The sequence below is a fragment of the Limnohabitans sp. 2KL-1 genome (assembly GCF_003063435.1).
Lineage (GTDB): Bacteria > Pseudomonadota > Gammaproteobacteria > Burkholderiales > Burkholderiaceae_C > Limnohabitans_A.
The window spans coordinates 227,035-283,316 of sequence record NZ_NESL01000001.1 but is presented as its reverse complement, the minus strand read 5'-3'; the positions used below and the strand labels follow the sequence as shown (position 1 = coordinate 283,316).

At 63.3% G+C, this 56,282-nt stretch carries 54 protein-coding genes (2 of these 54 only partly in view); 27 read left to right on the top strand and 27 right to left on the bottom strand.

Annotation, left to right across the window (positions count from 1 at the left end; all coding sequences use genetic code 11):
- The 3 genes from B9Z47_RS01315 to B9Z47_RS01305 all read left to right on the top strand — a co-directional run.
- Positions 1-585 carry the 3' portion of a hypothetical protein gene (locus B9Z47_RS01315; protein ID WP_108329460.1) on the top strand. Its footprint begins 573 nt before the window's first position, so 585 of the gene's 1,158 nt are visible here — the last part of the coding sequence; the start codon falls outside the window, past its left edge; it ends in the stop codon at positions 583-585.
- 273 nt (positions 586-858) lie between these two features.
- Entirely contained in the window at positions 859-1,470 is a 612-nt protein-coding gene (locus tag B9Z47_RS01310) for a hypothetical protein (protein ID WP_199226233.1), read from the top strand.
- A complete protein-coding gene (locus tag B9Z47_RS01305) occupies positions 1,463-2,407 on the top strand; it encodes a nucleotidyl transferase AbiEii/AbiGii toxin family protein (RefSeq protein WP_108329459.1) in 945 nt (314 codons plus the stop codon). The genes B9Z47_RS01310 and B9Z47_RS01305 overlap by 8 nt, the downstream gene beginning before the upstream one ends.
- Positions 2,408-2,576: 169 nt before the next feature.
- Here the strand turns inward: B9Z47_RS01305 and B9Z47_RS01300 are convergent, their stop codons facing one another.
- The 7 genes from B9Z47_RS01300 to B9Z47_RS01275 form a co-directional block, all read right to left on the bottom strand.
- Positions 2,577-2,813: a thioredoxin family protein gene (locus tag B9Z47_RS01300; protein WP_108329458.1), complete on the bottom strand. Its 237-nt coding sequence runs from the start codon at positions 2,811-2,813 to the stop codon at positions 2,577-2,579.
- Between the two features lie 23 nt (positions 2,814-2,836).
- Entirely contained in the window at positions 2,837-4,285 is a 1,449-nt protein-coding gene (locus B9Z47_RS01295) for a permease (protein ID WP_108329457.1), read from the bottom strand.
- A 137-nt stretch (positions 4,286-4,422) separates the two neighbouring features.
- On the bottom strand, positions 4,423-4,563 hold the full coding sequence (locus tag B9Z47_RS18510) for a hypothetical protein (RefSeq protein WP_158271597.1): 141 nt from the start codon (positions 4,561-4,563) through the stop codon (positions 4,423-4,425).
- The gene (locus B9Z47_RS01290) at positions 4,553-6,100 is read right to left on the bottom strand and encodes a DHA2 family efflux MFS transporter permease subunit (RefSeq protein ID WP_233253603.1); all 1,548 of its coding nucleotides are present in this window, start codon (positions 6,098-6,100) and stop codon (positions 4,553-4,555) included. Before B9Z47_RS01290 ends, B9Z47_RS18510 begins: the two co-directional genes overlap by 11 nt.
- 12 nt (positions 6,101-6,112) lie before the next feature.
- A complete protein-coding gene (locus B9Z47_RS01285) occupies positions 6,113-7,261 on the bottom strand; it encodes an HlyD family efflux transporter periplasmic adaptor subunit (RefSeq protein WP_108330018.1) in 1,149 nt (382 codons plus the stop codon).
- A gap of 29 nt (positions 7,262-7,290) precedes the next feature.
- Positions 7,291-8,880 (bottom strand): efflux transporter outer membrane subunit, encoded by a 1,590-nt coding sequence (locus B9Z47_RS01280; protein ID WP_108329455.1) that lies wholly within the window; start codon positions 8,878-8,880, stop codon positions 7,291-7,293.
- Positions 8,881-9,089: 209 nt separating this feature from the next.
- The gene (locus B9Z47_RS01275) at positions 9,090-10,022 is read right to left on the bottom strand and encodes a LysR family transcriptional regulator (protein ID WP_108329454.1); all 933 of its coding nucleotides are present in this window, start codon (positions 10,020-10,022) and stop codon (positions 9,090-9,092) included.
- A gap of 209 nt (positions 10,023-10,231) precedes the next feature.
- On the opposite strand from B9Z47_RS01275, the gene B9Z47_RS01270 reads away from it, so the two are divergent.
- From B9Z47_RS01270 to B9Z47_RS01260, 3 genes are all read left to right on the top strand, one after another.
- Complete coding sequence (locus tag B9Z47_RS01270) at positions 10,232-10,714, top strand: DUF4148 domain-containing protein (protein WP_108329453.1); 483 nt, start codon at positions 10,232-10,234, stop codon at positions 10,712-10,714.
- A 72-nt stretch (positions 10,715-10,786) separates the two neighbouring features.
- Positions 10,787-11,398, top strand: coding sequence for an FMN-dependent NADH-azoreductase (locus B9Z47_RS01265; RefSeq protein ID WP_108329452.1), 612 nt, complete (start codon positions 10,787-10,789; stop codon positions 11,396-11,398).
- A 61-nt stretch (positions 11,399-11,459) separates the two neighbouring features.
- Positions 11,460-12,089 (top strand): TetR/AcrR family transcriptional regulator, encoded by a 630-nt coding sequence (locus B9Z47_RS01260; protein ID WP_108329451.1) that lies wholly within the window; start codon positions 11,460-11,462, stop codon positions 12,087-12,089.
- Positions 12,090-12,194: 105 nt separating this feature from the next.
- Here the strand turns inward: B9Z47_RS01260 and phnE are convergent, their stop codons facing one another.
- The 8 genes from phnE to B9Z47_RS01220 all read right to left on the bottom strand — a co-directional run bounded on the left by phnE (position 12,195) and on the right by B9Z47_RS01220 (position 19,665).
- Positions 12,195-13,043: a phosphonate ABC transporter, permease protein PhnE gene (gene phnE, locus B9Z47_RS01255; protein WP_108329450.1), complete on the bottom strand. Its 849-nt coding sequence runs from the start codon at positions 13,041-13,043 to the stop codon at positions 12,195-12,197.
- Positions 13,040-13,924, bottom strand: coding sequence for a PhnE/PtxC family ABC transporter permease (locus tag B9Z47_RS01250; protein ID WP_369911588.1), 885 nt, complete (start codon positions 13,922-13,924; stop codon positions 13,040-13,042). The genes phnE and B9Z47_RS01250 overlap by 4 nt, the downstream gene beginning before the upstream one ends.
- Before the next feature lie 34 nt (positions 13,925-13,958).
- Positions 13,959-14,798 (bottom strand): phosphonate ABC transporter ATP-binding protein, encoded by an 840-nt coding sequence (locus B9Z47_RS01245; RefSeq protein WP_108329449.1) that lies wholly within the window; start codon positions 14,796-14,798, stop codon positions 13,959-13,961.
- Positions 14,799-14,816: 18 nt separating this feature from the next.
- On the bottom strand, positions 14,817-15,650 hold the full coding sequence (locus tag B9Z47_RS01240; RefSeq protein ID WP_199226251.1) for a putative selenate ABC transporter substrate-binding protein: 834 nt from the start codon (positions 15,648-15,650) through the stop codon (positions 14,817-14,819).
- 159 nt (positions 15,651-15,809) lie between these two features.
- A complete protein-coding gene (locus B9Z47_RS01235; RefSeq protein ID WP_108329447.1) occupies positions 15,810-16,526 on the bottom strand; it encodes an ABC transporter ATP-binding protein in 717 nt (238 codons plus the stop codon).
- 99 nt (positions 16,527-16,625) lie between these two features.
- Positions 16,626-17,825 (bottom strand): ABC transporter permease, encoded by a 1,200-nt coding sequence (locus B9Z47_RS01230; RefSeq protein ID WP_108329446.1) that lies wholly within the window; start codon positions 17,823-17,825, stop codon positions 16,626-16,628.
- A complete protein-coding gene (locus tag B9Z47_RS01225) occupies positions 17,822-19,030 on the bottom strand; it encodes an efflux RND transporter periplasmic adaptor subunit (protein ID WP_108329445.1) in 1,209 nt (402 codons plus the stop codon). The genes B9Z47_RS01230 and B9Z47_RS01225 overlap by 4 nt, the downstream gene beginning before the upstream one ends.
- Complete coding sequence (locus tag B9Z47_RS01220) at positions 19,027-19,665, bottom strand: TetR/AcrR family transcriptional regulator (RefSeq protein WP_108329444.1); 639 nt, start codon at positions 19,663-19,665, stop codon at positions 19,027-19,029. The genes B9Z47_RS01225 and B9Z47_RS01220 overlap by 4 nt, the downstream gene beginning before the upstream one ends.
- Positions 19,666-19,808: 143 nt before the next feature.
- Here B9Z47_RS01220 and egtD point away from each other — a divergent pair, with 143 nt between their 5' ends.
- Positions 19,809-20,777: an L-histidine N(alpha)-methyltransferase gene (gene egtD / locus B9Z47_RS01215; protein WP_108329443.1), complete on the top strand. Its 969-nt coding sequence runs from the start codon at positions 19,809-19,811 to the stop codon at positions 20,775-20,777.
- Between the two features lie 24 nt (positions 20,778-20,801).
- On the opposite strand, the gene senA is transcribed toward egtD, so the two are convergent.
- Positions 20,802-22,097, bottom strand: a complete 1,296-nt coding sequence (gene senA / locus B9Z47_RS01210; RefSeq protein ID WP_108330016.1) for a selenoneine synthase SenA — start codon at positions 22,095-22,097, stop codon at positions 20,802-20,804.
- Positions 22,098-22,110: 13 nt separating this feature from the next.
- Between senA and senB the strand changes: the two genes are divergently transcribed.
- From senB to B9Z47_RS01180, 6 genes are all read left to right on the top strand, one after another.
- Positions 22,111-23,085, top strand: coding sequence for a selenoneine biosynthesis selenosugar synthase SenB (senB, locus tag B9Z47_RS01205; protein WP_108329442.1), 975 nt, complete (start codon positions 22,111-22,113; stop codon positions 23,083-23,085).
- Positions 23,086-23,087: 2 nt separating this feature from the next.
- Positions 23,088-25,454, top strand: coding sequence for a selenide, water dikinase SelD (selD, locus tag B9Z47_RS01200; protein ID WP_108329441.1), 2,367 nt, complete (start codon positions 23,088-23,090; stop codon positions 25,452-25,454).
- A gap of 7 nt (positions 25,455-25,461) precedes the next feature.
- The gene (locus B9Z47_RS01195) at positions 25,462-26,142 is read left to right on the top strand and encodes a cupin domain-containing protein (RefSeq protein WP_233253602.1); all 681 of its coding nucleotides are present in this window, start codon (positions 25,462-25,464) and stop codon (positions 26,140-26,142) included.
- Positions 26,139-26,843, top strand: coding sequence for a haloacid dehalogenase type II (locus tag B9Z47_RS01190; RefSeq protein WP_108329440.1), 705 nt, complete (start codon positions 26,139-26,141; stop codon positions 26,841-26,843). Before B9Z47_RS01195 ends, B9Z47_RS01190 begins: the two co-directional genes overlap by 4 nt.
- Before the next feature lie 167 nt (positions 26,844-27,010).
- A complete protein-coding gene (locus B9Z47_RS01185; RefSeq protein WP_108329439.1) occupies positions 27,011-28,270 on the top strand; it encodes a putative Na+/H+ antiporter in 1,260 nt (419 codons plus the stop codon).
- Between the two features lie 146 nt (positions 28,271-28,416).
- A complete protein-coding gene (locus B9Z47_RS01180; RefSeq protein ID WP_108329438.1) occupies positions 28,417-29,589 on the top strand; it encodes an MFS transporter in 1,173 nt (390 codons plus the stop codon).
- A gap of 30 nt (positions 29,590-29,619) precedes the next feature.
- On the opposite strand, the gene B9Z47_RS01175 is transcribed toward B9Z47_RS01180, so the two are convergent.
- Positions 29,620-31,101 carry a M20 family metallopeptidase gene (locus B9Z47_RS01175; RefSeq protein ID WP_108329437.1) on the bottom strand — a complete coding sequence of 494 codons (1,482 nt, stop codon included), beginning with the start codon at positions 31,099-31,101 and terminating at the stop codon, positions 29,620-29,622.
- Positions 31,102-31,409: 308 nt separating this feature from the next.
- Here B9Z47_RS01175 and B9Z47_RS01165 point away from each other — a divergent pair, with 308 nt between their 5' ends.
- From B9Z47_RS01165 to B9Z47_RS01110, 12 genes are all read left to right on the top strand, one after another.
- Entirely contained in the window at positions 31,410-32,153 is a 744-nt protein-coding gene (locus B9Z47_RS01165) for a LytTR family transcriptional regulator (protein ID WP_108329435.1), read from the top strand.
- Between the two features lie 275 nt (positions 32,154-32,428).
- Positions 32,429-33,292, top strand: a complete 864-nt coding sequence (locus tag B9Z47_RS01160) for a xanthine dehydrogenase family protein subunit M (RefSeq protein WP_108329434.1) — start codon at positions 32,429-32,431, stop codon at positions 33,290-33,292.
- 15 nt (positions 33,293-33,307) lie between these two features.
- Positions 33,308-33,793 (top strand): (2Fe-2S)-binding protein, encoded by a 486-nt coding sequence (locus B9Z47_RS01155; protein WP_108329433.1) that lies wholly within the window; start codon positions 33,308-33,310, stop codon positions 33,791-33,793.
- 29 nt (positions 33,794-33,822) lie between these two features.
- Positions 33,823-36,234, top strand: coding sequence for an aerobic carbon-monoxide dehydrogenase large subunit (locus B9Z47_RS01150; protein WP_108329432.1), 2,412 nt, complete (start codon positions 33,823-33,825; stop codon positions 36,232-36,234).
- 14 nt (positions 36,235-36,248) lie between these two features.
- Complete coding sequence (locus B9Z47_RS01145; RefSeq protein WP_108329431.1) at positions 36,249-36,887, top strand: CoxG family protein; 639 nt, start codon at positions 36,249-36,251, stop codon at positions 36,885-36,887.
- 2 nt (positions 36,888-36,889) lie between these two features.
- Positions 36,890-37,873 carry an AAA family ATPase gene (locus B9Z47_RS01140; protein WP_369911583.1) on the top strand — a complete coding sequence of 328 codons (984 nt, stop codon included), beginning with the start codon at positions 36,890-36,892 and terminating at the stop codon, positions 37,871-37,873.
- Positions 37,874-37,985: 112 nt separating this feature from the next.
- The gene (locus B9Z47_RS01135; RefSeq protein ID WP_108329430.1) at positions 37,986-39,194 is read left to right on the top strand and encodes a VWA domain-containing protein; all 1,209 of its coding nucleotides are present in this window, start codon (positions 37,986-37,988) and stop codon (positions 39,192-39,194) included.
- Positions 39,195-39,218: 24 nt separating this feature from the next.
- Entirely contained in the window at positions 39,219-40,337 is a 1,119-nt protein-coding gene (locus B9Z47_RS01130) for an XdhC family protein (RefSeq protein WP_158271596.1), read from the top strand.
- Between the two features lie 2 nt (positions 40,338-40,339).
- Entirely contained in the window at positions 40,340-41,020 is a 681-nt protein-coding gene (locus B9Z47_RS01125) for an NTP transferase domain-containing protein (RefSeq protein ID WP_108329428.1), read from the top strand.
- A gap of 16 nt (positions 41,021-41,036) precedes the next feature.
- On the top strand, positions 41,037-41,735 hold the full coding sequence (locus tag B9Z47_RS01120; protein ID WP_108329427.1) for a TIGR02466 family protein: 699 nt from the start codon (positions 41,037-41,039) through the stop codon (positions 41,733-41,735).
- The gene (locus tag B9Z47_RS01115) at positions 41,716-42,858 is read left to right on the top strand and encodes a hypothetical protein (protein WP_146185740.1); all 1,143 of its coding nucleotides are present in this window, start codon (positions 41,716-41,718) and stop codon (positions 42,856-42,858) included. The genes B9Z47_RS01120 and B9Z47_RS01115 overlap by 20 nt, the downstream gene beginning before the upstream one ends.
- Positions 42,859-42,917: 59 nt before the next feature.
- The gene (locus B9Z47_RS01110) at positions 42,918-43,919 is read left to right on the top strand and encodes an XdhC family protein (RefSeq protein ID WP_108329425.1); all 1,002 of its coding nucleotides are present in this window, start codon (positions 42,918-42,920) and stop codon (positions 43,917-43,919) included.
- A gap of 36 nt (positions 43,920-43,955) precedes the next feature.
- Here B9Z47_RS01110 and B9Z47_RS01105 read toward each other — a convergent pair whose 3' ends face one another.
- From B9Z47_RS01105 to B9Z47_RS01085, 5 genes are read right to left on the bottom strand one after another with little or no spacing between them, the layout of a single operon-like run.
- Entirely contained in the window at positions 43,956-44,747 is a 792-nt protein-coding gene (locus B9Z47_RS01105) for an ABC transporter permease (RefSeq protein ID WP_108329424.1), read from the bottom strand.
- Positions 44,744-45,532 (bottom strand): ABC transporter permease, encoded by a 789-nt coding sequence (locus B9Z47_RS01100; RefSeq protein WP_108329423.1) that lies wholly within the window; start codon positions 45,530-45,532, stop codon positions 44,744-44,746. Before B9Z47_RS01100 ends, B9Z47_RS01105 begins: the two co-directional genes overlap by 4 nt.
- On the bottom strand, positions 45,529-46,521 hold the full coding sequence (locus B9Z47_RS01095) for an ABC transporter substrate-binding protein (protein WP_108329422.1): 993 nt from the start codon (positions 46,519-46,521) through the stop codon (positions 45,529-45,531). Before B9Z47_RS01095 ends, B9Z47_RS01100 begins: the two co-directional genes overlap by 4 nt.
- Before the next feature lies 1 nt (position 46,522).
- A complete protein-coding gene (locus B9Z47_RS01090; protein WP_158271595.1) occupies positions 46,523-47,293 on the bottom strand; it encodes an ABC transporter ATP-binding protein in 771 nt (256 codons plus the stop codon).
- Complete coding sequence (locus tag B9Z47_RS01085) at positions 47,290-48,771, bottom strand: carboxylesterase/lipase family protein (protein ID WP_108329420.1); 1,482 nt, start codon at positions 48,769-48,771, stop codon at positions 47,290-47,292. The genes B9Z47_RS01090 and B9Z47_RS01085 overlap by 4 nt, the downstream gene beginning before the upstream one ends.
- A 366-nt stretch (positions 48,772-49,137) precedes the next feature.
- Between B9Z47_RS01085 and B9Z47_RS01080 the strand changes: the two genes are divergently transcribed.
- Positions 49,138-49,611, top strand: a complete 474-nt coding sequence (locus B9Z47_RS01080; protein ID WP_108329419.1) for a (2Fe-2S)-binding protein — start codon at positions 49,138-49,140, stop codon at positions 49,609-49,611.
- Complete coding sequence (locus B9Z47_RS01075; RefSeq protein ID WP_108329418.1) at positions 49,608-51,782, top strand: xanthine dehydrogenase family protein molybdopterin-binding subunit; 2,175 nt, start codon at positions 49,608-49,610, stop codon at positions 51,780-51,782. The genes B9Z47_RS01080 and B9Z47_RS01075 overlap by 4 nt, the downstream gene beginning before the upstream one ends.
- Positions 51,783-51,881: 99 nt before the next feature.
- On the opposite strand, the gene B9Z47_RS01070 is transcribed toward B9Z47_RS01075, so the two are convergent.
- The 5 genes from B9Z47_RS01070 to ltnD all read right to left on the bottom strand — a co-directional run.
- The gene (locus B9Z47_RS01070; protein ID WP_108329417.1) at positions 51,882-53,045 is read right to left on the bottom strand and encodes a glycerophosphodiester phosphodiesterase; all 1,164 of its coding nucleotides are present in this window, start codon (positions 53,043-53,045) and stop codon (positions 51,882-51,884) included.
- A gap of 102 nt (positions 53,046-53,147) precedes the next feature.
- Positions 53,148-53,978: a 2-oxo-tetronate isomerase gene (otnI, locus tag B9Z47_RS01065; RefSeq protein ID WP_108329416.1), complete on the bottom strand. Its 831-nt coding sequence runs from the start codon at positions 53,976-53,978 to the stop codon at positions 53,148-53,150.
- Between the two features lie 16 nt (positions 53,979-53,994).
- Positions 53,995-54,654 (bottom strand): aldolase, encoded by a 660-nt coding sequence (locus tag B9Z47_RS01060; RefSeq protein WP_108329415.1) that lies wholly within the window; start codon positions 54,652-54,654, stop codon positions 53,995-53,997.
- A gap of 135 nt (positions 54,655-54,789) precedes the next feature.
- The gene (gene otnK / locus B9Z47_RS01055; RefSeq protein ID WP_108330013.1) at positions 54,790-56,061 is read right to left on the bottom strand and encodes a 3-oxo-tetronate kinase; all 1,272 of its coding nucleotides are present in this window, start codon (positions 56,059-56,061) and stop codon (positions 54,790-54,792) included.
- 83 nt (positions 56,062-56,144) lie between these two features.
- Positions 56,145-56,282, bottom strand: partial view of an L-threonate dehydrogenase gene (ltnD, locus tag B9Z47_RS01050; RefSeq protein WP_108329414.1) — the 3' portion only. Its footprint extends 777 nt past the window's final position; only the last 138 of its 915 coding nucleotides appear in the window; the start codon falls outside the window, past its right edge; it ends in the stop codon at positions 56,145-56,147.

The following is a 56,282-nucleotide window of genomic DNA, read 5'->3' as shown; positions in this document are numbered from 1 at the left end:
CGCGGCAAGATGACAGCGGAGGAAGATGGCTGCTACGTGCATTACCTGGCATCGCACGGCCCCAACCTGTGGGACCACAACGCCGTCAAAAATGACATGTCGGTGCCCACCCGCATGAGCGGCGTGCTCTACCCCCAATGGGCCGTGGGTTTTGCCCAGCCGTTCAAGGAACGCATTGGCGTGTTCTTTGACGGTGAATACATCAGCCAGGTGACCGGTGAATCCGATGACGCCCGGCTGCTGCGGGACATGCTGATCGGTGGGCGCATGATCGAAGGCGGCGGCTGCGGCTTCAACCCCAAGGCACCGCGCCACACCATCTACCCGGCAGGCTCCAACGCACCGGGGGCCTTGCACTTCGGGATTGATTTGGTCAAACCGGCCGACTACATCCGACGCACCATGCCCGACTGGGAAGAACCCCCGATTCACGTCGACCTGGTCACCCTGGACGCCACCGTCACAGCAGGTGACCAGATGCTCATCGACAAGGGTTTTTTGTGTGCCCTGCGTGACCCCGAAGTGGTGGCCATGGCCCAACACTACGGCGACCCGCTGGAACTGCTGGAAACCACGGTTTATTGAGGTCTGATGACCCACGCGCGCATGGTTTGATGGCCCAGGGTAGCGGTTTTGCGCGGGTGGGGGAGTTTCGGCTTGTGAGCCGTTGCGGTAAATGCTAGCTCAGCCAAGCGGTCGTTCAGGAATGGCGGCGTTAGATGCCACTCGGATCAAACCCCGCAGCGACGCACTCTGACGCTTGCATGGAGTCCAAGCATGGCACCAGCCATGAGGCGTTGCAGTGTGCATCTTGGAATATTTTACTAAAATGCATGAAAATTCAATGAAGAAACATTCATGCCCGCTGCTGCTTCCATGCATAACCCGTCTTTGAAGGGTGCCACTGCGCACCTGGCGGCAGGCTTGCGCGCGGGCCACGTCTACCGGCGCGAAGATTTGGCTTTTCTGAGCAATGCCATTGATCGGCATCTGCGCGAACTGATGGCCATGGGCAAGCTTCAAAAACTGGCCCAAGGGCTTTACCACGCACCCAAACAATCCAGCTTTGGTCCACTCCCGCCTGCCGACGATCAGGTGGTGAAAGGCTTTCTGCGGGACAAGGAATTTCTGGTGTTCTCGCCCTCGTCTTACAACGCAGTTGGCCTGGGCACCACCCAGCTCTACAACCGCACCCTGGTCTACAACCACAAGCGCCATGGTGTCTTCCAACTGGGAAACCGACAGTTTGACTTCCGGGTGAAACCACGCTTTCCCAAAAAGCTGAGCCGAGAGTTCCTCTACGTGGATTTGCTCAACAACCTGGACGAACTGGCCGAAGACCGCGATGTGGTGCTCAGCCAGGCACGCAGCAAGTTGTCCTCCTTTGATCTCAAGCGCTTGCAAGAGGCTGTCCAAAGCTACGGCAACATGGCCACACGCAAACGCTTTCGGGAGTGGATGGGTGCTTGAATTTCTTCACGACCGGCGCGACTTCGACCAATTGCTTGCGGTCGTGGCCAACGAGCGGGGGCTTGATCCCATGTTGGTCGAAAAAGACTACTGGATCATGCATGGCCTGTGGGGCCTTCAGGCTCAGGGCTTTGTGTTCGAGCTCAAAGGTGGCACGTCCTTGTCCAAAGGCTTTGGCGTGATTCATCGGTTTTCGGAGGACATTGACATCCGCATCGAGCCACCGGAGGACTTGGACGTGAAAACCGGTCGCAACCAGGACAAGCCGGCACACATCGCATCGCGGCTGGCCTTTTACGACGAACTGGCCAAACGCATCCGTATTCCTGGCGTCGACAGCGTAGAGCGGGACACTTTCTTTGATGATGACAAGATGCGCAGCGCAGGCATTCGCCTGAACTATGCCCCGCGCACGACCACCTTGTCCGGCGTGAAAGATGGCATCTTGCTGGAGCTGGGGTTTGATGACACGGCGCCCAATCGCGCTGTGACCATTTCTTCGTGGGCTTTGGAGTTTGCCCGGGATCGAGGTGTTCAGGTCTTAGATAACCGCGCTGTGGATGTGCCTTGTTATGCGCCCACGCACACCTTCGTTGAAAAACTCCAGACCATCTCGACCAAGTACAGGCGGCTGGCCGAGGCCAAGGCCTTCCCCGCCAATTTCCTTCGGCACTATTACGACGTGTACTGCCTCCTTGGTCTTCAGGAGGTGCAAGCGTTCATGCAGACGACCGCATACAAAGCACGCAAGGTTCAGCGCTTCCGGTCCGGTGATGAGTTGGTCATTGCCAAGAATCCTGCATTCAGCCTGAGTGATCCTGTGCAGCGAGACCTCTTCGCACGGGAATACCGCAAATCATCTGCACTTTACTACCGAGGTCAGCCTGAATTTGACCAACTGCTTGCCAGGATTAAGGCGCATCTGAATTCGATGTAACTCTCGAACTTGGGATGGGCACCAGGTCGCAAGCAGTCATTCTCCGGGTTCATTGCAAGCTGCCCCTTGATCTGTGACTTCTGTGGGTTGTAGACCGGTCGATGTGCACCGCGCGGTCTACCCCCTGCACAAATTAGCCAACGCCATCGATCACCGCCCGTGCGGCTCGTCACTGCGGTCTGAGCCAGCCCGCCAGTTCGCTGGGAGAAGGGATGCGCCCGGCCGCCTTCACCTCGCCATTGACCACCAAGGCAGGCGTGCCGACCACGGGGTATTTCATGATCTCGGCGGGCTCCCGCACATGCTCTACTTCTATCGATACGCCTTGGGCTGCAGCCGCATCGCGGGTGAGTTGCTCCAGGCGCTGGCACCGGGCGCAACCGGTTCCCAAAATTTTGATGTCCATACAGGGCTCCTTGACGTTGAAGTTCAGGCCGTGCCGACAGGTTCTTGCAGCTGCCGCCGAGCCAGCATGTGCACACTCGCCAGCAGCGCCAAGCCCAGCGCCGCCACGGACAGCACAATTTGCCAAACGGGGCGTCCATCGGACCAGGCACCATAGGCCAAACCTGCCGCTGTCGCAAACACTGCCACCAGCGCCACATAGGTGGCCGTCTTGCGCCGACCAATGATCGAGGCCGTGATCAGCATGCTCTGCAGTGAAAGTTCCGGGTCCGCCATGATGTAAGCCAGCAAGGGGCCGGGGTGCATGCCCAGCGACAGCAGCATCTTGGCCACGGGCACCTCGACCAGTGTGGGAAAGTACATGAAGACGCCAAACACCACACCGGCCATGTTGCCCAGCAGCGTGTTGTGTCCGGCCACGGCCTGCACCCATGCGGGCTGGATAAAGACGCGGATGATGCCCACGACGAACACGCCAGCCACCAGCAGCGGAAAAATCTGCTTGACGAAGCGCCAGGTCTCCCAAAGCCACTGCTGCATGTCCCAGGCATCGAAACGGCGCGCCAGTGGCACCAGGGTGGCCAGCAGGGCCGCCACCGCCAAGGTGCGGCCCGTCAGCGCCACATGCACGCCTTCAGGCGTTGCGCGAATGCCGACGGCGGCAAATACCAGCGTCAGTGCGATGAGGCCCAGACTGGCCCATGTGAGCTTGTTGAAGCCTTCGTCCACTTTGCCCAAACCCCTGATCGATGTCATCGCCATGAGCCCCAGCAAGCCAATGAGCACGCTGCCTTGCAGGCTCAAGCCTTCTTCACCACGAAGCTCGTCCACCGGAAGCCAGCGGTCCAGCGTGGCCTGTGCCTGCGGCGCCCAAGGCCAGGCCAAGTCGACACTCCAAAGCTGTGCGGTGAGGGGGCTGAGCTTGAGTGTTCCGCCGATCAGCAGCGCGATCAGCGCCAGCAGAAAAACAAGGGTCTGGCGGCTGATGCCGACGCTGTCCTGAAACGCTGCGGTCTGAGCGGTTCGCGCCATGTCGTCGCGGTGGAACAGCACGGCCATGATCATGCCGATGCCCACCCCAAAGACCAGCGAAAGGACCAACCGGGCGAAGGCAAACTCCCCACCCAGCGCTACGCCGGTGTACGACAGGGCCAAGATGTTGGCCGCCGGCGCAAAGAACATGAACGTCATGGCGGGTCCCAGACCCGCGCCTTGCTTGTAGATGCCAGCAAACAAGGGCTGCACCGTGCAAGAGCACACGGCCAGCAGGCTTCCGGCACCCGCTGCGGCCGGGTAGGCCACCCACTTGGACGCGCCGGGCCCGAGAAAACGCACCACCGATGCCTGCGGCACCAGGGCCGAGAGTGCACCCGCGACAAAGAAAGCGGGCACGAGGCAAAGCAGGACATGGGCCGCCAGGTACGACACCAGACTGGCCAGGCCGCTTTGCAAAATCACGCCCAAAAAATCCACATCAGACCTCCAACGGTCAACACAAGGAGGCCGTAACGCACGGCTCCTCAACGTTCACCAAAGGTCATCTTCAACCCATGGCCGCAGGACTGGATTGATTCAGATCAATTGCGCGCAAGCTCACTCGTCCTCTTCGATCACATGGCTTGCGCCGCCGCAATGATCAGCGCATAGGGCAGGTTGCCGGTGCGCGCCTCGGCTTGGCTGTCCACACCGGCCGTGCGCGCCTGCTGCACCGCCGCATCCAGGTCCTTGAAAGAAAGAAGTTCAGTGACCACCCGCGCCGGGCTCAATCACCCGACCGGGCTTGGGAGCCAGCCAGATGACCGCGGCGGCCAGCAAAAACAGCACGCCGATCACCGTCATGATCTGGTTGGTGGACAGCATCACGCTTTGCGAGGTGACCAGGTAGTCCAGCACTTCGTGTGCGGCTTCGGGTGTGGCACCGCTGGCGGTCAGTTGCTGGTGCAGGCTGTGGTCGCGGTCGGCCAGGCCCACCAGTTCGGCATGGTTGCGGGTGGCCTGATCGCTCCAGACGGTGGTCACGGCCGAGGTGGCGAACGCGCCCGACAGGGTGCGCAAGAAATTCATCAGGCCAGCGGCCGAATCCATCTCGCGCTCTTCGACGCTGGCCAGCGCAATGCCGGTGGACGGGATGAAGAAAAACGGCAGCGCGAAACCCATCACCATCAGCGGCACCGCCACGTCCCAAAAGCCCATGTCGGTGTTGGCCACGGTGCGCCACAGCGTGACCAAGCCCAGCCAGACCACGCCGATGAACACCAAGAGGCGCGGGTCTTTCTTGCTGCTGGCCATCATGGGCGCGACAAAGAAGGCCGTCACCCCCGTCCAGGCCGTGGCCAGCCCGGCCGTGGTGGCGGTGTAGCCCATGAAGCTTTGCAGCCACAGCGGCGTGAGCACGCTCACCCCGAAGAAGCAGGCAAAAGCCAGGCTGATGGTCAGCACGCTCACCGAAAAACCCCGATGGCGGAACACGCGCAGGTCCACGATGGGGTTGGGCTCGTGCAGCTCCCAGATCAAAAAGGCCGCAAAGCCAATGGCCGCGATCAAGGCCAGCGCCGTGATTTGCGTTGACGCAAACCAGTCGAGGTTTTTGCCTTCGTCCAGCATCAGCTGCAAAGCCGCCACCCAGACCACCAGCAGCACCAGGCCCACCAAATCGATGCGGCTGCGCTCGCCCAGCGCCTGGTAGCGCTTGAGAAGCTTCCAGGCATACAGGCCAAAGCCGATCGCAATGGGTGCGTTGAGCAAAAACACCCACGACCAGCTGAACTCGTCGCACAGCCAGCCGCCCAAAATGGGGCCCGCCACCGGGGCCACCAGCGTGGTCATGGACCACAGGCCAATCGCCGCCGCCGCTTTCTCTTTGGGGAAGATGCGCATCAACAGCGTTTGCGACAGCGGCATGAGCGGACCGCCGCACAGGCCCTGAAACACCCGCGCCACCACCAAGATGCCCAGCGAGGGGGCCAGGCCGCAGACGATGGAGAACACGCCGAACAAAACCATGGAACTGACGAACACCCGCACCGAGCCGAAGCGCGCCGACAGCCAGCCGGTCAGCGGCACAGTGATGGCTTCGCCCACGGCATAGGACGTGATGACCCAGGTGCCCTGGCTGGTGGCTGCGCCCAAAGCGCCCGCGATGTTGGGCACCGCGACGTTGGCGATCGTCATGTTGAGCACGGCGATGAAGTTGGCGGCCGCCAGCATCAGTGCGGCGACCCAGAGCATGCCGCCGGTGAGCGGCGCGTCCGGCCCTGGCGGGGCCGACGCTGGATTGGTGGGGTTCATGCTGCGCCCCGCTTACTGTTGACCGCCGCGGGTGTCGATTTCGGCGCTCATCGACAAACCGACCTTGAGCGGGTGCTTTTGCAGCTGCTGTGCGTCCAACTGGATGCGCACTGGCAGGCGCTGCACCACCTTGATCCAGTTGCCGGTGGCGTTTTGCGCCGGAATGGCAGCAAAAGCCGAGCCGGAGCCGCCCGAAAACCCTGCCACCACGCCGGTGTAAGTCACGTCCTTGCCGTACAGGTCGGCGTGCAGCTTCACGCTTTGGCCGACCTTGACCTTGGCCAGCTGCACTTCCTTGAAGTTGGCATCGACGTACATGTCGCTGACCGGCACCACGGCCATCAGCGGCATGCCTATTTGCACGCGCTGGCCCACCTGCACCTGGCGGCGTGCCACCACGCCGTCCACGGGGGCGCGCACCGTGGTGCGCTCCAGATCGACCTTGGCCTGGTCCAGCCGGGCACGCGCTGCCGCCACGTCGGGGTGGTTCTCCAGCGTGGTGCCTGCGATCAGCGCGGTGTTGGCTTCTTTGGCGGCCGTGGCTGCTTTCAGGTGGGCGCTGGCCTGGGCGGCACCGGCCTTGGCTGCGGCCAGCTGGGCGGTGGCGGCTTCGAAGGCGTTTTGGGCGCGGGTCAGCTCTTCGCCCGTCACCGCGCCGGAGGTCACCAGTGCTTGTCGCCGCTGCAGGTCCACCTGCGCGCGCGTCAGATCGGCCTGCGCGGCGGCCAGTTGGGCGCTGGCCCGCTGGCCGTCGGCTTCGCGTGCGGCCACTTGCGCGCTCAGGCTGGCATCGGTGGCCACCAGACTTTGCACGCGGCGCGTGGCACGGCTGAGTTCGGCCTCGGCTTGGGCCAGCGCCAGCCGCGCATCGGTGCGGTCAATCTGCACCAGCACATCGCCTTTTTTAACGGTCTGGGTGTCTTTGGCGGGCACCTCGGCCACGGTACCGCCCACAGCGGGCGTGATGGCGGCCACTTCGACAGCGGCATAGGCGTTGTCGGTGGACACAAAGTGCGAGGCGTACAAGGCCCAATAGGCTGTCACGCCCACGGCGCCCAGGACCACGACACCCCCGAGCGCGGCCAGGCGTTGGTTGCGGCGGCGCTTGAGTTGGGTGTCTGCGATCTCGGCGGCGATGGGGGTTTTGTGGTGCTCTGTCATTTGAAAATCCTTCATTCGTTCATGGGGGCTCAGCGCTTTGCAAGCGGGCTGGGTTCGTGGCTGGTTTCGCTGCTGGTTTCGCGGCTTGGTGAGTGGCCTGTGGCGTTGCCCGAGGTGACGTCCGTGGTGCCGCCCGTGGTGGAAGGAGGTGCCTGATAACTCCCGCCCAGTGCGCGCTGCAGCGCGATGTCGAGCCGCAGCGACTGCGCTCGCAGATGTGTTTGCTCTGCCAGGCTCTCCAACAACTGGCCTTCGGCCATCAAGACCTCCATGGCCGTGGCCAAGCCCCCTTCGCGGCGCTGGCGGCTCAGTTGGTGCGCCTCGGTGGCGGCAGTCACCGCCTCTTGCGCTTTGTCCAAACGCTGTGCCAGCGCCTTCTGGCTCGCGGCGGCATCGGCCACGTCTTGCAGGGCGCGGGCCACGGTGGCGTTGTAACGGGCCACACTTTCGGCGTAGGCCGCTTGCGCGCCGCGCAACTCACCACGCAAGCGCCCACCGTTGAAGATCGGCAAGGAAATCGCCGGGCCCACGCTGCCCACACTGGAGCCGCTGCGGCCCAGCAAGTCCAGCCCGAGCGACTGCACGCCGATGAAGGCCGAGAGGTTCACACTGGGGTAAAACCCGGCCCGCTTTTCTTCGATGCGGCTGGCCTGGGCTTGCGCCATCCAGCGCGCTGCGCTCACGTCCGGACGGCGGCCCAGCAGCTCGGCCGACAACTGGGCGGGCAGGCCAAAGCCTTTGTCGAGTTTCAGCTGCGGCGGCGTGATCGACAGACCCCGATCCGGGCCTTCGCCCAACCATGCAGCCAGGCGATTGCGCTGCAAAGCGATCTGCTCGTCTGCGGCCAGCAAGGTGCCTTCGGCGGCGGCGCGTGCCGCATCGGCCGCGTGCACGCTGCCACGGGTTTCCAGACCGTTGGCTTGGCGCTGTGCCAGCAGCTGCGCGGTCTGGCTGTGAATCGCCACCGATTTCTGCGCCAGTTCACGGCGGGCAAACAAATGAGCGAGTTCGGCGTAATCGCTGGCGATGCCGCTGGCCAACAGCAGGCGGGTCTGCGCCAGCTCGGCGCGGCGGCCGTCCAGCTCGGACGTGGCCGCCGACAAGCCCGCCCGGTTTTTGCCCCAAAAATCCATTTCCCAGCGGAAGTCGAGCGTGGCGCGGCCGTAGTCGTTCCAGCCTTCGGTGGCCGGGCTGCGCGGCACCAAATGGTTGTAGCTCAATTTGTCTGCGCTGATGCCCGCGTTGGCGCTCAGCTGCGGTTGCAGGGCCGATCCGGCCAGCTGCGTGAAGGCTTCGGCCCGCTGCAGCCGAGCCTGCGCCGCCAGCAAGTCGGGCGCGCCTTGCAGCGCCTCGTCGATCAGGGCATTGAGCTGCGGGTCGCCATAGGCGGTCCACCAAGCATCTGCGGGCCATTCAACTTGCGGGGCTCGCAGCGATTGGCTCGACGCAAAAGCTGTGGTGGCCTTAAGTTGCGGCTTGGGCGGCGCGTCGGGTAACTGGGCGCAAGCTGCGGCCAGGCAGGCCGTGATCAGCAATGTGAGTGGCGTGCGCCATGGCAAGGGCCGATGGCGGTGCGGCGGCACGGGCGCAGCCGCATGCAGGCGTTGGGGTTCAGGCATTCAGGCTCCTTAAATAAACCGATTGGTTTAGAAAACAGCCGGAATTCTAGCGAGCAAAATGCCAAAACTAAACCATCGAGTTCGAAAATAAGCCGCTTGACCGCGAGGCAAAAATCAGAGCAATGGCGACGGGCAAGCAATGCCCGCAAGTCTCCAAAGATGCCCGCAGCGGTTGGTGATCCGCGTGCAGTCAGCGCCACCATGCGTGGTCAACAGTTCGTACAAGCCTCCAAGGCCTTGGCGGTCTGCAGCCGCGTTTCCTCCACCAGAAAGTCCAGAAACACCCGGGTACGCTGAGGCATGAATTTGCGGGTCGGCACGGCCGCGTACATGCTCAATCGGCCCGTGATCCAGGGCGCCAGCACACGCACCAACTCTCCGCGTGTCAGATAGGGTGCCACCATATCCACCGCCACGGACGTGATGCCCGCGCCATCGATCGCCGCGCGCAGCAAGCTGTCGGTGTGGTTGACCAGCAGCACGGGCTGGACGTCGACTTCGGTGGGCTGGGTCGGGTTGTCAGGGCACCACATCTGCCACACACGCGGCCGGATGTGGGGCATTTTCAGGCGCAGGCAATCGTGCTGCATCAGCTCCTGCGGCTGCTGTGGCGCACCGCGCCGGCGCAGGTAGTCGGGCGAGGCCACCAAAATGGCTTCGGACTCCAGCACCTTGCGCGCAATCACATCGCCATCAAAGCTCTCGTCGGTGCCCAGCAAGGTGATGTCGAAGTCTTCGATGGGCGGCTCACGCAGGCTTTCCACCTCCAGCTCGATCAGGATCTTGGGGTAACGCCTGCGGAACTCGGCCAGCAAAGGCGCAATCACATACGTGGCCAACACCGGTGGCGCGTGCAGGCGCAGCAAGCCAGCCAGCTCGGTGGTCTGCGCGCTGACCACCGCATCGGCTTCGTCGATGTCCTGCAGGATGTTGCGCACGCGGCTGAGGTATTGCTGGCCCGCCTCGGTCAGCGACAGGCGGCGGGTCGAGCGCTGCAGCAAGCGCGTGCCCAGGTGGTCTTCCAGATCGGCGACCAGGCGCGTCACCACAGGGGCCGACATGTCCAGCGCACGGGCAGCGGCTGCAAAACCGCCCTCGCCCACCACGCGCTCAAACACACGCATCGACAACAAACGGTCCATGAAGCACTCCAAAAACAGGATTTCAAGCCCTTGATTGTTCCGTATTTAGAAATAACCCAATGTATTTTTGGTTGTTTTTCTATTGATTCAGAAATTTTACAGTTCAACCCATCGATGCAGCGCTTTCAACCCACGCAGCACCGACCAGGCAAAAAGCCAAGTCCATCCGACCAGCCGCCTGTTTCTTCAACTTTCAAGGAAACCTCATCATGAACCGCTCGACCTTCTCCGTCATCGCCCTCGCAGTTGCCGCCCTGGCCGCCTCCAATGCCATCGCCGCCGATGCCTCGGCACCCAAAACTCGCGAACAAGTCAAAGCCGAACTGGCGCAAGCCGTGCGCACCGGCGACATCATGGTCAACGGCGAAACCGGCCAAAAAGCGAATGAAATGTTCCCAGGCCTGTACCCTGCCAAGCCCACATTCCAAGGCAAAACCCGGGAACAAGTGCAAGCTGAACTGGCCGAGGCCGTCCGTACAGGCGACATCGTGGCCGATGGCGAATCGGGCCTGAAGCTCAACCAGATCAACCCCGGTCGCTACCCCGCCAAGGCTGCAGTTCAGGGCAAAACCCGCGAACAAGTCAAGGCCGAACTGGCTGAAGCCATCCGCACAGGCGACGTCGTGGCCGATGGCGAAACCGGCCTCAAGCTCAACCAGCTGTTCCCCCAGCGCTACAACCGCAACATCTGAAACCCATCACCCCAGCCACCCCGCAGGCCTTGACGCCCGAGCGGGGTGGCTTGAGCAGAAAGAACACCGACCATGAAACTCCTGCACATCGACTCCAGCATCCTGGGCGCTTATTCCGCGTCCCGCGAACTGACCGCCGACATCGTCGCCCAATGGATGAAAAAACACCCAGGCACCACCGTCGAACACCTGGACCTGGCGGTCAACGCCCCTGGCCACTTTGGTGCCGATGCCATCGCCATCAAGGGCGTGGCCCAGCCCGAGCCGACCGCCGCACAACGCGCCGAAAACGCCTTGTCTGAACAACTGGTGAGCCAGTTTCTGGCCGCTGACGTGGTCGTCATCGGCGCGCCGCTCTACAACTTCTCGATCCCCACCCAGCTCAAAGCCTGGATCGACCGCCTGGCCCAGCCTGGTCGCACCTTCCGCTATACCGAAAAGGGCCCGGAGGGTCTGGCGAAGGGCAAGACGGTGATCGTGGCGTCCACACGCGGCGGTGTGTATTCGACCAGCGAAGGCGGTCAGGCCATGGAGCACCAAGAAAGCTACCTGAAAGTGGTGCTGGGCTTTTTTGGCATCACCGACGTGCGCATCGTGCGCGCCGAAGGTCTGGCCATGGGCGATGAAGCCAAGGCCGCGGCCATGAGCGCCGCACGCGCCGAGATCGCGCAAGCCGTCGCCTGAACCAGCTGCGCACCGCCTCCCCCTAAAATGAACCACTGAGTTCATTTGTGGGAGGTTGGGCATGCGCACCAAAAGCGAGACACGGCGGCAGGCCATCCTGCAGGCGGCGGCCGAAGTGTTCCGCGAAACCGGCTTCGAGCGCAGCTCGATGTCCGACATCCGCGAACGTGTGGGCTACTCCAAACCCACGCTTTACAGCTACTTCGCATCGAAAGAAGAATTGTTTTCGGCGGTGGTGTTTGAAGCGACCGAACTGGAATTTCAGGCCACCCTGCAAGCGCTGGACCCGGACCAATCTGACATCACGCTCGCGCTGCAAAGTTTCGGGCAACGCTTGCTGGCCCTGCTGTATTCACCGCAGGTGCAGGCGGTGCGCCGCATGGTGGCGTCTCAGGCCAGACCCTCCGAGCTGGGTCGCACGTGTTACGAGATGGGCCCCGTGCGCAGCGAAGCGGCCATCGCGGCCTTTTTGCAGCAAGCCATGGACCGCGGTCAGCTGCGCCAGGCCAACGCACGCATTGCAGCACTGCAGCTCAAAGGCCTGCTGGAGGCCGAATGGATCGAGCCCTTCTTGTTCAATGCACTGGAAGCATCTTCCCCACAACAAATCCACGAAACGGTGGCTCGGGCCGTGGCGGTGTTCATGGCCGCGTATGGGCCGACGCTGTCTCAACACAGCAACTCGGGCTGAACGGTCTGCTTGCCCAAAAGGGTCAAGCCAGACCTGTGGGCCATTTCTCTGGGCCATTTCTGTAAGCACTTTGGCCCACGCGGTCTGAGTCAATGCATCAGCGCTTCAACGCGTCAACCACCGCCGCGCCGCAAAACTCAACGCATCCACGCAAGCGACCATGAGCAGCATCGCGGCCAGCAAGGTGGCGGTCTTGTTCATTTGAAACAGGCCCATGTGGAACGACAGCATCTGGCCCAAGCCGCCCGCACCCACCACGCCCAGCACGGCGGCGGCGCGGATGTTGTTTTCCCAGCGGTACAGCGTGTAGCTCATGAGCTGCGGCAGCACCTGCGGCAAGGTGGCATAAAAAAACACGCGCAGCGGCCCCACGCCCTGAGTGCGCAAGGCGTCGCCCGGCCCGGTGGGGATGTTCTCCATGGCCTCGGCAAACAGGCGGCCCAAAACGCCGCTGGTGTGCAGGGCCAGCGCCAATGTCCCCGCCATGGGCCCGAGACCTGCCGAAATCAAGAGCAATGCCGCCCACACCAGTTCGGGAATGGCACGCAGCGCATTGAGCAACCAGCGTGTGGGGCTGCGCAGCCAGGCCGCGTCTTGGGCGGACAGGCGGCTGGCGGGCACGGCCAACGCCAAGCCCAGCACCGCCGCCATGGCGGTGCCCAGCGCCGACATGGCCAGGGTTTCCCAGGCGGCCCAGGCCACCTTGTTCACAAACACGGGCGACAAGTCGGGCGGAAAAAACTCCGCCACAAAGCGGCCCATGCTTCGCGCCGCTTCCATCGATGCAAAAGCCGCCCAATCCAAATCGAGCGACACAAAGCTGGCCACCACCAAGACCCCCAAAGCCACGGTGAACCAACACGCCTTGCAGCGGGCATCAAAAATTGGCGGCGGCAATTTGTAGGGCGGGTTGGCCGCTTCGCGTGAAGACAACGAGGTGCCTGAAGACTTCATGCCAGCGCCTTTCTCAGCCAGGCGCTCACGCGGTCGGCCAGCGCCACCAGCGCAATGAACACCAGCAGCAAGGTGGCCACTTCACCGCCGTTGAACATCTTCATCGAGTTGTCCAGTTGCTGACCCAAGCCCCCCGCGCCCACAAAGCCCAGCACAACAGAGGAGCGGATGGCACATTCCCAGCGGTACACGGTGTAAGACGCCAGTTCGGCCGCATGACTGGGCAGCAGCGCGTACACAAAGGCCTGCAGGCGGCCGCTGCCGTTGCGCATCAGGGTCTGGGTGGCGTGGGCTTCGCCGCTTTCCAGAATTTCGGCGTACACCTTGCCCAGCATGCCGCCATAGGTCAGCGCAATGGCCAGCACGCCCGCGGTAGGCCCCAGGCCCACCACCCGCACAAACACCAGCGCCCAAATCAACTCCGGAATGCTGCGCAGCATGATCAGCGTGGCCCGCACCAGCCAGCGCAGCACCGCAGGCCAACGGTCCATGCGGCCGGACAAGGCCGACAGCGACAAGACCCGCGTGGCCAACAAAGACAAAGGCACGGCCAACACCAGCGCCAGCGTGACGCCTGCGGTGGCCATGGCCACGGTGCGCCAGGTCTCGCGCAGCACCATCTGCAAAAATTCGGCGTTGTGAACCAACGGCCAAAAGCTGCGCACAAAGTCGGCGGTGACTTTTCGGTTCTCGGGCGCCCACAGCACCCAAGGCCGGAACTCGGTGGCCACACCCAGAGGCCACAAAAGCACCAACGCCAAACTCAGCCAGAACACGCGTGCGGCAAACGTCGGGTCGCGCGTGGGTGCTGGTGCAAACGGCCGCTCGGGTGGTGAACCGGGAGGTTGGGCCACAGGCAAATGGGAAACAGAGGCGGACATGTCGGGTGCGCGTGGCATCAGGAAGCAAACCGCCTCAGCGGCAGTGCATCACCACAGGCGCGGGCGCTGCCGGTGTGGCCTCTTGCAGCGCCGCAGGCAGCGCCTCACCGCGCAACTCGTGTTCGTGCTGGTCGTACAAATGCGCCAAGCGCTCGGGGCTGACCTGATCCGGGGGCAGGTCAAACACCTGCTGGCCATCGCGCAAGCCGATGATGCGCGGAAAGTGCGCCAGCGCCATGTCCACCTGGTGCAGCGTGGCCACCAGCGTGACTTGGCGCTCGCGGGCCAGGCCCACCAATGCGGTCATGGCCATGCGGGCGCGCACCGGGTCGAGCGCCGACAGCGGCTCATCGATCAGCCACAGGCTGGCCGGAGCCAGCAGGGCACGGGCCAGGCCCACGCGCTGGCGCTCACCACCCGACAGGCGGTCCACGCGTTCAAACAATTTGTCGCCCAGGTCAAAGTGCGACAGCGCCTCGTAAGCGGCCGGGATGTCCGCTGGATAAAACAGCGAACGCAAACTGGCCCACAAACCCATAGCGGGCAAACGCCCGGCCAACACCGAGGTCACCACGCGTTGGCGCGGCGGCAGCGGCGGCACCTGCGGGGCCAGAAACAACTGGCCGCGCAGTGTGCGCAGCGCGCTTGCAGGCAATGTCCACGGGTTCACCCCCGCCAGTTGCAGCGTGCCTTGCGTGGGCGGCTGGGCGCAGGCCAGCACCTGCAGCAGCGTCGTCTTGCCCGCACCCGAGGGGCCGATGATGGCCACCTGCTCGCCCGCAGCCAGCTGCAAATTCAATGCACGCAAGGCCGCTGGCGCACCCGGCGTCGCCGCCGGATGCCGCGCTTCAAGGGCCTGAAGGTCGATGTTCACTGTGACGGGGTCCAGGCTTTACAGCAAGCCCGCGCTGCGTGCAGCCGACTCCAGACCCTTGTAGTTTTCGGGCGTGGTGGGCACATAGCGGGTGGCGCGGTTGAGTTTCAGGATCTCGGCGTGCTCGGGGTTGGCGGGGTTCAGGGCCAGCAAAGCGGTCTTGATTTTTTCGCGCAAGTCGGCAGGCATGTCAGCGTGCACCGACCAGTTGTAGTTGAAGTAAGGCGGTGTGGTGTAGAACACGTTGACGGCCTGAGTGTCGACCTTGTTCTCAGCCACAAATTTTTTCCAGACGGTGATGTCCAGCGCAGCGGCATCGACCTTGCCGCTGACCACCGAGGCGATGGTGGCGTCGTGCGCGCCGCTGTAGGCAATGCGCTTGAAGTCTTTTTCAGGTTCGATCTTGGCTTGCAGCAAAAAGCTGCGCGGCATCAGGTGGCCCGAGGTGCTGCTTTGCGACCCGAAAGAGACTTGCTTGCCCTTCATGTCGGCCAGGGTCTTGATGCCGGAATCGGTCTTGGCGATGAACACCGACTGGAAACGCGTGTCTTCTTCGCGCTGCGCCAAGGGCACCACCTTGCCACCGGAACGGATGCTGGCCTGCACAAAGGTGAAGCCGCCAAACCAAACCACATCGACCTTCTTGTTCACCAGCGATTCCACCGCCGCAGGGTAATCGGTCACGGGTGTGAACTGCACCTTCATGCCCAGCTGCTTTTCCAGGTAGTTGGCCAAAGGCGCGAACTTGCGCACCTGCTCGGTGGCTGCTTCCTCGGGGATGGTGGTCACGCGCAGCGTGGTTTGCGCTTGGGCAACACTTGGAAATGCCGCCGACAAAGCCAATAAACCCATCAGGGCAGTGGCTTGGATTTTTGTAAAGAGCGAAATGGGCATGGCCAGAAGTTCACCCGGGGGTGAAAATTTGAAAAGGGCTTGATTACACCCCAAATTCAAGAACACCATCAGCCTCAAGGGTGAGACTGAGACGAATCATGACTTGGCGGCATCCGCTCAATCGAGAGACCGCCCCTCTCCACGCTCTTCCACCGTTTGCCCGTCGCGGATGTGGTAAATCCGCCGAAAGGTCGGGATGATTTTTTCATCATGGGTGACCACGATGATGGCGGTCTGGGCCTGCCGGGCCATGTTGTTCAAAATGCGCATCACGCCCAATGCGCGTTCACTGTCCAAGGGCGCGGTCGGCTCGTCAGCCAAGATCACCGGGGGTTTGTTGGCCAGGGCGCGGGCAATCGACACCCGCTGCTGTTCGCCGCCCGACAGCTCAGACGGTTGCGCCTTGGCCCGGTGCGCCACATCGAGCGAATGAAGCAAGGCCAGCGCCTGCTGCCGGGCCTGGGCATTGGGCACACCCGCCAACATGGGCAGCAAGGCCACGTTGTCGGTCACATCCAAAAACGGAATCAGGTAGGGGGCCTGAAACACAAAGCCGATGCGGTCGCGCCGCAGGGCACGCAAGTCGGGGGTCTTCCAGCCGTTGTCGTAGATGATGTCGTTGCCCAAGGTCATGCGGCCCGAGGTGGGCTCGATGATGGCCCCCAGGCATTTGAGCAAGGTGCTCTTGCCCGAGCCAGACGGCCCGACCAAGCCCACCACCTCGCCCGGTGCCACCTGCATGTTGACGTTTTTCAGGGCCTCTACGGCGGTGTCGCCATGGCCATACACCTTGCGCAGGTTTTCGATCAGGATGCCGCCTTGAGTGGGGGTCATGACTTGCCCTCCGCCGGGCCGCCCCAAGGCGGGCAAAGCCCCCTTGGGGGGCAGCGAGTACACGAAGTGACGAGCGTGGGGGTCATGTTCTTTCCTTGCTTAACTGATGGCCTGAGCAGGATCGACCCGCAACGCCACCCGGATGGCCAAGGTGCTGGCCAATGCGCAAATGACCAGGGTGGCCACAAAACCCATCACCGCATCTTGAGTGAGCAGCAAAACAAATTTGGGGAAGACCGGTGCCCACAAGGTGGCGGCCACTTTGCCGACCACAAAACCAATCACGCCCAAGCCCAGCGCTTGCTGCAAGATCATGCTGGCGATGGTGATGTTGCGCGTGCCGATGAGCTTGAGCACCGCGATTTCTCGGATTTTTCCCAACGTCATGGTGTAGATGATGAAAGCCACAATGGCCGCGCTCACCACCGCCAGGATGACCAGGAACATGCCGATTTGCCGGGCTGAGGTGGCGATCAGTTTTTGCACCAGAATTTCTTCCATCCCGCTGCGGGTAAAGACCGTCAGATGCTTCCAACGCCGGATCGGCTCGGCCACCTGCTCGGCACCCCAGCCTGCTTGCGTTTGCACCAACACCGCGTTCACGTTGCGGCTGCTGGTTTGCAGGTTTTGTACGGCTTCCAGCAGGCCCGGCACACCGGGCCGGTTAAAGCCAGGGTTGGCTGCCGTGCGCACGCGGTCGTTCACGATGGCGTCGTTGTCCTTGAGGAACTGCGCTTCTTGCGCGTCTTTCAGGGGGATAAAAACCATCGGGTCACCACCCGAAGAGACCATGCGCTGCGTCAGGCCCACCACCTCGTAGCTGTGGCGGCGAATCTGCACCCGGTCGCCCACAGCCAGGCCAGTTTTGATGTCGGCCACGGCCTCGTAGTGGCTGCGTGTGAGGTGGCGGCCCGCCAACAGGTGCCCCGGCTGTCCCGGCAAGCCGCCCGCACCGGGCTCCACACCCACCACCATGGCGCGCGTTTCGCGCCCGGCGGTTTGCACCTGCATGGTGAAGTAAGTGATGTTGGCCGCTTGCGCCACGCCGGGCATGCCCCGGATGCTGCGCACCACATCGTCCTTGAGGCTGGACGACTCGGCGTAAGGGCCTTGGGTGTCTTTTTGCACCACCCAAAGATCGGCGCCGCTGTTGTTCAACAGCGCTTGCGCGTCGTCCACCATGCCCCTGAACACACCCGCCATGGTCAAGGTCACGCCGATCAGCAAACCCAGGCCCACCCCCGTGAGGATGAATTTGGCCCAGCTGTGCTGGATGTCGCGGACGGCCAGGCTGATCATGGCTGTGCCTGCCCCACCAAGGCATCGACCACCCGGACCCGCGCACCCGGTTGCAGGGGTTTTTCGCTGTAAACGACCACCCGGTCCTGCGCCTTCAAACCGGTGAGGGCCTGCACATGGCCGTCCAAGCTGACCGCGCCCCACTGCACAGGCGCAAATTCAACGGAACCACTGGCCGACAAACGCCACACCCCCGTTTGGCCCTGGTGTTTTTGCATGCTGGCTTGTGGCACCACGGGGCCTTCTGCGGTGGCGGGCAAGTCCAACGTCACCTCGGCCATTTCCCCCATCGACACAGCCGGTGGCATTTGTCCGGGTTCAAGGCGGAACGCCACTTGGGCAATGCGCTCTTCGGTCACGCTGTCGGCCTGCCACTCCACACGCTCGACCACGCCAGGCCAGACCTGCTGGGGCTGCGAGCGCAGCACGATGCGCGCGGCCAGACCCGCCGCCAGACCTGCCGATCGGCCTTGGTCCACGCGCATGCGCACCCACAGGCTTTGCGGGTTGACCAGCTTGAGCACAGGCTGGCCAGCCACCACCGTGCTGCCCGCTTCGGCATCGCGGCTGGTGACCACCGCATCGGCCGGGGCCAGCATGCGAAGGCTCTGGCGCTGAAATGCCACACCCGCGCTTTCGGCTTGCACCCGTGCCATGTCTTGAGCGGCGGCCTGGGCGTTGGCTTGCGCCACTTGCAGCGCCGCCTCTGCCGATCGCAGCGCTTGCTGCTGTGCCTCAAGGGCTGTGGCACTGATGAAATTCTGGCGGGCCAGGTCTTGCTGGCGCAGCCAGCCCGACTGGGCCAGCTCGCGTCTGGCCTGTGCATCGGCCACTTGCGCCTTGGCCGCAGCTTGCACGCTGACGGCCTTGGCCATGGCCGCTTCTTGCGCTTTTTGGCGCTGCGCCAAATCGACCGGGTCCATCTCGGCCAGCCATTGGCCCACCTTGACCTTGTCGCCCACATCCACCAGCACGCGCAAAACGCGCCCCGCCGTCACGGGCCCGATCAACCAGCTTTGGCGTGCCTCGACACTGCCAATGCCAAACACGGCGGGCGTGATGCGTTCACTCTTGACGGTCGTGACGGTGATGCGGTTGGGTGCCAAAGGCCCGATGCGAAACGCCACCCAACCGATGATGGCCACCACCATCAATGTGGCCCCTGCCGTGAGCCAACGCCGCTTGTTTTGCACTGTCCATTTCATGCTTTTGTCCTTGTCGATGTGGGCATGGACTGCATTAGCCCCTGCTCGTAAATGTCATAAACCGCTGCCGCTTGCGCGCCGACGTCGCTCAAATGCCCAGCCATCAGGGCCTGCATGACCAAGCCCTGAATGGCCCCAACAAACAACACCGTGGCGGCGCTCAGGTCAACGGTTTGTGCCAACTGTTGGTTTGCTTTTGCCTTCAACAGCAAACCGTGCACCAATTGGCGGTAATTCACCATGAGCTGCTGCACACTGGCTTTGAGGGGCGAGGGCTGCGGGTGTTGCAGTTCCTGAAATACCAGCCGAGGCACGCCCGGCTGAGCTTGTACAAATTGCACATGCGCCATGAACACCGCCCGCATGGCCCCCAAGGCTTCGCCTTGGTCGAGGTGTGCTTGTGCTGCGGCTTGCAGGCGCATCATCAACTCGGCATGCACCCACTGCATCACAGTCAACCAGATGGCCTCTTTGCTTTCAAAGTGCTTGAAAACCGCCCCTTGGGTGATGCCCACCGCCACCGCCAGCTCGCCCGTGGTGATCTGTGCCGGGCTTTTTTGGGCGGCCAGTTGCAAAGCCGCTGCCATCAAGGCCGCTTGTCTGTCTTCGGTTTTTTGCTTGATGGTCGAGAGCATGTCTTTAATTAAGTAATTGATTAATTACTTTAGCACATCCCACTTTGTTTTTTCCGGGGTGGGCGCATCCCCTTCGGGCGTTGACCGTTGATTTGGACGCTGATTGGAAGGTCTGACTTGGTCGCTGCACTAACATCGACCGCATGACCGCGCCCCAATTCATCCAGCTGTACCAGCACAACGCCGCCGCCGTGGCGCAAGAACTCTTGCAGGGCCTGAGCGCCCCGCAGGCCTTCACCTCGCCCAAGTACCTGTACGACGCGCTGGGCTCGCGCCTGTTCGAGGCCATCACCGAGCTGCCCGAGTACGACCTGACGCGCACCGAAGCACAGCTGATGCGGCTGCACAGCGCCGACATGGCCCGGCACTTGCCCACTGGCGCTTGCTGGATCGACCTGGGCGCGGGCAACTGCGAAAAAGCCGGACGGCTGCTGGGCACGATGCAAGCCGGGCGCTATGTGGCGGTGGACATTTCGGTGGACTTTGTGCGCCAGGCCCTGGACAGCTTGCTGCGTCAGCACCCCGGTCTGCCTGTGGCGGGCCTGGGCACCGACTTTTCGGGCGGTCTGGATTTACCGGATGCACTGAGCCTGGACCCAGCGCAGCCACGCGTGTTGTTTTACCCAGGTTCGAGCATCGGCAACTTCACGCCCGAGCAGGCCCTGGGCTTTTTGCAAAGCCTGCACCGCGCATGCGGCACAGCAGCGGGCAGTGGCTTGCTGATCGGGGTGGACTTGCTCAAGGATGCGGCCGAGCTGGAAGCGGCCTATGACGACGCCTTGGGTGTGACCGCCGCGTTTGACCTGAACCTGCTGCTGCACATCAACCGCCTGGTGGGCAGCGACTTTGCGGTGCGCGACTGGCGGCACCTGTCGCGCTTCAACGCCGAACAATCGCGTGTAGAGATGCACCTGCAAGCACGCCACGCGGTGCGGGTGCAATGGCCGGGCGGCGAGCGCCTCTTTGCACCCGGCGAGACCATCCACACCGAAAACGCCTGCAAGTGGAGCGTGCCGGGCTTTGAGGCCTTGTTGCTGTCGGCAGGCTTTGCCCAAACCCGCGTCTGGACCGATCCGGCCGCGCGCTTTGCGGTGTTGTGGGCAACGGCCTGACTTTTCGCTGCACCCGATCAACTTTTACACCGCCACCGAGCGGAACCCCGCAAAAATGTCGCGCCGCGCAGGCACAAAGAAGTTGCGGTAACGCACATCCACCACATGGGCCGAAGTGGCGGCGCACGCCCCTCGCAACACACGGTGGTCGTGCCACCAGGGCGCTGAATAGTCGCGGTAAGGGTGCGCCTCAAACCCCGGATAAGGCGCAAAGTCGCTGGCGGTCCATTCCCACACCTGGCCCCACACAAAGTCTGGCGTGTGCGCGGCACATTCCCATTCGGCCTCTGTCGGCAAGCGCCTGCCCGCCCATTCGCACCAAGCCTGGGCATCGTGCGCATTGACATGCAACGCCGGGGCCTGCAGGTCCAGGGCCTGCCACTGGCCAAAGTGCTGCGCTTGCCACATGCCTTCAACCCAACGCACATGGGGCGGCAGCGCATGGCCAGTGGCCTGCACAAAAGGCAGATAACGCGCCCAACTGACGGTCGCTGCATCAATGTCGAAGGCCGCCAGCGCCACCGGCTGGGCTTGAAGCTCGTTGTCAAAGGCGAAGCCCGGCCCCGAGTGGCCCAGCGTGTGAACTTGCGCGGGCACATGGATCTGCGTTGGATGGGTCTGCGTTGGATGGGTCTGCGCTGGAAGGGCATGCGCATGCCCAGCCGCCCCCACCCCCGCCCCTGTTCGCCAGCACAGCGCCTGCGGCAAATGCAGGCCTAAAGCCTGCGCCATGTAAACCGAGGCTTCGTTGTGCATGTCTTCGTGTTGCAGCACGAGTCGCCAAAAGTACAAGGCCTCATCACTCGCTGCCTGTCCGGCGTCCTGCACCGCTGGCAACGCTTTCAAGTGGGCCAGACTGCGCTGCAGCACCTGCGCCAAATAGGCCTGCGTGCCGGCCAGGTCGGGCAGCGCCAAAGCCCAGCGGCTGTCGTGCGCGACGTCGCTGGAGTTGTAAAGCGCATCGGCATCGGGCAGCAGAGATGGCCCAAACGCCTCGCCGATGCGGGCACTGCGCGTGCCCAGGTGGCGCTGGCGGTTGCGCACCGTCCACCATTCCTGAAACCAGGCGATGTGGCCCCATTCCCAAAGTGGCGGGTTCATCTCGGGCAAAGGCGGCACCGACAGATCGGGCAAGGCGTTTTGCCAGGCTTGCATCAGGCCCAGGGTGCGAGCGCGTGTGGTTTGCAGGGCCTGGGCCAAAGCCTCCGGACCGGCTGTGCGAACAGCACTGTGCACCGGCCCCGACAGCACGCCCAAATGCCACCCATTGGCGTTCCGCCGCAGGGTCTGCCTTGCTGCTGTCGGGGTACTGTCATTCATGTATAAACCGCCCATGCAAAAACTTCGTGTGGTCATTGTCAGTCCCGCTTTGGCCGACGCCAACAACGGGAACTGGCAAACGGCGCGCCGCTGGCAACGTCTGCTGTCTGCGCATTCTGCCCGGATCGTGCGACAGTGGCCCGATGCCCAAGCCGACAATGACCATGTGATGCTGGCCCTGCACGCCCGCCGCTCGGCCGACTCGGTACAGGCCTGGCACGCCAGGCACGGCCAGCGCGGCCTGGGCGTGGTGCTGACGGGCACCGACCTGTACCGCGACATCGGGCATGACCCGACAGCCCAAAGGTCTCTGGCGCTGGCATGTTCGCTGGTGGTGCTGCAGGGGCTGGGCGTGCAAAGCCTGCCGCCCGAACACCAGGCCAAGGCCCGCGTCATCTTCCAGTCCACCGGCACGCGCCAGACCCTGCCCAAGACCGCACGCCACTTGCGCGTGGTGATGGTGGGGCATTTGCGCGAAGAAAAAGACCCGCTCACGCTGATGGCCGCTGCGCGCCTGTTGCCGCCCGACGCGGGTATATTCATCGACCACATTGGCGCAGCGCTTGACCCCGTGCTGGGCCAGGCCGCTGAGGCCACGCAGGCGCAATGCCCTCATTACCGCTGGCTGGGGGCTGTGCCTCACGCGCAAACGCTGCAGCGCATCCAGCGCGCCCACTTGCTGGTGCACTGCAGCCGCATGGAAGGCGGCGCGCATGTGCTGATGGAGGCGATTTGCAGCGGCACGCCCGTGTTGGCTTCGCGCATCGACGGCAATGTGGGTCTGCTGGGCGAGGACTACACCGGGCTGTTCGCGCCCGGGGATGCGCAGGCGCTGGCTGATTTTTTGCTGGCTTGCCGGACGCCGCCGAACGGCCACGGCCTGGTGGCACACTTGCAGCATCAGTGCGCCTTGCGCGCACCCTTGTTTGAACCGCAGGCCGAACGCGCCGCCTTGCACCGCTGGGTGCAAGACCTCTGGACCTTTTAAGAATGCAATCCTCCCATCAACCCGTGCTGCGTGACTTGGTGCTGGTCGGCGGCGGCCACAGCCATGTGGGCGTGCTGCGCATGTTCGCCATGAAGCCCGAACCGGGCGTGCGCATCACCGTGATTTGCACCGACATCGACACGCCTTACTCGGGCATGTTGCCCGGCTACATTTCGGGCCACTACACCTTTGACGAGGTGCACATCGACCTGGGCCGCCTGTGTGCCTTTGCCGGTGCCCGCCTGTACCACGACGCCGTGGTCGGCATCGACCGCAAGAGCCAAAAAGTCATTTGCAAAAACCGCCCGCCTGTGGCGTATGACGTGTTGTCCATCAACATCGGCTCGACCCCGCAGGTGCAGCAAGTCGATGGCGCGCAAGCGCTGGCCACACCGGTCAAGCCGATTGCGCAGTTCAACCAGCGCTGGCTGGCCCTGCTGGACAAAGCTCGGCATTGGCCCGCGCACCGGGGCCGCATGACGATCGCGGTGGTGGGCGGTGGTGCAGGGGGCGTGGAGCTTTTGCTGTCCATGCAATACCGTTTGCGCCACGAGCTCAAGGCGCTGGGGCGCAACCCCGAAGACCTGAAATTCGTGTTGCTGACTTCTGGCGACACGGTGCTGCCCACACACAACCCAGGGGTGCGTGCGCGCTTTGCCAAGGTGCTGCTTGAACGGGCTATCGATGTGCACTTGAACACCGAGGTGGTGCAAGTCTCGCCCGGCTGTCTGCACACGCGCGACGGCCGCACTTTCGATGCCGACGAAACCATGTGGGTCACGCAAGCCGGTGGTCCAACCTGGCTGCAAAGCACGGGGCTGGGGCTGGATGCCCAGGGTTTCATCCTGGTTCACCCACAGTTGCAAGCGCTGAACGACCCGCTGATCTTTGCGGCCGGTGACATCGCCTCCTTCATCGACCGTCCGCTGGAAAAGGCCGGCGTCTTTGCCGTGCGCATGGCCAAGCCACTGGCCGACAATTTGCGACGCAGCCTGCGGGGCCAGAAGTTGCAGGCCTACAAGCCGCAACGCCATTGGCTGGCCCTGATTTCCACAGGCAACCGCTACGCCGTGGCATCTCGCGGTGCGCTGGGTTTTGCCGGGGCCTGGGTGTGGCGCTGGAAAGACCGCATCGATCGCCAGTTCATGCGCCGCTTCACGGAACTGCCCAGCATGTCCGGCACGGCCGGGGCGCTTCACCCTGGCGCGAGCTTGCGCGAAGCCATGCAGGCCATGGGCCAGTTGCTCAGGGACATCCAGGCCAAAGGCAAAGCGCCCACAACCCGTCTGACCCTGACCTCTGAAGAGTCGCTGCAGGCCATCTCGGCCATCGCGATGCGCTGCGGCGGTTGTGGTGCCAAAGTCGGCTCCAACGTCTTGTCGCGCGCACTGGGCAGCTTGCAGCCGGTAGAGCGCGACGATGTCGTGATCGGCCTGCATTCACCCGACGATGCGGCCGTGGTGCGCGTGCCCAAAGGCATGGCCATGGTGCACACGGTGGACTTTTTCCGCGCCTTCATCGACGACCCCTATTTGTTTGGCAAAGTGGCCGCCAACCATGCGCTGGGTGATATTTTTGCCATGGGGGCCGAGCCGCAAACGGCCACTGCCGTGGTCACGGTGCCGCCGGGTCTGGAGAGCAAGGTCGAAGACCTGTTGACACAAATGATGGGCGGTGCAATTGAGGTGCTGAATGCCGCAGGCTGCGCCCTGGTGGGCGGCCACACGGGCGAAGGCGCAGAGCTGGCCCTGGGCTTTGCCATCAACGGGCTCATCGACGACAAGATGAAAAACGTGATGCGCAAAGGCGGCATGCAGCCGGGCGATGTGCTGCTGCTGACCAAACCCATGGGCACCGGCACCTTGTTTGCTGCGCACGCACGGCATGCGGCCAAGGGCCGCTGGATCGCGGCCGCCTTGCAATCGATGGTGCAGTCCAACCAGGTTGGCGCACAGATTTTGCGCCAACACAGCGCCACCGCCTGCACCGACTTGACCGGCTTTGGCCTGCTGGGCCATCTGGTGGAAATGACGCGGCCCTCTGGCGTGGACGCCGAGTTGCACATGAGCGCGCTGCCCTTGCTGGACGGCGCGGTGGACTGTGTCAAAGCGGGCATCGTCAGTTCCTTGCAACCGGCCAATGTGCGGCTGCGCCGCGCCCTGCGCAACGCTGACGACTTTGTGCAAGACCCGCGCTACCCCCTGCTGTTTGATCCACAAACTGCAGGCGGCTTGCTGGCTAGCGTGCCTGCCGACCAGGCCGTCGCCTGTGTGCGGGCCCTCAAAGCGGCGGGCTATGCGCACACCGCCGTCATCGGCCGCATCACCGCACAGGGTGAGGCCATCGAGCCGGTGCTGCTGAAAACCTGAACGCGCCATGAACACCGAACACCTCACGCACCACATCTCACTGAACGCCGACCTGGCCCAACGCTGCGTCGTGCACAGCCCCTCGCTCGATTGGGTGGACTCACCTGCTGCGGGCGTGTCACGCTGCCTGCTGGAACGCGATGGCGGTGAAGTGGCACGGGCCACGTCCATCGTGCGCTATGCGCCGGGCTCGGCCTTTGCAACCCACACGCACGGCGGGGGCGAGGAAATTCTGGTGCTTGAAGGCACATTGCACGACGAGCACGGTGTGTACGGCCCCGGCACCTACATCAAGAACCCGGTGGGCACATCGCACGCACCTTCATCGCCCGAAGGCTGCACCTTGTTCGTCAAGTTGCGCCATCTGGATGCGAAAGATGACGAGCGTGTGGTCATCGACACGCGCCGCAGCACCTGGCGTCAAGGCCTGGTGGAGGGCCTGAAGGTCTTGCCGCTGAACACCTTCGAGACGCAAAACACCGCCCTGGTGCGCTGGGCACCGCAGACGTTTTTCAACCCGCACCGGCATTGGGGCGGCGAAGAAATTTTCGTGATGGAGGGCGTGTTTTCGGACGAACACGGCGACTACCCTGCCGGCAGCTGGTTGCGCAGCCCGCACATGAGCCAACACCAGCCCTTCAGCCGCGAGGGTTGTCTGATTCTGGTAAAGACGGGGCACCTGGCATGACCCACACGCACATCCAAGTCGTTGTGTTCGACGCCTACGGCACATTGTTCGATGTGTATTCGATCGGCGCTTTGGCCGAGCAGCTTTATCCCAGCCAGGGCGCGGCCCTGTCGGTGCTGTGGCGCGACAAGCAGATCGAGTACACGCGCCTGATTTCGCTGAGCGACCCCGCCCCACAAGGCAGTCGGCACTACCAATCGTTTTGGGACATCACGCGCGCGTCGCTGCGTTATGCGCTGGCGCGTTTGGGCTTGGTGCACACCCAGGCTCATGAGGACGCGCTGATGGCGCAATACGCCGAGCTCAGCGCTTTTCCGGAAAACCTGGGCGTGCTGCAAGCCTTGCGCCAGCGCGGCGTGGCCACGGCGATTTTGTCCAACGGCAGCCCCGAAATGTTGCAATCGGCCGTGCGCAGTGCGGGCATGAGCGATCTGCTCGACGCAGTACTGTCGGTAGACAGCGTGCGCCAGTTCAAGACCACCCCCACCAGTTACCAGATGGTGCTGGACCACTTTGGCGTGGCCCCGGCCGATGTGCTGTTTGTCTCCAGCAACGGCTGGGACGCGCTGGGGGCCACCTGGTTTGGCTTCACCACGCTGTGGGTCAACCGCCAGGGCCTGCCAGCCGAGGCCATAGGCCCGGCACCGCACCACATGGGGCGGGATTTGGGCGAGGTGCTGACCGTGCTCCAGCCCTTGTGAACCTTGCAGACCGTGCGGGTTCACCGCACGAACACGGGGTGTGGCCATGTCGGCGTGGCACCTGCGCACCAACATTCCCCCCGCTATACTAAAACAGGGTGTCACAGCGTTGTGCTGCAGGGCAGGTGTTGCGAAGGTCGGGCCGCCTCGCGGTTTGAGCACGCACCATGTCCAGTCCAACCCTGATCCAGACCCTGGGCGCCATCCTGTTTGCGGTGGCGGTCCTTCACACCTTTTCCACCCGATTTTTTGAACGCCTGGCGCATGCGCAGCCACGGCATGCCGGCATCTGGCACCTGCTGGGCGAAGTTGAAATCGTCTTCGGCTTCTGGGCGCTGGTGCTGATGCTGTTCATGTTCGGCATTCAAGGGCAGCAGGCAGCGATCGCCTACCTCGATTCACGCCAGTTCACCGAACCCCTGTTCGTGTTCGCCATCATGGTGATCGCCGGGACCCGGCCAGTGCTGGAATTCACGGGGGCCAGTGTGCGCTTCATGGCACGGTGCAGCCCGTTGCCGCCAGGCATGTCGCTGTATTTTCTGTGCCTGGCTTTTTTGCCTTTGCTGGGCTCTTTCATCACCGAGCCTGCGGCGATGACGCTGGCGGCCATGATGCTGCGCGACACCCTGTTGGCCCGAGAAGTCTCCACCCGGCTGAAGTACGCCACGCTCGGGGTCCTGTTTGTCAACATTTCAATTGGCGGCACGCTGACGCCTTTTGCCGCGCCGCCGGTCTTGATGGTGGCCAGCGCGTGGAACTGGGACTTTGCCTTCATGCTGACCCACTTTGGCTGGAAAGCCGCGATCGCTGTGGTGGTCAACGCGGGCCTGGCCATGTGGCTGTTTCGCAAAGAGCTGGACCACATGGACACCCCCCTGGTCAACGCCCCCGCACCCATACCCTTGGGCATTGTCTGTGTCCATCTGTTGTTTCTGGTCCTGGTGGTGGTTTTCGGACACCACCCCGTTGTTTTTCTGGGTCTGTTTCTGTTTTTTCTCGGCTTCACCACGGCTTACCCACGCCACCAAAATCCTTTGATCCTGCGCGAAGCCCTGCTGGTGGCCTTCTTTCTGGCCGGTCTGGTGGTGCTGGGCGGGCAGCAACAGTGGTGGCTGGAGCCGGTGCTGATGAGCCTGGACACCGACGCGGTGTTTTTCGGTGCCGTGGCATTGACGGCCATCACCGACAACGCCGCCCTGACCTACCTGGGTTCGCTGGTGGAGGGACTCAGTTCGGAATTCCAGATCGCACTGGTGGCTGGCGCGGTGACGGGGGGTGGCTTGACCCTGATCGCCAATGCGCCCAACCCGGCGGGTGCGACCATCCTGAAAGAAAAATTCTCGGACAACACCATTCACCCCTTGGGTCTGCTGGTGGCGGCTTTGCCCCCGACACTGGTCGCGGTCTTGGCTTTTCGTGGGCTTTGAAGTGCCGCGTCCGAATGTTCAAAACACCGGGTTTGGTCCAGTTGACACCCTGGCCGATGGGGCAGCGCATTGCCCGAGCTGCGCCGGCGCTGCGGGGTGGATGGCGGTGAGCTTTTGCATCAGTGAGCGGCGATATACTGAGTCGCATGAACGCCAACCTGATCCTTCTCACGCTCTGCCAGGGCTTGTTCCTGACCAACAACGTCACCTTCATTGCCATCAATGGCTTGGTCGGCTTGAGCATCGCGCCGCTGGGCTGGATGGCGACTTTGCCCGTCATGGGCTACGTGGTGGGCGGAGCGATGTCGACCGGCTTGGTGGCCAAGAGCCAGTCACGCTGGGGGCGCAAGGTGTCTTTTCAACTGGGTTTGGGCGTGGCTTTGTTTTCTGCCTTGTTGGCCGCGTACGCGGCCTGGAGCCACAACTTCTGGTTGCTGGTGGCGGCCACGGTGATCGCGGGCTACTACAGCGCCAATGGCCAGCTCTACCGCTTTGCGGCCGCCGAACTCGCGGCCGACAGCTTTCGCGAGAAAGCCGTCTCGCTGGTGTTGGCCGGCGGCTTGATCGGGGCCATCGTCGGCCCCAACCTGGCCTCGCGCACCCGAACCCTGCATGACACCCCGTTTCTGGGGGCCTACATGGCCTTGGCTGTCGTGGCGCTGTTGGCCATGTTGTGCATGAGCTTCATCCACTTTCCAGCCGTGCCGGCCAAAAAGCCGGGTGACAGCTCGGGTCGCCCTTTGGGCGAGATCATGCGCCAGCCGGTCTTCATCGTGGCGGCCGCTGCGGCAGCCCTGAGTTACGGCGTGATGAACCTGCTGATGGCCGCCACGCCACTGGCCATGCAGGTGTGTGGCTTCAGTTTTGACGATGCGGCGCTGGTGCTGGAGTGGCATGTGATCGGCATGTTCGCGCCGGGTTTTTTCACGGGGCACCTGATCAAGAAATTCGGCACCCTGCAGATCATGGCTGCGGGCGTGGTGATCAACTTCGCCTGCATTGCGATGGCCTTGTCGGGTGTCGAGCTGCACCAGTTCCTGGCCTCGCTGTTCCTGCTGGGTCTGGGCTGGAACTTCCTGTTCACCGGCAGCACCACGCTGGCCATGAAAGCCTGGACACCCGCTGAAAAAGACCGGGGTCAAGCCGCCATCAACTTTTTTGTGTTTGCCACCATGGCCATCACATCCTTCGCCTCGGGCGCTTTGGTCACCACACAAGGCTGGGTGTGGCTGAACATTGGCTCCTTGTTGCCGGTTGCCCTGACCGGTGTGGCCCTGGTGTGGATGGTGCTGCAGCAGCGCAAAGTGGCCGCACCCTGAAGGCCCGGCCTGCGGGATGCGGCCCCCTGTTCAGGGCATGCGCGCCATGACTTCGGCCACGGCTGCCGTGAGCTTTTTTGCATAAGGCACATGCAAAAACTCATTGGGGCCGTGTGCGTTGCTCTTGGGGCCGAGCACGCCACACACCATCATTTGCGCTTTGGGGAATCCGGCGCTGAGCATGTTCATGAGCGGGATGGTGCCGCCTTGGCCGATGTAGCCCACGCCTGCGCCAAAGTGTGCCTGGCTCGAATGGTTGAGCGCCTGCTCAAACCAGGGCAGTGTGTCAGGCGCGTTCCAGCCGGTCGCACCGCCGCCTGACTCAAACGTGACCTTGGCCTGATAAGGCGCGTTGTCTTCCAGCAAGGCTTTCATCTCGGCCACGGCTTGCGCTGCGTCCACCAGTGGCGGCAGGCGCAGGCTGAGTTTGAAGGCGGTATAGGGCCGCAGCACATTGCCCGCGTCTTTCAGCGCCGGAAAACCGTCCGCTCCGGTTACGCTCAGCGTCGGTGTCCAGGTGCGGTTGAGCAGCGCCTGTGTCGGGTCGGTGGTGGTGGGCAGAGCAAAGCTGGTGGAGCCACCGCAGTCGTAGTGCGCCCAGGGAAAGCGCTTGTAGACCTCGTCGCCCAGGATGGCGGCCGTGGCTTGGGCCTGGGCCATGCGCTCAGCGGGCACTTCGCAATGGAAGCTGGCGGGCAGCAAGCGGCCTGTGGTGCTGTCTTCGAGGCGGTCGAGCACCTGGCGCATGATGCGAAAGCTCGACGGCACCAGGCCCGAGGCGTCGCCCGAGTGGATGCCTTCGGTGAGGATTTGCACCTTGAGCGTGCCGCGGGCCATGCCGCGCAAGCTGGTGGTGAGCCACAGCTGTTCGTAGTTGCCCGCGCCGCTGTCCAGGCAGATCACCAGACCCACATCGCCCATTCGGGTGCGCAGCGCGTCCACATAAGGCAGCAGGTCGTACGAGCCGGACTCTTCGCACGTTTCAATCAAACCGACGATGCGCGGGTGCGGTGTCTTCTGGCTCTTGAGCGCCTGCACGGCGGCGATGCTGGCGTACACCGCATAACCGTCGTCGGCCCCACCCCGGCCGTAGAGCTTGCCGTCTTCGTACACCGGGGTCCAAGGTCCCAGGTCATTGCGCCATCCGTTGAACTCGGGTTGTTTGTCCAGGTGGCCATACATCAGCACGGTTTGGCCCGAGCCCTCGCTGGCGGCGCGGGTGGCGGCCACTTCAAAAAACATGACCGGCGTGCGCCCGGGCAACTGGATGATCTCGAGTGTGAGGCCTTCCACCTTTTGAGCCTCCACCCATTGCGCCGCGCGCCGCAGCACCGACTCAATGTGGCCATGCGCGGCCCAATCGGCGTCGAACGCGGGCGATTTGGCCGGGATCTCGATGTATTGTTTCAATTCGGGGACGATGGTGCGGTCCCAGGCTTGGGTCACGTCATTCAGGGCACGGGCGCTGTCGAGCATGCCTTCGGGCATTTCACGGTGCAAGGGGGCGTTCATGTTGGGGGCTCCTCAGGGCGGCACAAAAGAAAAACACTTTAGCGCTTTTGCTCGGGGCTGGCGATGGTGCACGTGCACGCCAGTGACAGCGGCACCATCCCGCACACACCAAGAGCACACAGACCCCACCGCCACGTCAACATCCCCATGCCCCCGGCCCGCAGGGTTTGTTGGCCCCCGTACATCGGCCCCTCATCAATCGTTGTTACAGTCTCGCCAACGCCCGACTGACCCATGGCCTACAAGCCCGTGCGGGGGCGCATACCGACAACAAACCGCTTGCCAGGCGGAAAAAAAGAGACACCCACATGGACCCCAAGACTGCCCCCAACCCGAACCTGTACCTGTTCGAAAAGTTCGATGTGGGCGTCATCCACCTGGATGCACAGCGCAAAGTGTTGGCCATGAATGACTTTGCCCGGCGGGTCTTGCCGGTGGGCGAAAAACAACCCTTCGACAAACTGGTCACCTCTTTTCACCCGGCCCGCTCGCAGCCCAAAGTCAACTTCTTGCTGGACGAGGCTTCGGGATGCCCCATGGCCAATGCAGCCCCGATGACCATGATCATCAACATCCCGGAGCAGGTGCTGCTGATCAAGGTCAGCCGCCTCGGTGATGCGCTGGGTGAAACCACCGGCTTCGTGCTGGTGTTTTACGACGTGACCCAAGTGGTCAGCCAAGAGCGCCCTCCCGCCGATCCGCCGACACCGAACATGCGTTTGTCGCGCATCCCGATGGTGGCCCATCAGCAGGTGTCATTCGTCGACACCCGCGATGTGCTGAGCCTGGAATCACAGGCCCACTACACCCGCATCCTGACGCGCGATGGCTACCACTTTTGCAACCTGAGCATCGGCGATCTGGAATTGCGTCTGGACCCGGCGCAGTTCATGCGGGTGCACCGCTGTTTCATCGTCAATCTGCAGGCGGTACAGACACTGGGCCGTGAAGGCAGCAAAACCCATGTGGTCCTGAAAGGCAAAAACACCACACCGGTGCCGGTGTCGCGTGGTGAAGTGGGGCGTTTGCGCGAGGCGCTGGGCCTGGCCTGAAGCCTGCAGGCCCCCACAGCCCAAGCCCTTACAGCCAGTTTCAAGGGCTGAACAGCCCAAATTCAAGGGTTTACCCGCCCTCTTAAAGAGCTAAGGACATACCCGGATTGCGAAACGCCGGAAGTCTGATCAATGCATTTCGTGCCCAATAAAGTACATTTCGTGCAATAAATCGACCAACGAATGACGTTTTTGGCTAAAACCTGACTACTCAGTAGGAAAAGCACTCTCCCCAATACTGGCCTCCTGTTTTAAACAAAACCCAGGAGACCTTGATGATTCCACCGCGTTTTGAATACCACGCGCCCAAAACCGTCGGTGAGGCGGTGGCCTTGCTCGGCCAATTGGGCTCAGACGCCAAACTGCTGGCGGGCGGGCACAGCCTGCTGCCGATGATGAAACTGCGTTTTGCGCAGCCCGAGCACCTGATCGACATCAACCGAATCCCTGAACTCAAGGGCATCCGTGAAGAAGGCGGTACCGTGGTGATCGGCGCGATGACGGTGGAAAACGACCTGATCACCTCGCCCATCCTGCAAGCCAAAGTGCCTTTGTTGTGCGAAGCGGCCAAGCTGATCGCTGACCCCCAGGTGCGCAACCGCGGCACGATCGGCGGCGACATCGCCCACGGCGACCCCGGCAACGACCACCCTGCACTGTCCATCGTGATCGACGCTTCCTTTGTGCTGGAAGGCCCGAATGGCCGCCGCACCGTGGCGGCCGACGGCTTTTTTCTGGGCACCTACATGACGCTGCTCGAAGAAAACGAAGTCATGTGCGAGATCCGAGTGCCCGCCTTCGCTGCTGGCACCGGCTACGCCTACGAAAAACTCAAGCGCAAAACCGGCGACTGGGCCACGGCCGGTTGCGCGGTGGTGATCCGCAAATCGGGCGACCAGGTCAGCCATGTGCGTGTGGCCCTGACCAACGTGGCCCCCACCGCGTTGCGCGTCGAAGCTGCTGAAGCCGCTTTGCTGAACAAGCCTTTCAACGCCGCCAACGTGCAAGCAGCGGTCGATGCGGCCATCGCCGCCTGCGACCCCGCAGAAGACCTGCGCGGTGACATCGAATACAAGACCGCCATGGCGGGCGAAATGGTCAAGCGCGCCCTGAACAAAGCCTGGTCGCGCTGCGCATAAACGAAGGAAAACAACATGTCCAAAAAACTCGTCACCGTTTCCGTCAATGGCAAGAAAGAAGAAAAAGCCGTTGAACCGCGCACCTTGCTGATCCACTTTTTGCGCGAAGAACTCAACCTGACCGGCGCCCACATCGGCTGCGAGACCAGCCACTGCGGCGCTTGCACGGTGGACATCGACGGCCAATCGGTCAAGTCGTGCACGCACCTGGCGGTGCAGTGCGATGGCTCGGAAGTGCTCACCGTCGAAGGCTTGGCCAACAAGGGCGTGCTGCACGCGGTGCAAGAAGGCTTTTACAAAGAGCACGGCCTGCAGTGCGGCTTTTGCACCCCCGGCATGCTCATGCGCGCCTACCGCTTCTTGCAAGAGAACCCCAACCCGAGCGAAGACGAAATCCGCCACGGCATGGCGGGCAACCTGTGCCGCTGCACCGGTTACCAGAACATCGTCAAAGCCATCCAATACGCCGCCAAAAAACTGCAAGAGCCCGTTGCGGCTTGATGCGAACACCTATTTGATCGGAGACACACATGAACGCACCGGTACAAACCGCTGAAGCCCGCGAACTCGCGCTGGCTGGCATGGGCGCATCGCGCCTGCGCAAAGAAGACGCCCGTTTCATCCAGGGCAAGGGCAACTACGTGGACGACATCAAGATGCCCGGCATGCTGCACATGGACATCGTGCGCAGCCCCATTGCCCACGGCCGCATCGTCAAGATCAACAAAGAAGCCGCTCTGGCCATGCCCGGCGTGCACGCCGTGCTCACGGCAGATGACTTGAAGCCCCTGAAACTGCACTGGATGCCCACCCTGGCTGGTGACGTGGCCGCTGTGCTGGCCGACGGCAAAGTGCACTTCCAGATGCAGGAAGTGGCCATCGTGATTGCCGACGACCGCTACATCGCCGCTGACGCGGTGGAAGCCGTCGAGATCGAATACGAAGAGTTGCCCGTGGTGCTCGACCCCTATGCCGCCTTGCAACCCGATGCCCCGGTCATCCGCGAAGACCTGGCGGGCAAGACCGAAGGCGCGCACGGCAAGCGTGAGCACCACAACCACATCTTCACCTGGGATGCGGGTGACAAGTCGGCTGCCGACGCCGCTTTTGACAAAGCCGAAGTGACCGTGTCGCAGCACATGTACTACCCCCGCGTGCACCCCTGCCCGCTGGAGACTTGCGGCTGCGTGGCCAGCTTCGACCCGATCAAGGGCGACCTGACCACCTTCATCACCAGCCAAGCGCCGCATGTGGTGCGCACCGTGGTGTCCATGCTCTCGGGCATTCCCGAATCCAAAGTCCGCATCGTCAGCCCCGACATCGGTGGCGGCTTTGGCAACAAGGTTGGCATTTACCCCGGTTATGTCTGCGCCATCGTGGCCTCCATCGTGCTGGGCCGCCCCGTCAAGTGGGTCGAAGACCGCATTGAAAACATCTCGTCTACTGCCTTTGCCCGTGACTACCACATGGACGGCGAATTGGCCGCCACAGCCGACGGCAAGATCACCGGCCTGCGCGTGAACGTGGTGGCCGACCACGGCGCGTTCGACGCCTGCGCCGACCCGACCAAGTTCCCTGCGGGCATGTTCCACATCGTCTCCGGCTCTTATGACATTCCTGCGGCACACGCGAGTGTGAAAGGTGTTTACACCAACAAGGCCCCCGGTGGCGTGGCGTACCGCTGCTCCTTCCGCGTGACCGAAGCGGTGTATTTGATCGAGCGCATGGTCGACGTGCTGGCGCAAAAGTTGGGCATGGACAAGGCCGAAATCCGCGCCAAGAACTTCGTCAAGAAAGAGCAGTTCCCCTACACCAGCGCCTTCGGTTTTGAATACGACTCGGGCGACTACCAAACCGCTTTGGACAAAGTGCTCGAAGCCGTGGACTACAAAGGCCTGCGTGCCGAGCAAGCGGCCAAACGCGCCGACCCCAACAGCCCCACCTTGATGGGCATTGGCTTGGTCACCTTCACCGAAGTCGTCGGTGCTGGCCCGTCCAAGATCTGCGACATCTTGGGCGTGGGCATGTTCGACTCGTGCGAAATCCGCATCCACCCCACCGGCAGCGCCATCGCCCGCATGGGCACGATCACGCAAGGTCAGGGCCACCAGACCACCTATGCGCAGATCATCGCCACCGAGTTGGGTATTCCGTCTGAAGTGATTCAGGTGGAAGAAGGCGACACCAGCACCGCGCCTTACGGCTTGGGTACCTACGGTTCTCGCTCCACGCCTGTGGCCGGTGCTGCCATTGCATTGGCTGCCCGCAAGATCCACGCGAAGGCCCGCAAGATCGCTGCCCATATGCTCGAAGTCAACGAAAACGACCTCGACTGGGAAGTCGACCGTTTCAAGGTCAAGGGCGACGACAGCAAGTTCAAGACCATGGCCGACGTGGCATGGCAGGCTTATCACCAGCCACCAGATGGCTTGGAGCCAGGCCTGGAAGCCGTGCACTACTACGACCCACCGAACTTCACCTTCCCCTTCGGCATCTACCTGTGCGTGGTGGACATCGACCGTGCGACCGGTGAGACCAAAATCCGCCGCTTCTACGCGCTGGACGACTGCGGCACCCGCATCAACCCGATGATCATCGACGGCCAGATCCACGGCGGTCTGACCGAAGGTTTTGCCGTGGCCATGGGCCAGCAAATGCCGTTTGATGCTCAGGGCAACCTGCTGGGCAACACGCTGATGGACTACTTCTTGCCCACCTTCGTGGAAACCCCACACTGGGAAACCGACCACACCGTGACGCCTTCGCCGCACCACCCCCTGGGTGCCAAGGGCGTGGCCGAATCGCCGCACGTCGGCTCGATCCCCACCTTCACCTCGGCCGTGGTCGATGCCTTCTCTCACCTGGGCGTCACGCACCTGGACATGCCGCACAACGCTTTCCGCACCTGGAAAGCGCTGCGCGAGCACGGCGCCGCTTTGTAATTCAAGGAACCGTCATGGAAGTCAAACTCGACAAACAATACCCACTCGATGTGGATGCGGCACGGGCCTGGGCCCTGCTGACCGACCTGAAGGCGACGGCCAACTGCATGCCCGGTGCCGAAATCACCGAGCAGCTGTCCGAGACCTCGTTCAAGGGCGGCGTCAAGGTCAAGGTCGGCCCGGCCGTGGCCCAGTTCGGCGGCACGGTCGACGTGATCGAAGCCGTGGCTGCCGAGCGCAAGATGGTCTTGCGCGGCAAGGGTGCTGACAAGGGCGGTTCGTCCGCCTCGATGGACCTGACCGCGATCATCACCGCCGACCCAACCAACCCCGCACATTGCGTGCTGAACGGCCAAGCGGCTGTGATCGTGAACGGCAAATTCGCGCAGTTCGGCGGCCGCATGATGGTACAGGTGTCCGACATGCTGCTGGCGCAGTTTGTCGAGAACTTCCGCCAGACCGCGCTCACCTTGCCTGCGGCCGAAGGCTCGCCAGCGGCTGCGGCTGCGGCTGCAGACGCCACGGCGGGCGCAAGCACCACCGCTGCTGCTGCACCTGCCGCCCCCGTGGTGGCCCGCGAGATCAACGGCTTGGCCATCTTCTGGGCTTTGCTCAAGAGCTGGTTCGGCGGCTTGGTCGGCAAGAAAGCCTGAGCATGACGACGCCAGACCCGCGCGATACCGCTGCCACACCCGCTGAGCAAGAGCGCTTGCTGCGTGAGCGGCTGCAGCGCTCGGGCTATCTGGCCGATGCCGACCTGGCCACCACCGTGTGGCTGGCGTCGGCTTTGCAGCGCCCGTTGTTGCTCGAAGGCGACGCGGGCGTGGGCAAAACCGCCTTGGCCACGGCCTTGGCCCAATCCCAAAACGCCACCCTGGTGCGCCTGCAATGCTTTGAAGGCCTGGACCTGGCGCAAGCCGCTTACGAGTGGAACTACGGCCGCCAGTTGATGGCGATCCGCATGAGCGAAGCGGCCCAAAATAGCGGCAGTCATAACGGCGCTGGTCGTGTGCGCGAGTCCGATGTGTTCAGCCGCGAGTATTTGCTCGAGCGCCCTTTGCTGCGCGCCATCAGCCAGTCAGGCCCTTGCGTGCTCTTGATCGACGAGATCGACCGCGCCGACGAAGCCTTTGAAGCCTTCTTGCTCGAAGTGCTGGCCGAGTACCAGATCACTGTGCCCGAGATCGGCACGATCCGCGCCACGCACATCCCGCAGGTGATTTTGACGAGCAACGGCACGCGTGAGTTGTCAGACGCATTGCGCCGCCGCTGCCTGTACCACTACCTCGATTACCCGACGCTGGCGCGAGAGATCGCCATCGTCAAAACCGCTTTGCCCGAGGCCGACACCCGGCTGGTCGAAGAGGCCGTGCAGTTCGTGCAGCGCTTGCGCCGCGAAGACCTGGCCAAGATCCCCGGCATTGCCGAGACGCTGGACTGGGTGCGTGCGCTGTTCCAGTTGCGCCACAGCAGCCTGCCCGAAGACATGTCGGCCGTGCTCGGCACTTTGGGGTGCTTGCTCAAGACCCGCGAAGACCGCTTTGTGATGGGCGCTGACCGCCTGCGCCAGCTGGTCGAAGGTCGGCGCACCGTGGGCGTGGCCGAAAACGCCAACGATCAAGCCAAAGTGGCGGCATGACGGCACGACCCCAACCCGGTGTAGGAGCCCACCCCGAGGGCGATCGGGCCTGGCATACGCCCGCCCAACCATCGTCCACAGGATTGGCTCCTGCGTCAAAGAACGTGGCGCTATGACCCCTGACCTGGCCGCACCGACCGCCCCAGCGGATGCCACCGCGCCCTCCGAGCGTCTGGCCGGTTTTGCTGCGCTCTTGCGCGAACACGGCCTGACGGTGGGTGTGGCCGAACAACAAGCCATGTTGCAAGCGGCCCAGTTGTTTGGCCCGCTGCACGAGCGCCCCTTGCAAGCCGCATGGCGCGCCATCGCTTGCCACAGCCAGCGCGAATGGCAGCTGTGGTCCGATGTGTACGAGCGCTTTTGGCACCCTGAAAAATTGCGTGGTGGCGTCAAGGTCAGCGGCCAGACCCGGCCCAGCCGCAACCTGCGCCAAAGCGTGCAGGCCATGCACGACCAAATGGACGCTGCGCAACAACCGAACACCCAACCCAACGGCCAGCAGGCCGCGCCCCAAACCGCTGGCGACTCGGCATCGAGTCCGCATGACGAACAGGGCAGCGGCACGCCCCGCGCCCAAGGCGGTGCCAGCCGCACCGAAGCCCTGCACCAGCGCGACGGCCAGATGTGGATGCCGCAAGAACTCAGCGCCTTGCAACACCTGGCCCGCCAGATCACGGCCCAACTGCAGCCACGCGCCACCCGCCGCTGGCGCGTGGCCCCACGGGGCCAGCGCCTCGATTTGCGCCAGACCCTGCGCCGCAGCGTGGGCTGGGGTGGCGAGCTGCTGCAACCGGCCTGGAAAGTCAAACGCGTCGAGCCCCCGCGCCTGTTCATCCTGGCCGATGTGAGCCGCTCGATGGAATCGCACGCCGCGCTGTTTTTGCGCGTGGCCCGCGCTTTTGCGCTCGAGGCCGATGCCCGGGTGTTTGTGTTTCACACCCGCTTGGCCGAAGTCACGCCCTACATGCAACGCGACACGCCCGCCATTCAGGAAAAAGTCAACGCCGTGACGGCCGGTTTTGGCGGTGGCACCCGCATTGCCGCCAGCTTGCAAGACTTTGCCCGGCACCACGCCCGCGCCCAGCTCAGCCGGGGTGCCCGCGTGTGGGTGTTCTCGGACGGCTTTGACACCGACGGGCCCGAGCTGCTGGATGCCGCTTTGCAGGAAGTGCGCGCACGCGGTGCCCGCATCACCTGGTTTCACCCCACGCGCCAGGTGCCCGCTGCGGGTGCCTTGCAGCGCGCCCGTAGCCGCATCGAACGCTTTGTGCCGCTGGCCAGCTTGGCCGATTTGGCCGCTGCCCGACACGTTTTGCATTGAATTTGAGCCATGAAGGAGTCCCCCATGAACCGCAACGAATGGATCACCCAGGCTGCCCGCTTGCAAGCCGCCGACCAGCCCTTTGCGCTGGTCACGGTGCTCAGCGCCCAAGCGCCCACTTCGGGCAAGGCGGGCGACAAAGCGGTCGTCACGCCCGACGGCCAAATCCACGGCTGGATCGGTGGCGGCTGTGCCCAACCGGCGGTCATCAAGACCGTGCGCCGCGCTTTGCTCGACGGCCAGCCGCGCAAGATCCGCATCGCCCCCTCGGACGAAAGCGCCGAGCGCGATCTGGGCGACGTGCTTGAATTCGGCATGGCCTGCCACTCGGGCGGCACGCTGGAGTTGTTCATCGACCCGGTCATGCCCTCGGCCATGTTGACCGTGGTGGGCGACTCGCCCGTGGCGCGTGCGCTGGTGGGCCTGGCCCCCCGCGTGGGCCTGCGTGTGGCGGTGGTGGCGCAGGGCGCGCAAGCGGCTGATTTCCCGGATGCCGACACCGTGCTCGACAGCGACGACGTATCGCAAGTGAGCGCCCGGCTGTCTTCACCCTTTGTGGTGGTGGCCACACAAGGCCGCCGCGATGTGCAAGGCCTCAAAGCTGCACTGGCCTTGCAGCCGCAGGGCCTGTGGTTTGTGGCCAGTGCGCGCAAAGCGGGCGTGTTGCTGGAGAGCCTGGTTGCCAGTGGCGAAGACCCGGCCGCTGTGGCCCGCATCGTGGCCCCGGCGGGCCAATTCATCGGCGCGCAAACGCCCGAAGAAATTGCCTTGTCGGTGCTGACCTCGGTGGTGGCGGCGCGGCGTGGACGCGAACCTGCCGCCCCTGCGGCCCAGGCTGCTTTGACAGGCTCCATGGCTTCTTCGGTGTCGTCTGCAGCTCAGTCGTCCGCTGCGGCTTCTGCTGCCATGGCGACTTCTTGCTGTTCGACACCTGCGGCCACCGAGCCCATGGAGGCCGCAAGCGCCAAAACCGTCGCGCCGGTGGCAGCGGCCAGCAGCTGCTGCGGTGGGGCCAAAAAAGCCGCAGCGGCGCACGCAGCCACGGCGTCCGACGCTGTCGCCGTCCCGGCCTTGACAGCCGAGCCGAAAGCCGCGCTGGCCACTGTGGCAGCATCGGCCAAATCATCTTGCTGTGGAGGCTGAACATGGGTTGCATTCTCAAAGGCGGTGGGGGCTTGTACAGCCGCGTCACCGTGGGCGCGGTGTTGTTGGCGGCGGGCTCGGGCTCGCGCATGGGGCACCGTCCCAAAAGCCTGCTGGAGTTGGGTGGCGTGCCGCTCATTCGCCGCCAGTTGATCGCGCTGTCGGGTGCGGGGGTGGACGAAGTGGTGGTGGTGCTGGGCCACTACGCTGACCGCATCGAAGAGGCCGTCAAAGAGTTCCCGGTCACGCTGGTGCGCAACCCCGACCCGGATGCCGGCCAAATTTCGTCTTTGCGTTTGGGTTTGCAGGCGCTGTCGCCCAAGCTCGACGCGGTGCTGGTGGCCTTGGCCGACCAGCCGCTGATCAACTCACAAGACATCAACGACCTGATCGGGGCCTACAAAAAGCGCCCTACGGGTGCGCAGGTGGTGCAGCCCACGGTGGATGGCCTGCCGGGCAATCCGGTCATGTTCAGCGCCGAGGTGCGCGACCAGATTTTGGCCGGTGCGGCCAACGTGGGCTGCCGCCAGTGGCAGTCGGCCAACCCCGAACAAGTCCACCCCTGGGCCACGACCAACACCCGTTACCGCACCGATGTCGACACGCTCGAAGACATCGAAGCGCTGGCCGCACGCACTGGGCATCGGCTCAAGTGGCCGGCCGACTTGATGGTCACGGCCTGATCGGTCTTTGCGCACCATGATTCAGCCCGACCCGCTTCACCAGTTCTGGCACACGCCCATCGGCGTGCACCGTTTCGCGCAAGCCGAGTCGGTCAACGCCGTGTTGGTGCGGGTGTTTCAGACCATGCGTGCCACCGACCCGGCCGTGTCGGGTGAGCCCAAAGCTTTTTACGCCAGCCGCGACGATTTGCTGCAACGCATCCGCCTGGCCGAGTGGGAACAGCTGGTGCGCTTCATCGTGGACAGCGTGCGCCAGACCGTGGTGCTGGCCAACCAAGGGGCCTGGCCTGAGGGCAAACCGGGTTTTCAGATCGCGCTGCGCGGCATCTGGTTTCAGGTCTCCAGCCAGGGCAGCCACCACGATGTGCACACCCACGGCAACTGTTCGTGGTCGGGTGTGTATTGCCTGCAAGTGGACCCACCCGAGCAGCGCAGCCAGCACCCGGTGCTGGGCGCGGCCAATGGCGTGACGCGGTTTTATGGCCCGCACTTCAACCGGCTGGGCGGCGCGGCCATGGACTTTGGAAACGCCTATTTGCAAAACGCGCACCTCGACATCGAACCGGTGCCGGGCCAGTTGGTGGTGTTCCCGTCGTGGCTGGCGCACCAGGCCATGCCCTACCACGGCAGTGCCGACCGGGTGATCGTGTCGTTCAACGTGAGCGTGCACGCGGCCGGTGGCTCTGATCAATTGCATGGCTATGCCCCGGTCTGAAGCCCGCTCCACCCCAGCTGCTCAACAGGATGCCTTGGCCCATGCAGGGGAGGTGGCGCACTGGACCGTGATGCTGCTGGGCTGGTTGTGGCTGGGCGAACAGGGCATGCGCCTGGGCTGGTCACTGGCCAGCGGGGTGCTGGCTGTGGCGCTGTGGTGGGCGGCTCGTTTGCTTTGCCGGGGCAGCACTTGGGCTTTCCAATCGCGCCCGACCGCCATGGCCTGGTGCGGCGGCTTGAGTGCCGTGGGCGTCTGGTTGCCGCAGTGGCTGGCCTCTTTCCATGCATCAACCTTGAATGCAGCACCGGTGAACTTGGCACATACCGGTTTGCTGATCGTGGCCTTGCTTTGGGGGGCGTGGAGCGGCCTGATCGAAACACGCAGCCGTTTCAGCACCTTTCAGCTCGGCCCGGTGGCCTGGCATCCGGTGTTGGCCGCCACCCTGGTGGGTCTGGCCTGGCTGGCCCCCGGGGAGGTGTCCTGGACCCCCTGGCCTGTGAGCGCCCTGCTGGTGGTGTGTGCCACGGTCTTGTCTGCACGAGACCGTGCCACGGTGCCAAGGCCGACGGGCTGCCCCGGTGCCCGGGCCGAACTCAGCAGCTTGCTGGCCCCTTCCGCCATGGGCCTGATGATGGGCAGCCTGTGGATGGGCAATGTGTGGTGCGCCGGTTTGGGCTTGTCCAACGAACAGATGGTGCTGGGGCACCTGGGGATGATGGCGGTCTTGCCCGCCTTGGTGGCACCTTCATGGCGCTGGATACCAACACACCGCCAGCCTTGCCTGAGCCTGGTTTTACTGGCCTTGGGCGCACTGATGCTGCTGGGCCAAAGTACTGTGCATGGCGTGCTGGCCATGCTGCTGCCTTCACTGGCCTGGGCCGTGCATTGCAGCCGACCCCGTGTCACCATGAAATTGTCGACCATGACACCGCCCTGGCTGACGCGCGCCATGGCGCTGGTTCTGGGACCGGGCTTGCTGGTGTGGGTGGGCTTGGCCAGTCCGATGTCAGGCCCGTTGGCAATGCAGACCGCCTTGGCTTTGCTGGGGGCTTTGGCCGGGTTGCAGGCGCTGGTTCTGTCCGTACGCGAAACTGTCGCGCACCCGTCTTGGTCCATTCCCTGATCACTTTATGATTTCTGCACAGCGGCAAGGCTGATGCCCACAACGGAGACAAAAACAGCATGAACAGCATCGACATCGACGTGATCCGCACCGCTTTGGACTGGCAAAGCCGGGGCCAGCGCGTGGTCATGGGCACCGTGGTGCGCACTTGGGGATCGGCCCCACGCCCACCGGGCTCGCTCATGATCATCCGAGGCGACGGCCAAGTGGCCGGGTCGGTCTCGGGTGGCTGCATCGAAGACGACCTGATCCGCCGTGTGGCGGCGGGCGAGTTGGCCATGCGCATGCCGGAGACCACCACCTACGGCCAGACCGCCGAAGAGGTGCGCCGCTTTGGCCTGCCTTGCGGCGGCTCGGTGCAGGTGGTGCTGGAGCCCTTGTCACCCCAATCGCAATTGCGTGAGTTGCTGGTGCTGATTGAGCAACACCAGCGCGTGGAGCGGCGTCTGGACATGGCCACAGGCATGGTGCGCATGAGCGCGGCCACCGAGGGCGACAAGCTGCAGTTTGATGGCCAAAGCCTGACCACGGTGCACGGCCCGCGCCTGCGCCTGCTCATCATCGGTGGCGGGCAACTCTCGCGCTATCTGGCGGCCATGGCGGTCATGCTGGACTACCAGGTCACGGTGTGCGAACCTCGCGCCGAATACCACGAAGGCTGGGAAGCCATGGCCGGTGTGCACCTGTCCACCCAGATGCCCGACGACCTGGTGCTGGCCATGCGTCTGGACCACAACAGCGCGGTGGTGGCCGTGACGCACGACCCCAAACTGGACGATCTGGCCCTGATGGAGGCGCTGCACACGCCCGCGTTTTATGTGGGGGCCCTGGGCTCGCGCCACAACAACACGCAGCGGCGCAAACGCCTGCTCGAATTCGATGTGTCAGAAGCCGAAGCCGCCCAATTGCGCGGCCCGGTGGGCCTGAATCTGGGCGCCCTGACCCCACCGGAAATCGCCATGAGCATCGTGGCCGAAATGACCGCCATGCGCCGTGGCGTGGATTTGAGTCAAGCCCTCAGCAGCTGGGAAGGCTCCAAGACCGTGTGCGGTCTGGCTTGACAGTTCATACCGGTCGCGGCTGCGGCGACCGGGGTCTTAACGTGGGCTGAAACGTCGCGCGAGTGGGTCGAGCAACAGGCGTTCGCCCGCATAAAACAAGGCAACGATGGCCAGACATGCGGCGAGCACGGTGGTCATGTCGGCGGAACCTTGGGCACGCAGCATCAAAAATCCAAGTCCGGAAGTCGAGCCCAACAATTCAGCGACCAACGCAATTTTCCAGGCCACGCCGTAAGCGATGCGCAGCGCACCCATCAGGTAGGGCAACAGCAGCGGCAAACCCACGCGCAGCACGATGCGTGGGCGGGAACGGGTGAAACTGGTGGCCATCTCCAGGGCTTCCCGATCAATCTGTCGCAAACCTTCGGTGACGTTGATCAGGCAAAACGGGATGAGGATCGCGACTTGCACAAACACGATCGAAGCATGACCTGGGGTGAACCAGATGGCCGCCCGGATGGCCCAGCCGATCGAGGGGAATGCGCTGAGGAAAGGCTGAAGCAATCCGCTCACAATGCCGTCAAGCCATGGCACGGCCCGAGCGAGCACCGCCAACCCGCCGCCGATCACCAAGGCCAAAAACACCGAGCCCAACACACGCAACGTGGAGGCTGCCGTGTGGACAAAGAATTCGCCGTCCGTGAACAGGGTGAGCAGCCTTTGCCCCACCGCCAACGGCCCCGGCAAAACGAATTCGGGCAAATTGGCCGCCCCTGCAGCCCAGGCCACCAGCGCCAGCACGACCAAGGCGTCGGCCAACCACAGTGCGCCCGAACGACGCCCGACATCCTGGGAAAGGGCCTTGGCGCTTGACGCTTCGGACTTCATGGCGTGCTTCCAAACTGACGGGCCGTGTACCGCTCCAGCGGACCGAACAACAGTCGGTCCGCCAGCGTCACAGCGATGATGATGAACAAAATGACCGCAAACAGTGTCGCCGTGTCGTAGTCCTGGCGGGCGATGTTGATCACATAGCCCAAGCCCCGACCGCCACCAAAGAGTTCGGCGGTCAATGCCACTTTCCAGGCCACGCCAAACATGATGCGCAGTGTCGCGGCCACAAAAGGCAGCAAGGCGGGCATCACCAGCAGCCGCCAGGCGCGCCAGCGGCTGCGGCCAAAGCTGTTGCCCATTTCGTGCAGTTCAGCATCAAGCGCAAGCAGCCCCTCACGCAAGTTCACCAACGCAAAAGGCAGCAGGACCACAACAATCGTGAACACCACCGTGTAGCTGGACACACCGAACCAGATCACGGAAAGCAGCGTCCAGCCGATGCCCGAAAAAGCGCTCAAAAACGGATTGAGCCGCTGGTGTATGGCCGGTGCGCTCCATCGGGCGTAATGCGCGGCAAAGGCCAGCATGGCGCCCAGCAGGAATGAAATACCGATGGCCGATCCGATGTGGGCCAGCGTGGCAAACAGGTGCGACAGCCGCTGCGCAGACGACACGAAAGTGAGCAAGGCTTTGCCGACTTCGCTCGGCGGCGGCAGGACGTAGGCGGGCACACGTCCTGCCGTGGCCCACCATGCCACCGCCAGCACCAAAAGGAAGGCCAGGGCAAGCCCACGCTGGGTGCGAAGCAGTCGACTGGATGCTGCAGCTGCTGCGGTCATGAGCGCAGCGTCTTGTCCCAGGTATAAGCACGCACGTCAGGGACTGACGCCACCATGCCCATGTCCCGTCCGATGGTCCAGGCCGTCTGGACGGCCTTGGCATGCTCATCGCCAAACACGGCAGGCACACGCGTGGTCTTGTCGAACCACCACTCCAGAAAGCCACGGTCGATGTTGGCCTGCTTGGCGACCGCACCAAACACCTCGTCGCGGTTGGTCAGGGCGTAGCTCACCGAGGCCTTGAGCATGCGGTTGAATTCACTGATGTGTTCTGCGCGCTGTGCCAGGCGGTCCGGGTAAGACACATTGACGGCCGACACCAGAGGGCCATAACGCTCATTCAGGATGACGTTGGTTTCACAAATGTTGTGGAATTCACCGCTCTGCATGGCCCGCCAGGCCTGGCTGTGAATCAAGGTGGCGGCATCGGCCTGACCCGTGGCCAGCGCAGCCGGCAAATTCGGTGCCTGCACCTCGACCTGACGCACATCGCCACCCTCCAGCGCCATGTTGAGACCGAATTTCAGGCGCATCGCTTCGCGCACGAACATGTACCCCGTGGAACGCAAGCCATACGAGGCCATGGTGCGGCCCTTGAGCGCCGAGACCGTCGTGTGGGGACTGCCCTTCTTCACCCAGACGCCCCCGCCTTCGCCCACCGGCGAGGCATGCAAAGCGGCCGACAGGATGCGCAGGTCCAGCCCACGTGCAGCCGCTGCCGGCACCCCGATGACGGCGGTCATGACGACATCGTATTGCTTGGTCGAGGTGACCTGCAGCAGTTGCGGGATCAGCATGCCGGTGGCCTCGACATCGATGATGCTGGATTTGACCTTGCCGTTCTTGATGGCCCAGACGACCGCGTCATAGGCAGGGTCCAGCAAGTAAGCGTAAGAGACCTTGGGCTTGGTCTGGGCGCGCAACGGTGAAGACGACAGGATGGCGGGTGCCGTGGCTGCGGCCAGGAAATGGCGACGGTTCAGTGACATGTCAAAGGTCCTCCGGTTCTGTTTCAAGGGACTGGAACAAACGCTGCAGGCGATCCCTGAGCGCTTCAAGATCAGGGTCACCCACCAGCCGCCGGGGGCGTGGCACGGTGACAGGAATGCTTTCGAGCACCCGGGTCGGCTTGTTGGACAAGAGCACGATCCGGTCAGCCAGCACGATGGCCTCTTCGATGTCGTGCGTGACCAGCAGCACCGTGCGGCCCGTGCGCTGCCAGATGCTTTCAATTTCGCTACGCATGCGCCGGCGGGTGTTGGGGTCCAGTGCCGAGAAAGGCTCGTCCATCAGCACGATGGTCGGATCGACCGCCAAGGCACGTGCGATGGCCACCCGTTGGCGCTCACCGCCAGAAAGCATGGAAGGGTATTTGTGCGCCGAATTCGCCAGGCCCACCATGGCCAGCAACTCGCTGGCACGCGCCTGACGCCGCCTGGCCTCTTCTTTGCCCATGCGCAACTCAACGCCAAGCAAGACATTGTCGATCGCGTTGCGCCAGGGTGCCAGACGCGGCGACTGGAACACAAAGGCCACGTCCTGCCAAGCTTGCGAGGGGGGCTTGCCATCAATGGTGACTTGGCCCGAATGAGCGGCCAACAGGTCACCGATCAAGCGCAAGGAGGTTGACTTGCCGCAGCCGGATGGACCGAGCAGGCAGACAAATTCACCCCGTCCGACCGAAAAGCTCAGGTCTTCATAGATAGCCTCGCCGCCAAAGGCGAGTCCTACATGGTCAAAAATGATCAAGTCGTCGGTCATGGCCAGTATTTCCATCTTGTCCGGCCCGCCGGATCGTTGGCGACGCGGCTGTGGACATCCAGCAGCATGGTCTGCCTGGCCTGTTCGTATCGGGGCCAATGGGCCAGGCCCGGGTGCGATGGGTCGCCGTGCGTCGCAAAAGCAATCCAGGCATCGCGCATCTGCGCAGCCAGCCTCGCCATGGACGCGGGGTCGCCGCCTTCAAGCATCGGGGCCTGCCACGCAGGCAAAGTGTCCAGCATGAAAGGAATTTCGCAGCAATGGCAAGCGGCAAACCGGTTGTCCGGCGCGGCCCAGTCGAAGCGGTAAACCCAAGCCGGACGCCCCAGGTCCGCCAGCCGCTCGGCAAACGCGTGCACACCTGCGCCAAAGGACGCATCGCCCAGCATGGCACCCAGCAGCGATGCGTTGTCGCTGGCACCGGTGCGCTCGCGGTATTCGGCCAACGCCTGGTCGGCTGCGGCACCAAACATCCGGGCGAACACGGCGCGGGTCTGCTCTGCCGTGGCATTGCGGATCTGCTCATCGGCACCGAAAAAGGCCGACATTTCATCGCGTGTGTAGCCAATCATCACATCGCATTCGGCTGCGCCCGCCAAGGCGGCACCCACCACATCCTCGCCCAGCAATTCATGGTCGGCCACCGGGATGAACACCGGGCTGGTGTTGGCAAATGACGCCAAGCTGCGCGCGACCTTCAATTGCGCTTCATTGATCGCCTGCGCGCTGATGCTTCGCCACTGCGCCGGGTCCGTGATGCCCAGCGTCTCCTGCAGGGTTTCAGCGAGCGACTGGGCTTCGCGTCTGGACCGGAGCAACCGGCCGAACGGTGCACTTTGCACAATGGCGCGCCGCATCAGCTGGCGACTCGGTGGGTGGGCCAGCATGGCCAGGATCGACAGACCGCCCGCCGATTGCCCCATCACCGTGATGTTGTCCGGGTCCCCTCCGAAAGCCTCGATTTCCTGACTGACCCACTTGAGGGCAGCCATCTGGTCGTGCAGCCCGAGGTTGGGTTCGGAAACACCGGGCAAGTGCATGAAACCGAAGGCGCCCAAGCGGTAATTCACCCCCACCACGACCACATCGCCATGGCGCGACATCGGTACACCCGAGTACCAGTCGAGCGAACCTGCTCCAGTCCAGAAAGCCCCGCCATGCAGCCAAATCAGCACCGGACGCCGCCGACCGTCAACAGCCGGCGTGGTGATCGTGAGCGTGAGGCAATCTTCATCCTGCTCGGCCGTGAAGTCACCCATCACGGCACGCAGCCGCGACACCGGTTGGGGGGGCACCGGCCCGTGGCGCGTGGCGTCCCTTTCACCCTCCCAAGGGGTGACCGCTGCCGGACGCTGGAAACGAAGAGGCCCCACGGGTGGTGCCGCGTAAGGCACGTTGCAAAACACGTTGATGCCGTCTTCCACCCGACCGCGAAGCAGGCCGGAAGAAGTGCAGGCAATGGGCAAGGCGGGGTTCATGATGACCTCATTCGTCTCTGATGGTTATCGGAATCGGACATGGGGACCGTGTCGGTCACCAAGGCGGCGGCCATGCAGCAAGGACTGCGGCGAAAGGGATGATCGAACAAACTTTTTGAAAAATCATACGATGGACGTTCAATAAATTAAATGCGTGGAACCTCAAACTGTCAAGAACATCGGTGAGAGGATTTCCCACCGCCGTGCCATGCTCAGGGTTTGTCCGCATTTGAGCCGTGCGCGACAGACGGATCAGGCCAAGGACATTAACTTGGCGGTTTCACGATGCAGGCGCGAAGCATGGGCTTTGCGCGGTCACGGGCAAGTTGCACCGGACTGCATCAGATGCCACCACCGGAGACATGCATGGTTCGATTCAAAGTCAATGGCGAGGCCGTCTCGGTCGATGCCAAGCCGGAGACCCCTTTGCTGTGGGTCATCCGGGAAAAACTCAACCTCACCGGCACCAAGTTCGGTTGCGGCATCGCCCAGTGCGGTGCCTGCACAGTGCACTTGAACGGCGAGCCGGTGCGCTCTTGCTCCTTGCCGCTGTCGGTGGCCGAAGGCAAAGACGTGACCACCGTGGAAGGCCTGATGAAGACCCGCACAGGCCAGGCCCTGCAAGCGGCCTGGGTCAAGGCGCAAGCGCCGCAATGCGGCTACTGCCAATCGGGTCAACTCATGACCGCCGCCAAAGTCATCAGCGTGGTCAAGAAGAACCTCAGCCGCACCGAAATCCTGGAAGCCATGAGCGGCAACATTTGCCGCTGCGGCACCTACAACCAGATCGCCGCTGCGGTCTCTAACGCCCAGCAAACCCTCAACGGAGGCAAGGCATGAACCCGACCCCTTCCATTCCGGGCGCAGTGTCGCGCCGCTCTTTCATCCTCGGTTCGGGCGGCCTGGCTTTGGGCCTGTCGTTTGGCCTGACACAAACCGAATTGGCTTTGGCCCAGACGCCTGGCGCTGCTGGCTTTGGCCCCAACAGCTGGATCAACATCGGCCTCGATGGTGTGGTGACCCTGATGTCGCCTGGCGCTGAAATGGGCCAGGGCACCATGACCGCCATGCCCATGCTGCTGGCCGAAGAGATGGACCTGGACTGGCGTCAGGTGCGTGTGGTGCAGTCGCCCAGCGACCCCAAGCGTTTTGGCAACCCCCGCTTTGGCGGCGGCATGACCACAGGCGCTTCGCGCACGGTGCAAGGCTATTACGAGCCGCTGCGCCTGGCTGGTGCCCAGGCACGTCTGGTGATGGTGAATGCGGCCGCCCAGGCCATGGGCGTGCCCGCCTCCGAGCTGCGCACCGAAGCCAGCCGCGTCATCCACAGCGGTGGCCGCAGCATGAGCTACGCCGACATTGCCAAGGTCGCGCAGGCCCCTGCCGAACTGCCCAAGGTGGACAAGAGCATGCTCAAGCCGATGGCGCAGTTCCGCCTGATCGGCAAGGACATTCCCCGTGTGGACGTGCCCGCCAAATCCAGCGGCCAGGCCCTGTACGGTATTGACCAGCGTCTGCCGGGCATGCTGTGGGCCTCTGTTTTGCGCGCCCCGGTGCAAGGCGAAACACCCGAGAGTGTGGACGATGCAGCCGCCCGTGCGGTGGCGGGTGTCAAGAACGTGGTGCGCCTGCCCTATGGTGTGGCGGTGGTGGCCGATTCGTTTTTCACAGCCAAAACAGCCCGTGACCAGCTCAAGGTGGTCTGGACCCAGAAGGCCAAAGCGCGCAGCCAGAACTCCGATGCCATGCGCGCCGAATACGTCAAACGGGCACAAAACCTGGAGGACAAAGGCATTGACTTCATCGCAGATGGTGATGCCGCCAAACGCCTGGCCGGTGCCACCCGGACCTTCAGCGCCACCTACACCAGCGAGATGCTCAGCCACATTTGCCTGGAGCCGATGAACTGCACCGCGCGCGTAGACGGCGACAAGATCGAGGTCTGGGCACCGGCCCAATCGGCCTCGTTTGTCACCGGCACGGTGGCGGGCGCTGGCGGCTTCAAGCCGGAAAACATCACCGTCCACATCACCTTGCTGGGCGGTGGTTTCGGACGGCGGGTCGAGGCCGATTACGCGGCCGATGCGGCCCTGGTGGCCAAGGCCATGCCAGGCACGCCTATCCAGGTGATCTGGACCCGAGAAGATGACATGACGCACGACAAATACCGCCCCATGACCGGGCAGCACCTGGTCGCCGGCGTCGATGCACAAGGCAAGATCGTCGGCCTGTTGCACCGCGTGGTATCGGAAGGCATTTACGCCCGTGTGGTGCCACCGGCGTTCAAGGCCTCAGGCGGCAAGGACGCGCCCGTGATGGAGGGCACGGAAATCACCTACGACATCCCTGACCACAACGTGCAGTTCATGATCGAAGAGCGCGGCATTCAGGCCGGCTTCTGGCGTGCAGTGGGTCCGGGCTACATCAAGTTCGCCATCGAAACCCTGATCGACGAAGTGGCCCGCGGCGTGGGCGCCGACCCGCTGGCTTACCGCATGGACTTGCTGAGCAAGAACCCGCGTGGCGCTGCGGTGTTGAAGGCGGTGGCCGACATGTCGCAATGGGGCAAAGCCAAACTGCCCAAAGGGCACGCGCTGGGCCTGGCGTTCTCAGACGCGTGGAACACCTACTGTGGCATGGTGGTGCAGGTCTCCATCGACAAAGGCCGACCCAAGGTGCACAAAGTCTGGTCTGCGGTGGATTGCGGCCATGCCTTGCAGCCCCAAAACGTGCAGGCTCAAATCGAAGGCTCGGTCATCTTCGGCTTGTCGGCGGCCTTGCATGAGCGCATGGACTTCAAGGCCGGTGAGCCCCAGCAAACCAACCTGAACGCCTACCGCGTGTTGCGCGCCAACGAAACGCCCGAGGTCTTTGTGAAGGTGATGCCCACCGACAACCACCCCGGCGGCATTGGCGAAGTGGGGCTGCCCCCGGTGGCCCCGGCCATCGCCAACGCGATCGCCTCGCTCAATGGCAAGCGTTTGCGGGCTTTGCCTTTGCCAACGGTTTGAAGGCCGCCAGTCCCCGAACCCGCAAAGCCGCCAACACGGCGGTCATTTGCAGGTTCGGGCTGAAAATCCGGCTGAAGGATCGGTAAAAAGTGCAGCTCTTCAATAGCCGCGAAGGGCTTTCAGTGCGGCCACACCGGCTGCGGGGAAATCGCTGAACACGCCGTCAATGCCGAGGTTCATGTAGTACTGAATCTCGGTTTTGACGTCCTTGAAGCCCAGGTCATAACCGCCGCTGTCACCCCGGAAGGTCCAGGTGTGAACGAGCAGGCCTTTTTGGTGGGCCATCTCGATCACACCCGTTGAGCCGTCCACGCGGCGATCGATGTCGGTGATTTTTCCATCACCCGAACGGTCCACTTTGTCGTTCACGGTCTTGACCAGGTAAGGCTTCCAGGGGCCGACGGCATCCGCATAGGTCTTGATGAAGTCCAAGCCGCTGGCCGTGACCAGGTCTTTGAAAGTACGGGCGTCTTTGCTGACCACAAAGTCATAAGGCTGACGCCATGGGTTGTACGTGGCGGTATCGACATGGATGCTGCCGTCGTCGAGCACATCGTAAGCATCGACCAACTGCACCAGTTTGATGCTGGTTTTGGTGTTCAGATACTGCAGGTTCGCCACTTCAAATGACTGAATGAACACCGGGGCCGTGGCCACATTGCCGTAAGCCGCATGCAGGGTGCTGACCAGCTTGTCTTCAAACACGTTTTTGCCAAAACCCACATCCGTGGCGTGGAAGGTGGAGTGCTTGATTTCGGGATAAATGCCGACCGTGCGGCCGACTTTGGCACCTTCGGTTTTGGTCAGTGCAATCACCTCGTCCAGGGTTGGAATCGAGAACAGACCGTCATACACCTTGGAGCGCACGCCCACCGGCTGAATGGCGCGCAAAGTCTTGATTTCAGCCAAAGTGAAATCGCTGGCGAAATACGCGGTCTTTGGCTCGCCATCCAGATTTTTGGTGGTTTTGCGGTCCGCAAACTTGGTGGCCACATCCGTGGTGCCGTCCAGAATCGGCTCATGGCGAGCGATCATCACGCCGTCTTTGGTCAACACCAAATCAGGCTCCACGAAATCGGCACCTTGGTCAATGGCGGCTTTGTACGCCTCCAGGGTGTGCTCAGGAAAGGTGCCTGATGCGCCACGGTGACCAATCACCAAAGGCGCCTCGCCTGACAGGGTTTTGAACAGCGGTGCGCTGTCGCCGCCGCATGCTTGCAGCATCAGCACAGATGCCGCAGCCATCCAGTATTTGATCTTCATGTGAACTCCAGTGGATTTGCTCAACGGGTCTGACAAGACCCTTTGAAAACCACCGAAGTTTGCAGCGCCCCTGTGACTTCTGGATGACGTTTGAAAGAAGATTCAAAGTGCTTGGAGCCAGCCCAAACCCCGCGAAGTGCCGCCCGCCGATGCGTCGGCCGGGTTGTATTCGCAGCCGATCCAGCCGTCCCAGCCGCACTCGGCCGACACCCTGTCGATGGTCCGGAAGATGTGCGGCCAGTTCACCTCGCCCGTGCCCGGTTCGTGGCGGTTGGGCACCTCGGCAATCTGGAAATGACCCACTCGGCCCGTGGGCAGGTACTGGGCGATCTTGGCGCTCAGGTCGCCTTCGACGATCTGGCAATGGAACAGGTCCATCTGTACCTTCACGTTGGGTGCGCCCACGGCCTGCACGATGCGGTGTGCGTGGTCTTGGCGGTTGAGGTGAAAGCCCGGCACGCTGCGGGTGTTGATCGGCTCGACCAGCACATCGCGCCCGGCCTTGGTGGCCTCAAGAGCGGCCCATTGCAGGTTGCTGATGAGCGTGGCGTCAAACGCCTCGGCACTCGCGCCTTCGGCACGCAGGCCCACCATGGCGTGGATGCGCGGGCAGTTCAGCACTTCGGCGTAAATCAGGGCTTGTGCAAAGCCGGTGCGAAACTCGGCCTCGCGCCCGGGCACGCTGGCCGTGCCCCGTTGGCCCGTTTCCCACGCCTTGCCAAAGCTGTCGGTATCGGTACCGCCCGGCGGGGCGTTGAACAGCACCTGTTGCAGGCCATTCCCCTTCAAACGGGCGGCCAGCTCTTGCGCAGGAAAGGCGTAGGGAAACAAGTACTCCACGGCCTTGAAACCGTCCCGGGCTGCCGCTTCAAAGCGGTCCAGAAACGGCAAATCGGGGTACATCATCGAGAGGTTGGCGGCAAATTGAGGCATGTACAACTTTCAGTTTTTACCAACGTGCACCAAAGGTCTGGCGCAAGTCGTCTATTTCATGGGCTTGCAGCGCGGGTGTGCCCGGCTGCAGCAGCATCAGCCGGGCGGTTTCTTCCAGCTCTTCGAGCGTGGCCATGGCCGCAGCGGGCGTGTCGTGCCACACATTGGGCCCCAGACGGGGCAACATCACAGCGCGGATGGGCGTGCCGCGCGCGGCGTATTGGCGGATCAGCTCGGCCACCTCGTGCGCCGCATCCGGGCTGCCGGGGCGGTGGTAGCGCACCAGCGGCACATGACCGACTTTCATCGCAAAGTAGGGCGTGATGGGCGGCAACAGTTCAGGGCCTGGCGCATTCAGGCTGAGCGCGACGACATGCGTGCTGTGGGTGTGGATCACACAGCGCGTGTGGGCATCGTGCTCACACGCAGCAGCATAAATTTGGCGGTGCAGGGCCATGGTTTTGCTGCCCTTGTCGCCGCTCACTTGTTGGCCTTGCAGGTCCAGCTTGGCCAAACGTGCCGGGTCCAGAAAACCCAGACACGCGTCGGTGGGCGTGATGAGGAAGCCGTCATCGAGCCGCACGCTGATGTTGCCCGCCGTGGCGTGCACGTAGCCGCGCTCAAACAGGCTGCGGCCCAGACGGCAGATCTCTTCGCGGGCCTGGGTTTCATTCATGCAGGGTCTCCGAAATTCGTGGGGGTTCCGAGTGCAGTGGCCGCCTTGTCGGGGCTGAAGCCGCCGACCTGCGAGGGTTTCGGTAGGTCGGCGGCTTCAGCCCCGACATGCTTGCTGCCCCGCTGTGCGCACCTGTCACCGCAAAACCCCAAACGCTTTGCTGAAAAAATCCTCGGTGCCGAAGTTGCCCGATTTGAGCGTAATGTGCACGCCGCCGTTTTCAGAAGGCGCATGGCACCACGGCACGCCGGGGTCAATCTGCGGGCCGATTTGCAGCTGCGCAATGTCCAGCGCCTGCACACAAGCACCCGAGGTTTCGCCACCGGCCACCACCAGCTGCTTCACACCCAAATCGACCAGGCCACGCGCCACCGCAGCCAACGCGTGTTCCACCAAAGCGCCCGCTTCGGCCACGCCCAGCTGCGCCTGCACGGCTTTGACGGCTTCAGGTTCGGCGGTGGAGTACACCAGCACCGGACCGTCTTTCAAAAGCGGCTCAGCCCAGGCCAGCACCTGCTGCACCACGGCGCTGCTTTGGCCGTTCATCAGTGCCGCCGGGTTGATCGCCATGGCGGGGCGGCCAGTTGCTTTGAAGTTCGCCACCTGCGCGTTGGTGGCCAAAGAGCAGCTGCCCGAGACCACCGCCTGCAAGCCACGGGCCACTGGCAATTGGCTGGCTTGCAGCGAAGGCTTCAAGCCAAAGTTGGCGGGCAGGCCAATGGCCACGCCCGAACCTGCGGTGACGACCGGCATGCCCTTCAAGGCAGGCCCGAGGCGATGCAAGTCTTCGTTGCTGGTCGCGTCCACCACGGCCACGCCCACACCTTCGGCACGCAGCGCGGCGATGCGTTCGCGAATCGCCGCTTCGCCCTGTGCCACGGTTTTGTAGTCGATCAAGCCCACCTTGCGCTTCGTTTGCGCCTGCATCACACGCACCAAGTTGGCGTCGGTCATGGGCGTGAGCGGGTGGTTTTGCATGCCCGATTCATTGAGCAGCACGTTGCCTGCGAACAGGTAGCCCTTGAACACGGTGCGGCCGTTGTCCGGGAAGGCGGGTGTGGCGATGGTGAAGTCCGTGCCCAACGCGTCCATCAGCGCCTCGGTCACGGGGCCGATGTTGCCTTCGGGCGTGCTGTCAAAGGTGGAGCAGTATTTGAAATAGATCTGCTCTGCGCCCTGCGCCTGTAACCACTTCAAAGCGTCGAGTGATTGCGCAATCGCATCGGCGGCGGGAATGGTGCGCGACTTGAGCGCCACCACCACCGCATCCACATCGGCCGCTAGGGAGGCCGTGGGCACGCCAATGGTTTGCACCACCCGCATGCCCGAGCGCACCAGGTTGTTGGCGAGGTCTGTGGCGCCGGTGAAGTCGTCGGCAATACAGCCCAGTTTCAATGTTTTGGTCATGGTTGGCTTGTGTTTGGTGTTGTTGTGGGAGGCCGCCCCTGCGGCCGAACGCATACGCGCGCAGGGGCAAGCGCCCACAACGGTCAGGCACTTTTTTTCTTCGGCAGTTCGATGCCCGGAAAGATCTTGATCACCGCGCTGTCGTCTTCTTTGGCGAAGCCCGCCGTGCTCGCCTGCATGAACATCTGGTGCGCGGTGCTGGACAGCGGCAGCGGGAACTT

Excerpts from the sequence above, each read along its gene's own strand:
- B9Z47_RS01310 (WP_199226233.1), top strand. The coding sequence starts at position 859 with ATGCCCGCTGCTGCTTCCATGCATAACCCGTCTTTGAAGGGTGCCACT.
- B9Z47_RS01300 (WP_108329458.1), bottom strand. The coding sequence starts at position 2,813 with ATGGACATCAAAATTTTGGGAACCGGTTGCGCCCGGTGCCAGCGCCTG.
- B9Z47_RS01290 (WP_233253603.1), bottom strand. The coding sequence starts at position 6,100 with ATGAACCCCACCAATCCAGCGTCGGCCCCGCCAGGGCCGGACGCGCCG.
- B9Z47_RS01285 (WP_108330018.1), bottom strand. The coding sequence starts at position 7,261 with ATGACAGAGCACCACAAAACCCCCATCGCCGCCGAGATCGCAGACACC.
- B9Z47_RS01280 (WP_108329455.1), bottom strand. The coding sequence starts at position 8,880 with ATGCCTGAACCCCAACGCCTGCATGCGGCTGCGCCCGTGCCGCCGCAC.
- B9Z47_RS01275 (WP_108329454.1), bottom strand. The coding sequence starts at position 10,022 with ATGGACCGTTTGTTGTCGATGCGTGTGTTTGAGCGCGTGGTGGGCGAG.
- B9Z47_RS01270 (WP_108329453.1), top strand. The coding sequence starts at position 10,232 with ATGAACCGCTCGACCTTCTCCGTCATCGCCCTCGCAGTTGCCGCCCTG.
- B9Z47_RS01265 (WP_108329452.1), top strand. The coding sequence starts at position 10,787 with ATGAAACTCCTGCACATCGACTCCAGCATCCTGGGCGCTTATTCCGCG.
- B9Z47_RS01260 (WP_108329451.1), top strand. The coding sequence starts at position 11,460 with ATGCGCACCAAAAGCGAGACACGGCGGCAGGCCATCCTGCAGGCGGCG.
- phnE (WP_108329450.1), bottom strand. The coding sequence starts at position 13,043 with ATGAAGTCTTCAGGCACCTCGTTGTCTTCACGCGAAGCGGCCAACCCG.
- B9Z47_RS01250 (WP_369911588.1), bottom strand. The coding sequence starts at position 13,924 with ATGTCCGCCTCTGTTTCCCATTTGCCTGTGGCCCAACCTCCCGGTTCA.
- B9Z47_RS01240 (WP_199226251.1), bottom strand. The coding sequence starts at position 15,650 with ATGGGTTTATTGGCTTTGTCGGCGGCATTTCCAAGTGTTGCCCAAGCG.
- B9Z47_RS01235 (WP_108329447.1), bottom strand. The coding sequence starts at position 16,526 with ATGACCCCCACTCAAGGCGGCATCCTGATCGAAAACCTGCGCAAGGTG.
- B9Z47_RS01230 (WP_108329446.1), bottom strand. The coding sequence starts at position 17,825 with ATGATCAGCCTGGCCGTCCGCGACATCCAGCACAGCTGGGCCAAATTC.
- B9Z47_RS01225 (WP_108329445.1), bottom strand. The coding sequence starts at position 19,030 with ATGAAATGGACAGTGCAAAACAAGCGGCGTTGGCTCACGGCAGGGGCC.
- B9Z47_RS01220 (WP_108329444.1), bottom strand. The coding sequence starts at position 19,665 with ATGCTCTCGACCATCAAGCAAAAAACCGAAGACAGACAAGCGGCCTTG.
- egtD (WP_108329443.1), top strand. The coding sequence starts at position 19,809 with ATGACCGCGCCCCAATTCATCCAGCTGTACCAGCACAACGCCGCCGCC.
- senA (WP_108330016.1), bottom strand. The coding sequence starts at position 22,097 with ATGAATGACAGTACCCCGACAGCAGCAAGGCAGACCCTGCGGCGGAAC.
- senB (WP_108329442.1), top strand. The coding sequence starts at position 22,111 with ATGCAAAAACTTCGTGTGGTCATTGTCAGTCCCGCTTTGGCCGACGCC.
- selD (WP_108329441.1), top strand. The coding sequence starts at position 23,088 with ATGCAATCCTCCCATCAACCCGTGCTGCGTGACTTGGTGCTGGTCGGC.
- B9Z47_RS01195 (WP_233253602.1), top strand. The coding sequence starts at position 25,462 with ATGAACACCGAACACCTCACGCACCACATCTCACTGAACGCCGACCTG.
- B9Z47_RS01190 (WP_108329440.1), top strand. The coding sequence starts at position 26,139 with ATGACCCACACGCACATCCAAGTCGTTGTGTTCGACGCCTACGGCACA.
- B9Z47_RS01185 (WP_108329439.1), top strand. The coding sequence starts at position 27,011 with ATGTCCAGTCCAACCCTGATCCAGACCCTGGGCGCCATCCTGTTTGCG.
- B9Z47_RS01180 (WP_108329438.1), top strand. The coding sequence starts at position 28,417 with ATGAACGCCAACCTGATCCTTCTCACGCTCTGCCAGGGCTTGTTCCTG.
- B9Z47_RS01175 (WP_108329437.1), bottom strand. The coding sequence starts at position 31,101 with ATGAACGCCCCCTTGCACCGTGAAATGCCCGAAGGCATGCTCGACAGC.
- B9Z47_RS01165 (WP_108329435.1), top strand. The coding sequence starts at position 31,410 with ATGGACCCCAAGACTGCCCCCAACCCGAACCTGTACCTGTTCGAAAAG.
- B9Z47_RS01160 (WP_108329434.1), top strand. The coding sequence starts at position 32,429 with ATGATTCCACCGCGTTTTGAATACCACGCGCCCAAAACCGTCGGTGAG.
- B9Z47_RS01155 (WP_108329433.1), top strand. The coding sequence starts at position 33,308 with ATGTCCAAAAAACTCGTCACCGTTTCCGTCAATGGCAAGAAAGAAGAA.
- B9Z47_RS01150 (WP_108329432.1), top strand. The coding sequence starts at position 33,823 with ATGAACGCACCGGTACAAACCGCTGAAGCCCGCGAACTCGCGCTGGCT.
- B9Z47_RS01145 (WP_108329431.1), top strand. The coding sequence starts at position 36,249 with ATGGAAGTCAAACTCGACAAACAATACCCACTCGATGTGGATGCGGCA.
- B9Z47_RS01140 (WP_369911583.1), top strand. The coding sequence starts at position 36,890 with ATGACGACGCCAGACCCGCGCGATACCGCTGCCACACCCGCTGAGCAA.
- B9Z47_RS01135 (WP_108329430.1), top strand. The coding sequence starts at position 37,986 with ATGACCCCTGACCTGGCCGCACCGACCGCCCCAGCGGATGCCACCGCG.
- B9Z47_RS01130 (WP_158271596.1), top strand. The coding sequence starts at position 39,219 with ATGAACCGCAACGAATGGATCACCCAGGCTGCCCGCTTGCAAGCCGCC.
- B9Z47_RS01125 (WP_108329428.1), top strand. The coding sequence starts at position 40,340 with ATGGGTTGCATTCTCAAAGGCGGTGGGGGCTTGTACAGCCGCGTCACC.
- B9Z47_RS01120 (WP_108329427.1), top strand. The coding sequence starts at position 41,037 with ATGATTCAGCCCGACCCGCTTCACCAGTTCTGGCACACGCCCATCGGC.
- B9Z47_RS01115 (WP_146185740.1), top strand. The coding sequence starts at position 41,716 with ATGGCTATGCCCCGGTCTGAAGCCCGCTCCACCCCAGCTGCTCAACAG.
- B9Z47_RS01110 (WP_108329425.1), top strand. The coding sequence starts at position 42,918 with ATGAACAGCATCGACATCGACGTGATCCGCACCGCTTTGGACTGGCAA.
- B9Z47_RS01105 (WP_108329424.1), bottom strand. The coding sequence starts at position 44,747 with ATGAAGTCCGAAGCGTCAAGCGCCAAGGCCCTTTCCCAGGATGTCGGG.
- B9Z47_RS01100 (WP_108329423.1), bottom strand. The coding sequence starts at position 45,532 with ATGACCGCAGCAGCTGCAGCATCCAGTCGACTGCTTCGCACCCAGCGT.
- B9Z47_RS01095 (WP_108329422.1), bottom strand. The coding sequence starts at position 46,521 with ATGTCACTGAACCGTCGCCATTTCCTGGCCGCAGCCACGGCACCCGCC.
- B9Z47_RS01090 (WP_158271595.1), bottom strand. The coding sequence starts at position 47,293 with ATGACCGACGACTTGATCATTTTTGACCATGTAGGACTCGCCTTTGGC.
- B9Z47_RS01085 (WP_108329420.1), bottom strand. The coding sequence starts at position 48,771 with ATGAACCCCGCCTTGCCCATTGCCTGCACTTCTTCCGGCCTGCTTCGC.
- B9Z47_RS01080 (WP_108329419.1), top strand. The coding sequence starts at position 49,138 with ATGGTTCGATTCAAAGTCAATGGCGAGGCCGTCTCGGTCGATGCCAAG.
- B9Z47_RS01075 (WP_108329418.1), top strand. The coding sequence starts at position 49,608 with ATGAACCCGACCCCTTCCATTCCGGGCGCAGTGTCGCGCCGCTCTTTC.
- B9Z47_RS01070 (WP_108329417.1), bottom strand. The coding sequence starts at position 53,045 with ATGAAGATCAAATACTGGATGGCTGCGGCATCTGTGCTGATGCTGCAA.
- otnI (WP_108329416.1), bottom strand. The coding sequence starts at position 53,978 with ATGCCTCAATTTGCCGCCAACCTCTCGATGATGTACCCCGATTTGCCG.
- B9Z47_RS01060 (WP_108329415.1), bottom strand. The coding sequence starts at position 54,654 with ATGAATGAAACCCAGGCCCGCGAAGAGATCTGCCGTCTGGGCCGCAGC.
- otnK (WP_108330013.1), bottom strand. The coding sequence starts at position 56,061 with ATGACCAAAACATTGAAACTGGGCTGTATTGCCGACGACTTCACCGGC.